Origin of the sequence: Alkalihalobacillus trypoxylicola (assembly GCF_001590785.1) — a bacterium.
GTDB classification, from domain to species: Bacteria; Bacillota; Bacilli; order Bacillales; family Bacillaceae_D; genus Alkalihalobacillus; species Alkalihalobacillus trypoxylicola.
In genome coordinates, this window is the sequence record NZ_LTAO01000023.1 from 1 (window position 1) to 57,671 (window position 57,671).

52 protein-coding genes and 1 riboswitch are annotated in these 57,671 nt (G+C 36.4%); of the genes, 4 read left to right on the forward strand and 48 right to left on the reverse strand.

What is annotated here, in order from left to right; genetic code table 11:
- Positions 1-36: 36 nt before the first annotated feature.
- Positions 37-1,203, reverse strand: a complete 1,167-nt coding sequence (locus tag AZF04_RS12680; protein ID WP_061949038.1) for an IS256 family transposase — start codon at positions 1,201-1,203, stop codon at positions 37-39.
- 853 nt (positions 1,204-2,056) lie between these two features.
- Between AZF04_RS12680 and AZF04_RS12685 the strand changes: the two genes are divergently transcribed.
- Positions 2,057-2,989, forward strand: coding sequence for a nuclease-related domain-containing protein (locus tag AZF04_RS12685; RefSeq protein ID WP_061949039.1), 933 nt, complete (start codon positions 2,057-2,059; stop codon positions 2,987-2,989).
- Between the two features lie 440 nt (positions 2,990-3,429).
- Here the strand turns inward: AZF04_RS12685 and AZF04_RS12690 are convergent, their stop codons facing one another.
- Positions 3,430-4,359: a M23 family metallopeptidase gene (locus AZF04_RS12690; protein ID WP_061949040.1), complete on the reverse strand. Its 930-nt coding sequence runs from the start codon at positions 4,357-4,359 to the stop codon at positions 3,430-3,432.
- 213 nt (positions 4,360-4,572) lie between these two features.
- Between AZF04_RS12690 and AZF04_RS12695 the strand changes: the two genes are divergently transcribed.
- A complete protein-coding gene (locus tag AZF04_RS12695) occupies positions 4,573-5,142 on the forward strand; it encodes a dihydrofolate reductase family protein (protein ID WP_061949041.1) in 570 nt (189 codons plus the stop codon).
- Between the two features lie 160 nt (positions 5,143-5,302).
- Here the strand turns inward: AZF04_RS12695 and spoIID are convergent, their stop codons facing one another.
- The 15 genes from spoIID to AZF04_RS12770 all read right to left on the reverse strand — a co-directional run bounded on the left by spoIID (position 5,303) and on the right by AZF04_RS12770 (position 19,961).
- Positions 5,303-6,352, reverse strand: a complete 1,050-nt coding sequence (gene spoIID, locus AZF04_RS12700) for a stage II sporulation protein D (RefSeq protein ID WP_061949042.1) — start codon at positions 6,350-6,352, stop codon at positions 5,303-5,305.
- 365 nt (positions 6,353-6,717) lie between these two features.
- Positions 6,718-8,025, reverse strand: a complete 1,308-nt coding sequence (murA, locus tag AZF04_RS12705) for a UDP-N-acetylglucosamine 1-carboxyvinyltransferase (RefSeq protein WP_045483293.1) — start codon at positions 8,023-8,025, stop codon at positions 6,718-6,720.
- 44 nt (positions 8,026-8,069) lie between these two features.
- Positions 8,070-8,834 carry a YwmB family TATA-box binding protein gene (locus AZF04_RS12710; RefSeq protein ID WP_061949043.1) on the reverse strand — a complete coding sequence of 255 codons (765 nt, stop codon included), beginning with the start codon at positions 8,832-8,834 and terminating at the stop codon, positions 8,070-8,072.
- 102 nt (positions 8,835-8,936) lie between these two features.
- Positions 8,937-9,170, reverse strand: a complete 234-nt coding sequence (locus tag AZF04_RS12715; protein WP_061949044.1) for a DUF1146 family protein — start codon at positions 9,168-9,170, stop codon at positions 8,937-8,939.
- An 801-nt stretch (positions 9,171-9,971) separates the two neighbouring features.
- A complete protein-coding gene (locus AZF04_RS12720; RefSeq protein WP_045483302.1) occupies positions 9,972-10,373 on the reverse strand; it encodes a F0F1 ATP synthase subunit epsilon in 402 nt (133 codons plus the stop codon).
- Positions 10,374-10,499: 126 nt separating this feature from the next.
- A complete protein-coding gene (gene atpD, locus AZF04_RS12725; RefSeq protein ID WP_045483305.1) occupies positions 10,500-11,912 on the reverse strand; it encodes a F0F1 ATP synthase subunit beta in 1,413 nt (470 codons plus the stop codon).
- Between the two features lie 76 nt (positions 11,913-11,988).
- Positions 11,989-12,855: a F0F1 ATP synthase subunit gamma gene (locus AZF04_RS12730; protein WP_045483308.1), complete on the reverse strand. Its 867-nt coding sequence runs from the start codon at positions 12,853-12,855 to the stop codon at positions 11,989-11,991.
- Between the two features lie 94 nt (positions 12,856-12,949).
- On the reverse strand, positions 12,950-14,458 hold the full coding sequence (gene atpA, locus AZF04_RS12735; RefSeq protein ID WP_061949045.1) for a F0F1 ATP synthase subunit alpha: 1,509 nt from the start codon (positions 14,456-14,458) through the stop codon (positions 12,950-12,952).
- 21 nt (positions 14,459-14,479) lie between these two features.
- Positions 14,480-15,025: a F0F1 ATP synthase subunit delta gene (locus tag AZF04_RS12740; protein WP_045483314.1), complete on the reverse strand. Its 546-nt coding sequence runs from the start codon at positions 15,023-15,025 to the stop codon at positions 14,480-14,482.
- Positions 15,022-15,528, reverse strand: a complete 507-nt coding sequence (gene atpF, locus AZF04_RS12745) for a F0F1 ATP synthase subunit B (protein WP_045483317.1) — start codon at positions 15,526-15,528, stop codon at positions 15,022-15,024. The genes AZF04_RS12740 and atpF overlap by 4 nt, the downstream gene beginning before the upstream one ends.
- A gap of 173 nt (positions 15,529-15,701) precedes the next feature.
- Positions 15,702-15,917 carry a F0F1 ATP synthase subunit C gene (gene atpE, locus AZF04_RS12750; protein ID WP_003320626.1) on the reverse strand — a complete coding sequence of 72 codons (216 nt, stop codon included), beginning with the start codon at positions 15,915-15,917 and terminating at the stop codon, positions 15,702-15,704.
- Between the two features lie 71 nt (positions 15,918-15,988).
- The gene (atpB, locus tag AZF04_RS12755; protein ID WP_174522666.1) at positions 15,989-16,705 is read right to left on the reverse strand and encodes a F0F1 ATP synthase subunit A; all 717 of its coding nucleotides are present in this window, start codon (positions 16,703-16,705) and stop codon (positions 15,989-15,991) included.
- A gap of 13 nt (positions 16,706-16,718) precedes the next feature.
- Entirely contained in the window at positions 16,719-17,111 is a 393-nt protein-coding gene (locus AZF04_RS12760) for an ATP synthase subunit I (protein WP_045483321.1), read from the reverse strand.
- A gap of 2 nt (positions 17,112-17,113) precedes the next feature.
- Positions 17,114-17,332, reverse strand: coding sequence for an AtpZ/AtpI family protein (locus AZF04_RS12765; RefSeq protein WP_061949046.1), 219 nt, complete (start codon positions 17,330-17,332; stop codon positions 17,114-17,116).
- Between the two features lie 352 nt (positions 17,333-17,684).
- A complete protein-coding gene (locus tag AZF04_RS12770; RefSeq protein WP_327020394.1) occupies positions 17,685-19,961 on the reverse strand; it encodes a S8 family serine peptidase in 2,277 nt (758 codons plus the stop codon).
- Between the two features lie 350 nt (positions 19,962-20,311).
- On the opposite strand from AZF04_RS12770, the gene AZF04_RS12775 reads away from it, so the two are divergent.
- Complete coding sequence (locus AZF04_RS12775) at positions 20,312-20,776, forward strand: YrvL family regulatory protein (RefSeq protein ID WP_061949047.1); 465 nt, start codon at positions 20,312-20,314, stop codon at positions 20,774-20,776.
- Positions 20,777-21,159: 383 nt separating this feature from the next.
- Here AZF04_RS12775 and upp read toward each other — a convergent pair whose 3' ends face one another.
- The 22 genes from upp to AZF04_RS12900 form a co-directional block, all read right to left on the reverse strand.
- Complete coding sequence (gene upp / locus AZF04_RS12785; protein ID WP_061949049.1) at positions 21,160-21,789, reverse strand: uracil phosphoribosyltransferase; 630 nt, start codon at positions 21,787-21,789, stop codon at positions 21,160-21,162.
- Positions 21,790-22,033: 244 nt separating this feature from the next.
- Positions 22,034-23,275, reverse strand: coding sequence for a serine hydroxymethyltransferase (gene glyA / locus AZF04_RS12790; protein WP_061949050.1), 1,242 nt, complete (start codon positions 23,273-23,275; stop codon positions 22,034-22,036).
- 130 nt (positions 23,276-23,405) lie between these two features.
- On the reverse strand, positions 23,406-23,948 hold the full coding sequence (locus AZF04_RS12795) for a TIGR01440 family protein (RefSeq protein WP_061949051.1): 543 nt from the start codon (positions 23,946-23,948) through the stop codon (positions 23,406-23,408).
- 154 nt (positions 23,949-24,102) lie between these two features.
- Complete coding sequence (gene rpiB, locus AZF04_RS12800; RefSeq protein ID WP_061949052.1) at positions 24,103-24,540, reverse strand: ribose 5-phosphate isomerase B; 438 nt, start codon at positions 24,538-24,540, stop codon at positions 24,103-24,105.
- An 86-nt stretch (positions 24,541-24,626) separates the two neighbouring features.
- Positions 24,627-25,919 carry a methyl-accepting chemotaxis protein gene (locus AZF04_RS12805; RefSeq protein WP_061949053.1) on the reverse strand — a complete coding sequence of 431 codons (1,293 nt, stop codon included), beginning with the start codon at positions 25,917-25,919 and terminating at the stop codon, positions 24,627-24,629.
- 431 nt (positions 25,920-26,350) lie between these two features.
- Entirely contained in the window at positions 26,351-26,791 is a 441-nt protein-coding gene (locus tag AZF04_RS12810) for a low molecular weight protein arginine phosphatase (RefSeq protein ID WP_061949054.1), read from the reverse strand.
- Between the two features lie 231 nt (positions 26,792-27,022).
- Positions 27,023-27,562: a manganese efflux pump MntP gene (locus AZF04_RS12815; RefSeq protein ID WP_061949055.1), complete on the reverse strand. Its 540-nt coding sequence runs from the start codon at positions 27,560-27,562 to the stop codon at positions 27,023-27,025.
- Positions 27,563-28,493: 931 nt separating this feature from the next.
- Entirely contained in the window at positions 28,494-29,534 is a 1,041-nt protein-coding gene (locus AZF04_RS12820; protein WP_061949056.1) for an L-threonylcarbamoyladenylate synthase, read from the reverse strand.
- A 444-nt stretch (positions 29,535-29,978) separates the two neighbouring features.
- On the reverse strand, positions 29,979-30,431 hold the full coding sequence (locus tag AZF04_RS12825) for a hypothetical protein (protein WP_061949057.1): 453 nt from the start codon (positions 30,429-30,431) through the stop codon (positions 29,979-29,981).
- 184 nt (positions 30,432-30,615) lie between these two features.
- Positions 30,616-31,887, reverse strand: a complete 1,272-nt coding sequence (locus AZF04_RS12830; protein WP_045483363.1) for a hemolysin family protein — start codon at positions 31,885-31,887, stop codon at positions 30,616-30,618.
- A gap of 129 nt (positions 31,888-32,016) precedes the next feature.
- Positions 32,017-32,640 carry a stage II sporulation protein R gene (gene spoIIR / locus AZF04_RS12835; protein ID WP_061949058.1) on the reverse strand — a complete coding sequence of 208 codons (624 nt, stop codon included), beginning with the start codon at positions 32,638-32,640 and terminating at the stop codon, positions 32,017-32,019.
- A 422-nt stretch (positions 32,641-33,062) separates the two neighbouring features.
- A complete protein-coding gene (locus AZF04_RS12840; RefSeq protein ID WP_061949059.1) occupies positions 33,063-33,977 on the reverse strand; it encodes an ABC transporter substrate-binding protein in 915 nt (304 codons plus the stop codon).
- Positions 33,974-34,516, reverse strand: coding sequence for a hypothetical protein (locus tag AZF04_RS12845; protein ID WP_061949060.1), 543 nt, complete (start codon positions 34,514-34,516; stop codon positions 33,974-33,976). The genes AZF04_RS12840 and AZF04_RS12845 overlap by 4 nt, the downstream gene beginning before the upstream one ends.
- Before the next feature lie 198 nt (positions 34,517-34,714).
- Positions 34,715-34,898: riboswitch (cobalamin riboswitch) on the reverse strand.
- Positions 34,899-34,990: 92 nt separating this feature from the next.
- Positions 34,991-35,968 (reverse strand): peptide chain release factor N(5)-glutamine methyltransferase, encoded by a 978-nt coding sequence (gene prmC / locus AZF04_RS12850; RefSeq protein ID WP_061949061.1) that lies wholly within the window; start codon positions 35,966-35,968, stop codon positions 34,991-34,993.
- Positions 35,969-37,039 carry a peptide chain release factor 1 gene (gene prfA, locus AZF04_RS12855; RefSeq protein ID WP_061949062.1) on the reverse strand — a complete coding sequence of 357 codons (1,071 nt, stop codon included), beginning with the start codon at positions 37,037-37,039 and terminating at the stop codon, positions 35,969-35,971. It abuts the gene before it with no gap.
- 116 nt (positions 37,040-37,155) lie between these two features.
- Entirely contained in the window at positions 37,156-37,971 is an 816-nt protein-coding gene (locus AZF04_RS12860; protein ID WP_061949063.1) for a zinc ribbon domain-containing protein, read from the reverse strand.
- A gap of 1,511 nt (positions 37,972-39,482) precedes the next feature.
- Entirely contained in the window at positions 39,483-39,893 is a 411-nt protein-coding gene (locus AZF04_RS12870; protein ID WP_061949065.1) for a hypothetical protein, read from the reverse strand.
- 968 nt (positions 39,894-40,861) lie between these two features.
- Positions 40,862-42,328, reverse strand: coding sequence for a glycoside hydrolase family 1 protein (locus tag AZF04_RS12880; protein WP_061949458.1), 1,467 nt, complete (start codon positions 42,326-42,328; stop codon positions 40,862-40,864).
- 66 nt (positions 42,329-42,394) lie between these two features.
- Positions 42,395-44,299, reverse strand: coding sequence for a beta-glucoside-specific PTS transporter subunit IIABC (locus AZF04_RS12885; protein WP_061949067.1), 1,905 nt, complete (start codon positions 44,297-44,299; stop codon positions 42,395-42,397).
- Positions 44,300-44,406: 107 nt separating this feature from the next.
- A complete protein-coding gene (locus AZF04_RS12890; protein ID WP_061949068.1) occupies positions 44,407-45,264 on the reverse strand; it encodes a PRD domain-containing protein in 858 nt (285 codons plus the stop codon).
- 188 nt (positions 45,265-45,452) lie between these two features.
- Positions 45,453-45,752 carry a hypothetical protein gene (locus AZF04_RS12895; RefSeq protein WP_061949069.1) on the reverse strand — a complete coding sequence of 100 codons (300 nt, stop codon included), beginning with the start codon at positions 45,750-45,752 and terminating at the stop codon, positions 45,453-45,455.
- A 72-nt stretch (positions 45,753-45,824) separates the two neighbouring features.
- Positions 45,825-47,519 carry a methyl-accepting chemotaxis protein gene (locus AZF04_RS12900; protein ID WP_061949070.1) on the reverse strand — a complete coding sequence of 565 codons (1,695 nt, stop codon included), beginning with the start codon at positions 47,517-47,519 and terminating at the stop codon, positions 45,825-45,827.
- A gap of 180 nt (positions 47,520-47,699) precedes the next feature.
- On the opposite strand from AZF04_RS12900, the gene AZF04_RS12905 reads away from it, so the two are divergent.
- Positions 47,700-48,935: a helix-turn-helix domain-containing protein gene (locus AZF04_RS12905; protein WP_061949071.1), complete on the forward strand. Its 1,236-nt coding sequence runs from the start codon at positions 47,700-47,702 to the stop codon at positions 48,933-48,935.
- A 204-nt stretch (positions 48,936-49,139) separates the two neighbouring features.
- Here AZF04_RS12905 and AZF04_RS12910 read toward each other — a convergent pair whose 3' ends face one another.
- From AZF04_RS12910 to AZF04_RS12950, 9 genes are all read right to left on the reverse strand, one after another.
- Positions 49,140-49,625 (reverse strand): hypothetical protein, encoded by a 486-nt coding sequence (locus AZF04_RS12910; RefSeq protein ID WP_061949072.1) that lies wholly within the window; start codon positions 49,623-49,625, stop codon positions 49,140-49,142.
- A 74-nt stretch (positions 49,626-49,699) separates the two neighbouring features.
- Positions 49,700-50,311, reverse strand: a complete 612-nt coding sequence (locus tag AZF04_RS12915; RefSeq protein WP_045489550.1) for a thymidine kinase — start codon at positions 50,309-50,311, stop codon at positions 49,700-49,702.
- 209 nt (positions 50,312-50,520) lie between these two features.
- Positions 50,521-50,766 carry a type B 50S ribosomal protein L31 gene (locus tag AZF04_RS12920; RefSeq protein ID WP_045489553.1) on the reverse strand — a complete coding sequence of 82 codons (246 nt, stop codon included), beginning with the start codon at positions 50,764-50,766 and terminating at the stop codon, positions 50,521-50,523.
- A gap of 204 nt (positions 50,767-50,970) precedes the next feature.
- Positions 50,971-52,245, reverse strand: a complete 1,275-nt coding sequence (rho, locus tag AZF04_RS12925) for a transcription termination factor Rho (protein ID WP_045489556.1) — start codon at positions 52,243-52,245, stop codon at positions 50,971-50,973.
- A 399-nt stretch (positions 52,246-52,644) separates the two neighbouring features.
- Complete coding sequence (gene glpX / locus AZF04_RS12930) at positions 52,645-53,610, reverse strand: class II fructose-bisphosphatase (RefSeq protein WP_061949073.1); 966 nt, start codon at positions 53,608-53,610, stop codon at positions 52,645-52,647.
- A gap of 57 nt (positions 53,611-53,667) precedes the next feature.
- Entirely contained in the window at positions 53,668-54,951 is a 1,284-nt protein-coding gene (locus tag AZF04_RS12935) for a UDP-N-acetylglucosamine 1-carboxyvinyltransferase (RefSeq protein WP_045489562.1), read from the reverse strand.
- Between the two features lie 245 nt (positions 54,952-55,196).
- Positions 55,197-55,835 (reverse strand): fructose-6-phosphate aldolase, encoded by a 639-nt coding sequence (fsa, locus tag AZF04_RS12940; protein WP_061949074.1) that lies wholly within the window; start codon positions 55,833-55,835, stop codon positions 55,197-55,199.
- Positions 55,836-56,010: 175 nt separating this feature from the next.
- The gene (gene fba / locus AZF04_RS12945) at positions 56,011-56,874 is read right to left on the reverse strand and encodes a class II fructose-1,6-bisphosphate aldolase (RefSeq protein WP_045489567.1); all 864 of its coding nucleotides are present in this window, start codon (positions 56,872-56,874) and stop codon (positions 56,011-56,013) included.
- Positions 56,875-57,154: 280 nt separating this feature from the next.
- Positions 57,155-57,529 carry a response regulator gene (locus tag AZF04_RS12950; protein ID WP_082795392.1) on the reverse strand — a complete coding sequence of 125 codons (375 nt, stop codon included), beginning with the start codon at positions 57,527-57,529 and terminating at the stop codon, positions 57,155-57,157.
- Positions 57,530-57,671 lie beyond the last annotated feature (142 nt).

A 57,671-nucleotide genomic window follows, 5' to 3' on the forward strand; every position in this document is an offset into this window, starting at 1 on the left:
TTGGGCGTAGTCATACATTGGGCGTAGTCATACAAACTAAAGATGTTTTAAGTATTTCTTAGGGCTCCAATCCTCTTCAATTTTCATTAAGACAGCACCGATGATTCGAATAGCTGATTGATCATTTGGAAAGATCTGAATGACCTTTTCTCTTCTTCGAATCTCTCGGTTGACTCTTTCTAACATATTGGTCGTACGAAGATGTTTATGAAGCTCTCTCTTTTGAGAGTGGAACTGTATGGCATCTTCGAAGCCGGCATCTAACTTCTCAATGGCTTTGGAGAAGCCTTTTACACCTTGATACTTTTGGATAAATTGAGCTTTTCGCTCACGGGTAAAAGCTAGATTAGACGTTTGGAATAATTCCCTCAGGTCAGAACGAGCTTCTGATGTGTTTTTTTTGGGTAAGGCGTCCATGATATTCCGAAGGAAGTGAACACAGCACCTTTGCCAAGAGGTTCCTAAAAATGATTTCTGAATCGATGACACTAAACCTGAATGGGCATCTGAAATCATAAGTTTAGGGGATTGTAACCCTCGTGATTTTAAATAGTCAAAGAAGGCTAACCAGGTTTCCGAGGACTCACCATGTGTAATTCTTAATCCAATAATTTCTCGGTAACCGTCGGCATTGATACCACAAGCAATATGAACACTTTTTGAGACCACTTTATCACCTTCTCGAACTTTAATATACATCGCATCGACATAGATATGAGGATAATAGATGGTATTTAAAGGACGGTTCCTCCACTCATTGACGATCGGGTCTAAGGATTTAGTCAGGTTAGAAACCATTGATTTAGAGACACTTTTCCCGCATAATTCCTCTACAATTTTAGTCACTTTACGGGTAGAAACCCCATTGACGACCATCTCCACCATAGAGAGGATGAGTGCTTGTTCACAGCGCTCATATTTTTCAAAAACAGAGGTGGAAAACTCACCATCGCGAGTCCTAGGAACCTTCAGTGTAAGAGAACCGACACCTGTAATTAACTCCCTTTCATAATATCCATTGCGATACCCATTTCGTTGTTCGGATCTTTCATGAGAAAGCGCGTTAACATATTCATCTCTTTCCTTCTCCATAAGCGAATTTAATACAAGAGCGAGAGAAGCCTTGACTGGAGAGTCCAARGAGCTTTTTTCAACCTCAGCTTTAAGTTGTTCCAAATTTATAGTAATATTAAAAGTGGTCATTATCATATCCTCCGTGTGTGATGGTTTTTCGTCGAACTCATTGTAACACGGACATGATAATGGCCTTTTCTTTTTACACAATTATATGGACTTAATCGTTATCATATCCTCCGTGTGTGATGGTTTTTCGTCGAACTCATTGTAACACGGACATGATAATGGCCTTTTCTTTTTACACAATTATATGGACTTAATCGAATAGCGTTTTTCTTTTGACCAATTTCCTAATCGCATGCTTTTTTCGGGTGAATAGACGGCTCCCTTTTGACCGTTTTTTTGATTCTGAGCTCTTTTTGGGTGAATAGTGCTTTCCCTTTTGACCGTTTTGGTGGTGCGGCTCCCAGTTCGGGCGAATAGGAGGCTTTCTTTTGACCAATTTCCTAATCGCATGCTTTTTTCCGGTGAATAGACTGCTTCCTTTTGAGCTTTTTTGTGGTGCGGCTCTCAGTTGGGGTGAACAGACCTTTCCCTTTTGACTTTTTTCGCCTGCTCAGCCCTTTTTTATCCAAATGAACTCTCTAATTTCTACTTTTTTTGCTAAGAGTTTATTGGATTTCACAAAAAATGATAAAGTTTTTATTGTTTTTTTCAAAAAATTCAATTAATATGAATTTAGATATCCCCTTTCTTCCATTTCTTAGTCACTCCCCTATTTCTGTTTGATCCCTTCGGATACTTTGGCAAAAAAGCTTTTCATTTTCAAAATTCTCCATATGACATTTCCTTTAAAATCTTTCTAGTAACCCCTTTTTGTTAACCTTCACTTACATTTCATTCGCCTACTAACTGATAGTCCTTTTATTCACTCAGCAATCAACCGTTGAATCAAAAAAATTATTAAGGAGGAACACTATTGATTGTTAAACCTTGTAAAGAGCCTTTAGAATTTTCCATATGGAGAAGTTTAAGAAGTCGCAAACAGAATATTACGAAGGAGGATATGCAATATTATTTTAAAAATCTTAAAGGGTTCCATGGAGAGCTAGAATTTGAAAAGTGGTGTGAGGACTTACCTGAAGATTGGTTGTGTTTTCATAATTTATGTTTAGAAGTAAAGAATTCGAAATTTCAGCTAGATTACATCGTTTTAACAAACAAATCTTTATTCCTTTTTGAAATTAAATTTTATTCTCATGATTACTATTTTGAAAATGATACCCTCTATACTCATCAAAATAAAGAGGTTCTAAATCCCTCACTTCAGTTACAAAGAAATAAAACCCTATTACGTCAATTCTTAACTGAGCACGATTATGATATCCCCATCCATGCTTATGTCATTTTTATCAATCCTCATTTCTTTTTGTACTATGCACCATTAGATGTGCCTTATTTACATTCTTTTGTGTATCCGCCTCAATTGAAACGATTTAAAAAGAAGCTCCATGAAATATATTTCAATACACAAGTAATTCTCTCTTATCAAAAACTACAAGACCTTTCAAATTTATTTTTAAAACAAAGTTTTGTTCCTAAGAATTTGATGAGAATACCTAGCTTTAATTTTGCAGAGCTCAAAAAAGGCATTCGTTGCAAAAACTGCAGTTCCCTCCAAACTAGAATCAAGACGAAGCTTATTTCTTGTGAAAAATGTGGAATTTCGGAAAAGAAAAAAGAGGCAGTTCTTCGAAATATTGAAGAATTTATCTTACTGTTTCCTAGCCAGAAGCTTACGACAACTAAAATATATCAATGGTGCAAAATCCTCTCACAAAAAACGATATACCAAATTCTTCGCTCCAACTTTAAGCCCACCAAAAAAACAAGATATACCTATTATCAATAATTGAAAACTTAAATTCCGAATAATAAGTATCTACCAATTTTTCAATACTTCTTCTTTTCAGTAAAGCGTTTTATTAGTAGTTTCCTCTTTCATTTTTGAACTCAAGTATCTTAGTTCGCTGCCCTCACCTATTTTTTCTTTTACTTTCATCTATCTATACTAATTGAATGTCTAATCTAAATTAAGTGGGATGAATGTTTGAAGCACTTTCACACCCTTTAATATCCCGGTTAAAACAAACACGTGCTCCTTATCAGATTACCTTTTTAATGAGCTAATCAACTTTCAAACCTTCACTTGAACATAGGTGTTTTTCCGATAGCATCTACCAACTTGAGACAAACACAATTGGTCAGACTAAATGCTTCTTTCTCCTAAAACCTTTTACAAACAAAAAAACACCACAATCATTTGCTAATTGTGGTGTCTCGTATTCTAGATTAAACGGCCATCGAAACTTCACCGATTGATTCAATCGCTTCATTGTTTTCAGTGTTATCGGTGTCTTCATCGTCAGAATTCTCTTGCTCATCTTCTTTTTCTTTCTCATCTTGCTCTTTATCATCAGCTGGTTGCTTTAAGGCGTCATTGGTACTTTCTTCCTTTTCTGGTTGCTCTTTCTCTCCATCAGCTGGCTCTTTGTTGTCTGCTTCTTCATCTAATAAAGTATCAATAGGTTGCTTGAATAAATCTGTTGGATTTACTGGTATTCCATCATTACGAAGCTCGAAATGAACATGAACTCCAGCATCCGTATTGTACATATTTCTTCCTGCATTTCCTAAAGACTCACCTTGTTTAACGGTTTCTCCTTCAGATACACTTACTCCCTCTAAGCTATGATAATGAGTGACAATTCCATTTTCATGGTTTAACTCTACTACATAACCTAGTAATGCATCCTTTTGTGCTTTTACAACTGTACCTGATAAAGCTGCTGTTACCTCAAAGGATTCTCCATCTGCTCTTGCATAGTCTATTCCTTTGTTTTGGTAATACATATTATCGTAGAATACTAATGCTTTTTGCTGATCTTCTAATGTTCCATTTGTATCATAGAAAGGTCCAACAATTTCTACTTCACTGTCTTCTGATACTGGCATCTCTAGAACTTCATTTGAAATGGTTACTTCCATTGCTTCTTCATCAAACGGATTTAATCCAATACCAGAATCATTGATTTCCGTTTGACTTTCTGGATTAGTAGATTCATTTTCACCTTGTAGGAAAAATACGGCACTTAGAATTCCAGCTGCTACGACTAAATAGAGAGCAGGTGCGGCCCAGCGTTTACGCATAAGTCGCTTTACATTTACACTTAAAGAATTTTTCTCTTGATTCGAAGAGCGTTTGTTTTCGTCTTCTCTCATGTTTCATCACCTCAGCAATCAGTTTGATCAGATTAAGAGGTTTGTATACATGTAAATTAAATTTTTTTCATTTATTTTTCGACAATAGTAACATTTTTATTCATCCATTTAAAAAAAGACCGCTGATTTTAACTTTTTTATATAGAGGGTTACGGCCTTTGTTATTGAATAAATATAGTGAATATTAAAATTTTAGAGTATGGAGGTTTTTTAATGAGGAAGATCATAGCACAGATAATGGTTAGCATCGACGGTTATATGGAGGATTCCGAACATCAATTAACTTGGCATGTTATTGATGATGAGTATCACAGCTATTCTTATTCTCTTATGGAAACATGTGATAAGTTAATATTTGGTCGAAAAACATTTGAACATATGTCTCATTTTTGGCCAACTGAAAAAGCTAAATCCTCCCTTCCTTATATTGCAGCGAAAATGAATAACTTAAAAAAGCTGATCATATCGAATACATTAAATAATACTAGCTGGGAGAATTCTAACATTGTTCATGATCAAATCGTCGAAACATTAAAATCTCTTAAACAAAAAAGCGGGAAAAACCTCTTAATCTTAGCAAGCTCTGAATTAGTTCATTTCTTATTGAGTCACCAACTTATTGATGAAATTCATTATATTATAAATCCAGTAGCTCTTGGAAATGGGGTCTCTTATTTTAAAATGAACGATATCAAGAGGGTTTTTTCTGTTTTGGACGTTAAGTCATTTAGTTCTGGAAACATCTTAATCATCTATAGTCCAAAATTTCAGTTGAACAAATGAAGTAACCCAAGCTCCTTATAATTTATGCATTACCCCATTAGTGGATGTGGTTGTGTATTTTTATGAAGTCTTAGACCCTCCTTGTAGTTTTTCCGATAGCAAAAAAAAGAATGAAACTACAATTAGTTTCACTCTTTTTAAGCATTTTCAATTCTACTTTTTATGAGCGGTTTGCGACATATTGTTTGATAAAAGGAGCTGTCGTTTCAATTTTTACATCCTGATAATAATGGTGAACAATTTCTTTATAGCTTTTTCCTTCTAAAGCCATTCCATTTGCTCCGTATTGACTCATTCCTACACCGTGTCCCCAGCCTTTTGTTTGAACAATTACTTCATTCCCTTGTCTTTGCCACTGGAAATCAGCTGAATCAAGACTAAGACTTTCACGAATTACTTTCCCACTTAATTCTTTTCCGTTAATATTGGCTGTTTCTACTCGACCACTATTCGTTCTTGAAACAATCGTACCCACACTTCCATCATTCGGCAGCTCTACATTGAGCTTTGCTTCAAAATCTTCAACGCTAATTGTGGTTTGACCAGTAAAACGAGGAGATTCTTGGTCCCAGGGACTTTCTACACTTCTTAAGTAAGGTAGTTTATTTTCCCAATAATCCTCTGAGTTTTCTGTGTATCCATTACTAGTAGAAAAATAAGAGGCATCTATAGGCTTTTCACCATAGGTAATGATTTCACCCTTTGTTGAAAGGACGGCCTCTTCAATTTTACGGTAATATTCATCAAACTGCTCTCCCCATTTTTCCTGTAACTGTGTCTTATCTTGATACACTTGATGTGTTGCTCCAGTATCAGTAATGAGTGCGCCTTCTGGTGTTTTCGTCACCTCTTCATTCATCATATACTGTAAAATAAATGTTCTTGCAGCTAATGCTTGTGCTTTTAGTGCTTCCATTTCAAAAGAAGCATTCATTTCTGAGCCAACCACTCCCATTACATACTCTTCCAACTTTATTTCTTCAACCTCATTTTTCTCTGTTCTAAATACGGTCACCATTACATCATCGGCAGAAGTTTTTTCTAAAACCACTTCTTCTGATTCATGAGATTGTTCCTTTTCAGTTGAAGCCTCAACAATGTTGTCTGTTTGCAGAACTTCTTCATTAGAAGAGCCCATTAGTACAAGCATTGTAGGCAGAACTAAAACAATTGCACTTAGAATAATACCTAGAACGAGCATTCTTTTCATAGTCTAAACTCCTCCATCAGTTATCTCTCTATACTTGAATATATGTTATCTGTAAAAACGATAGAACTGATTTTGATAGATTCAAGAGATAAGCTATAAGCAGGATTCTACAATTTCTATTACAGATTTTTGAAGAAAAAACAGCTTATTCGTAGCTTTCCTCATTTTTTATGGCTATTTCGAATGAGTTTGGCTTTTAGGGAAATAGACAAGTTCCATTTTGGTCTTTTCAAATATTATTTATACATATGTATCTTTTATGTTTTTTCGGTTTTCAGTTATTAAAGATCAAAAAAACCCCTTTAGGAGCAGATTAACATCTGTCTTCCCGGAAAGGGGATCATTATGATGATTTTTTTTAATAATTACACTAAATTGGTTTTTACTTCTACTTCTGTTGGAGCAGCTTCGGTTTCTTCTTTAAATCGCTCTATTTTGGCTCCTAAGCCACAAAGCTTTTCTGTTAAGTTTACATATCCTCTGTCAATATGCTGAAGCTCCGTAACCCGTGTAATGCCATCTGCAACTAAACCAGCTATCACTAGTGCTGCACCAGCACGCAAATCAGTTGCTGCAACTTCTGCACCTTGTAAAGAATTAGGTCCTGAAATAATCGCAGAACGACCTTCTATTTTGATGTTTCCATTCATACGGCGGAATTCTTCAACATGCATGTATCTGTTTTCAAATACCGTTTCAGTGATGACACTAGTTCCCTCTGCCTTTAGTAATAACGCCATCATTTGAGCTTGCATGTCAGTAGGAAAACCTGGGTGAGGCATCGTTTTAATATCAACAGCTTTTAAAACCTCTGGTCCAATGACTCGAAGTCCAGTTGGCTCTTCGATAATTTTGACATTCATTTCCTGCATTTTTGCGATTAAAGGACGTAAATGTTCACTCAAAGCGCCTTCTACTAATACATCTCCACCAGAAATAGCAGCTGCCACCATAAAAGTACCTGCCTCAATTCGATCAGGTATCACTGTATGCTCTGCTCCTTCTAATGAATCGACTCCTTCAATACGAATAACTCCTGTACCCGCACCACGAACTTTCGCACCCATCGAGTTTAAATAATTCGCTAAGCAGACAATTTCTGGCTCTTCAGCAGCATTTTCAATAATAGTCGTTCCCTCAGCTAAAGCAGCTGCCATCATGATATTCTCAGTAGCTCCTACACTTGGGAAGTCCAAATAAATTTTTGTACCTTGAAGACGTCCATCAATGCGTGCTTCAATAAAGCCATTTCCTATTTCAACAACGGCTCCCATTGCTTCAAATCCCTTTAAATGCTGATCAATAGGTCTTGAACCAATTGCACAGCCACCTGGCAATGCAATACGTGCTTTTCCTACTCTTGCTAAAAGTGGACCCATTACTAAGAATGATGCACGCATTTTCCTTACATATTCAAACGGTGCTTCTGTTTTTAAAGTATCTTCTGCGTTTACTTTAAATACTCCATCAGTATATTCCACATCAATATTTAAATTTCTTAAAACCTCTTGCATTGTGTATACATCAGCCAATGAAGGCACATCATAAATATGGCTCGTGCCGCGGCCAGCTAAAATCGATGCAGCAATCACAGGTAGTACAGCGTTCTTGGCACCTGATACCTTTACAGTGCCCTTTAGCTTGTTACCACCGTGGACAATAATTTTTTCCAACGTATTCCCCTCCGCGTCTTGAAATTATGGTCTCTTCTATATTATCAATATTCAGTCGTAATAATAGGCGTTCCTATTGTCACAGTCGTCCTAGAGCCCAATCCTTGCTCTTGTCTAATCGCTAGTTGAATATTCATCTCTTCACCATTCGTTTCAATAGCTTGTTCCCAGTCCTCTAAATAAGCAGAAACAGATAGAAAATGCTCCTCTTTCAATGCTTCAATCTGTGTTGCATCAAGGGTTTCAAGTAATTGATCGGCGAAATGTGAAATATCGTTATTAGCTAATAAATTTTCATTTTGTGACGTTTTTAATTGCGTGAAAATGGTTGCTTGATCAAGTGAGAAAGAATTCATTCTTGATTGAACTAACGGTTCCAATTGCTGTGATGAAAGAGTGTGAAGTGAGGATCCTTGAAGTTGATATGTGTGCGAAACTCGATACTGTCCATTTTCTGGATAGGCAAAGATTTTAACGGTCTCTTTTGTATCCATACTTGGATTGTTATTGGTAATCAGTGCGCTCCATTCAGAGCTAGTAACATCAACACTTTTTACCATCCAGTTATCAAAAATACGGCTCATCATATGTACATGCTGCTTGAATGATTCTTTATCAGAGATCATTTCTTGTTCTTCTCTAATTAAAATCTGCCATTCATCTATTTCCCATCTCTGATTTCCAGCCAATTCCACTAAATCTTCGGCTGTGGCTTTTAATGAATGACCCCCTAAAGAGTTTGCAAAAAAGTGTACATAACCTAACCCGAACAACACTACCACAACAAAAAGATTCATTCCCATTTTCATTTTTGGTTTCCCCTCCAAAAAATAAGCTTATACTTACATTTTGACCAGAGTAGGAAACCTCATACATGGAAGTTGTAGTCACTATTCGACATGTTGTACAAATCACCATAAATAGCGTAGCATTTGAGATGAATTTAAATAATCAAGAAAAAAGTTACTCACCAAATGGGCAATAGCAAAGGTTAACAATACCATTAATGTAATAGCTCTCGGTCCTTTCGGATCTCGTAAGAATACATCAAATCGAACTGCCTGTAATGCCCACCATGTTAATGCAAGGAAAAGTACATTGACAATAATATGTATTATAGCCTGTTGACCAAATTCCTCTAACATGGTTCTTAGCTCCTTTTCTACTTAATTAGTCAAATATCGACAAGATTTTTGCATCTTCATTTTTAATGCTTGTTTAAAAAACAATCCACATCTCATAATAACTTATCTTGTTAAAAAAATCTATAGATCAAATATGGAATTATATAGTTGTACTGACCTATTTTTTATGAAATTGTGTCTGTTTTTTTACAAACTTTTTGATAGAAAAGACCGATGTCAAATGTTTGTTCTCTTCGTCTTCAATTTGAATACTTTTGTTGTTTCCGTTTTTGCTTAAAACAGAGCAAATATTAAGTTGGTAAATGACTACTTAGATGATTAAGACTACTTTAGGTTTATTATCTCTACCCGATTTTTCAGAGACTCAATCATCCAATCACCATTTCAATATATATAACGTTAAAATACACAAAAGGTTTCATAAAATTATATATAATTTGAGATTTACAACGAGTGAACTTATACAACTCTTATAATGAAAACGGAAAGGTTAGGTTTTTGATTTCCACTTTAGGTAGATGTTTTCCCAAGGGCTTGTCTTCAGCTAACTCTGACTAGGCAGAGCGTCGTCAGAGTGGATCTTCAAACGGCGCTGATCCTTTGGGAGTCACTACCTAGCATTACAATCAACGTGTAAATTCAAAAACATTTAAGACATATTTTTTAATAAACGTTCGGTTTCATTCACTTATGGAGCAATTATGTTATTCACTCAATCTTGTAAAAATAAAAAACGAGCCCGATAAATTCCTTCGGACTCGTTTTTTATTTTTTAGACTAGTTCTATACTAGCCTCTTTACCTATTTGCTCGCTACATTTAAGCGGTTGTTTGCTCGTTTGAGAGCTAATTGAGCACGTTTGATATCAATTTGATCTTGTTTGATTTCATTTAATCGCTTCTCTGCTCTATTTTTCGCTTCTGTCGCTCGCTCTACATTAATTCCAGATGGCAATTCAGCAGCCTCAGCTAAAATCGTTACTTGGTCAGGACGGACTTCAACGAAGCCACCACTTACTGCAACTTTTTCAACATTTGAGCCATTTTTTAAGCGTACTGCTCCAACCGTAAGTGGAGCTACTAACGGAATATGTTTAGGTAAGATACCTAGTTCACCATCAACCGTGCGAACACTTACCATATCAACATCGCCATCATACACTTTGCCATCAGGAGTTACAACGTTCACATTAATTGTTGGCATGTAAAAACCCTCCCTAATAGCATTACGGGTTTTGAAAATTACTCACTCTAGATGCTTTCATTATGACATATGACTAGAGTGAGGATTTGAAATCACTGTTATAACCTAACAGTCGTGACTAGTGGATTAAGCCATTTGTTTTGCTTTTTCAACAACTTCTTCAATACGTCCAACTAGACGGAAAGCGTCCTCTGGAAGGTCGTCATACTTTCCTTCTAGAATTTCTTTAAATCCATTCACGGTTTCCTTAACCGGTACATAAGATCCTTTTTGACCTGTAAATTGCTCAGCCACGTGGAAGTTTTGCGATAAGAAGAATTGAATACGACGTGCACGAGCAACGATTTGTTTCTCTTCCTCTGAAAGCTCATCCATACCAAGGATTGCAATAATATCTTGAAGCTCATTGTACTTTTGTAAAGTTTGCTGTACTTGACGAGCAATAGAATAATGTTCTTCTCCAACAACCTCTGGAGAAAGGGCACGAGATGTAGAAGCTAGTGGATCCACGGCTGGGTAGATACCCATCTCAGATAATTTACGCTCTAAGTTAGTTGTTGCATCTAAGTGAGCGAAAGTTGTCGCAGGAGCTGGATCCGTATAGTCATCGGCAGGTACATAAATGGCTTGAATAGATGTAACTGAACCAACTTTAGTTGACGTAATACGCTCTTGTAATTGACCCATTTCCGTTGCTAGTGTTGGTTGATAACCAACGGCAGATGGCATACGACCAAGTAGAGCCGAAACCTCTGAACCAGCTTGTGTAAAACGGAAGATGTTATCGATGAATAAAAGAACGTCTTGACCATCTTTATCACGGAAATGCTCAGCCATTGTTAATCCAGAAAGAGCAACACGCATACGTGCACCTGGTGGCTCATTCATTTGACCGAATACCATCGCCGTTTTCTTAATAACACCAGAATCAGTCATCTCATGGAAAAGGTCATTTCCTTCACGAGTACGCTCTCCAACACCAGCAAATACAGAAATACCACCGTGCTCTTGAGCAATGTTATTAATTAATTCTTGGATAAGAACGGTTTTACCTACTCCCGCTCCTCCAAATAAACCAATTTTTCCACCTTTAATATAAGGTGCTAGTAAATCTACTACTTTAATCCCTGTTTCAAGGATTTCTTTACCTGTTGAAAGCTCATCAAACTTCGGGGCTTCACGGTGAATAGGAGAACGTTTCGCATCAGCTGGAATCGGCTCAGCTAAGTCAATCGCTTCACCTAAAACGTTAAATACACGACCTAATGTCACGTCCCCAACTGGTACAGAAATCGCGTCACCTGTGTCAACCACTTCTGTTCCGCGCACAAGCCCGTCTGTAGATGACATTGCAACTGTTCGTACCGTATCATCACCTAAGTGCAAAGCGACTTCTAATGTTACATTCACATCAACTGCATTGATTGCTGAACCTTTTTGTTCAACACGCAATGCGTTATTGAGTTCAGGTAATTGCCCACTGTTAAACTTTACGTCAACAACTGGACCCATTACTTGAGTAATGCGACCTGTATTCATTTTTTTCCCTCCTAATGGTCATTGCGTTATTTTTCTAATAAACATTAAATGACCGATTATCATAGTTTTACATGTACTATTCTAAAGCAGCTGCTCCACCAACGATTTCCGTAATCTCTTGGGTAATCGCTGCTTGTCTTAATCTGTTATATGTTAATGTCAAATCATCAATTAGGCCTGAAGCATTATCGGTTGCTGCACTCATAGCTGTCATTCGTGCACCAAACTCACTAGCTTTTGCATCAAGCAATGCTCCGTAAATTAAACTTTCCGCATATTGTGGAAGAAGAACCTTTAATATAGCCTCTTCTGATGGCTCATATACGTATTCACTACTAATACCTTTTGTTTCTTCTTTATCAATATCCGTTAATGGTAAAAGTTTCTTCTCGGTTACATCTTGTTTAATTGGGTTGACAAAGTGGTTATACCATACATATAACTCATCAAAAATGCCGTCAGCAAACATTTCAACTGTTGTACGCGCAACATTTTTAATATCATTAAACTCAGGCTGATCAGGTACTCCGATCAACTCTTGAATGATTGGAAGATTACGCTTTTTAAACAAGTCACGACCGATACGACCTAGTACAATAATTGCATATTCATCCTTAGAAGAATGACGCTCTTCAATGGTTTTAAGCAAATCACGAACAAGGTTACTGTTATACCCTCCTGCAAGACCCGTATCAGAGGACATTACAATATAACCAGTCTTCTTTACAGGACGAGACTCAAGCATCGGATGAGATACTTCTGTGCTTGAAGATGCTATTGCAGTAACAACCTGACGAATTTTGTCTGTATATGGTTGGAAGGCTTGTGCTTTTGATTGAGCACGGTTTAGCTTAGAGGCTGAAACCATCTGCATCGCTTTTGTTATTTGTTTAGTCTTTTTCGTAGACGTAATTCGACCTTTAATATCACGTAATGAAGCCACTTGTTTCACCACCTTTTTGCAAGACTCTATTCCATCGTTAATTGTATAAAAGAAATCTCAGTCATTGTTAAAATGACTAGGAGATTTCATTCAATTATTTACTTACACTGAATCCTTTTTTGAACTCTTGGATAGCTGCAACTAAATCAGCATCTTCAGGTAATGCTCCTGTTGTACGAATATGTTCAAATATCTCTTTTTTATTGTGCTCGATGAATGTGAATAGTTCAGATTCAAAGCGTAGAACATCTCCAACAGGAATATCATCTAAAAATCCTTTAGTTAGTGCATATAGAATAACGACTTGCTTATCAACCGTTAATGGTTTGTGTAAATCTTGCTTTAAGATTTCTACTGTGCGTTGACCACGATTTAATTTCGATTGAGTCGCTTTATCAAGATCTGAACCAAATTGAGAGAATGCTTCTAGCTCACGGTAAGCGGCTAAATCTAAACGTAAAGTACCTGCAACCTTTTTCATCGCTTTAATCTGTGCTGAACCACCAACACGGGATACCGATAAACCTGGGTTAACAGCTGGACGAACACCTGAGTGGAATAAATTAGATTGCAAGAAAATTTGTCCATCTGTAATGGAAATAACGTTTGTCGGAATGTAGGCAGAAACGTCACCAGCTTGTGTTTCAATGAAAGGTAAAGCTGTGATAGAACCGCCACCTAAGTCGTCGTTTAGTTTAGCTGCACGCTCAAGTAAACGTGAATGTAGGTAGAATACATCCCCTGGGAATGCCTCACGACCTGGAGGACGACGAAGTAATAGGGAAAGCTCACGGTAAGCAGCTGCTTGTTTTGATAAGTCATCATAGATTACTAAAACATGCTTGCCGTTATACATGAACTCTTCGCCCATTGTTACTCCAGCATATGCTGATAAGAATAGCATTGGAGCAGGCTCAGATGCACTCGCTGATACAACGATTGTGTAATCAAGAGCTCCCTTTTGACGAAGTGTTTCCACAACTCCCGCTACTGTAGACTCCTTTTGACCAATCGCCACATAGATACAGATCATATCTTGATCGGCTTGGTTAAGGATTGTATCGATAGCAATCGATGTTTTACCAGTTTGACGGTCTCCAATTATTAATTCACGTTGTCCACGGCCAATCGGAACCATAGAGTCAATCGATTTAATACCCGTTTGAAGTGGCTCATGAACCGACTTACGAGCCATAACTCCTGGAGCTGGGCTTTCAATTGGACGTGATTTTGTCGTATTAATTGGACCTAAGCCATCGATAGGCTGTCCTAATGAGTTAACGACGCGTCCTAATAATTCTTCCCCTACAGGCACCTCCATGATACGGCCGGTACGCTTTACTTCGTCCCCTTCACGAATGTCTCTGTAAGGTCCTAAAATGATAATCCCGATATTGTTTTCCTCAAGGTTCTGAGCCATTCCCATTACACCGTTTGAGAATTCGAGCAATTCACCTGCCATTACATTCTCAAGGCCATGAGCAAGTGCGATACCATCCCCAACACGGATAACTGTACCAACATCTTGTACTTGAACATCAGATTCAAAATTCTCAATCTGCTGTTTTATAAGAGAGCTAATTTCCTCTGGTTTGATGCTCATATCATTCACCCCTATCTTCTTCTAACGTGTTCCCGTAACCAATTGACGCTCTAAGCGATCAAGCTGTGACTTGATGCTTCCATCATATATACGGTCACCAATTCGAATTTTAAAACCACCTAAAAGGTCGGCATTTACTACATTATTAATTAATAGCCTAGCTTTTCCTACTTTTGACGCAAAAACTTGAGCAATTTGCTCTTGCTCTTGCTCGGTTAAAGCTTTGGCAGAATACACAGTTGCTTCTGCAATATTTTGTGCCTCAAATGATAATGACACAAACTTCTCAATCATAGACTCTAATATATCCAATCTTTTTTTATCAACTAATAATAAAAGTGTCGTAATGACATCTTGACTAGCTGATTGAAAGCTTGTTCTTATAAAAGAATGTTTCTGCTCCTTTGAAATCTTCGGATTAGAAAGAAATTGAGAAAATTCAGGTGTCGTTTTAAGAACCGTTTTGATAGCCCTTAATTCCTCGATAGACTGTTCAAGAGTTCCCTTTTTTAAAGACACTTGAAATAAGGCTTGTGCATAACGATTTGCTACTGTACTGCTACTCATAGCTTACCGCCCACTTCATTAATATAATCTTGAATTAATTTTTCTTGCTCTTTTTCATCTAGCTCTTTTTCAATTACTTTTGTAGCAACTAGAACAGATAGACTCGCAACTTGCTCACGTAATTCAGAGACAGCATGCTCTTTCTCACGTTGAATTTCTGCTAGTGCTGAATCTTTAATTCTTTCAGCATTAACACGAGCTTGCTCTAAAATTTCTTGCCCCTGCTGTTCACTTAATTTCTTCGCATTTTGAATAATTTCACTAGCTTCATTACGAGCTTCTTCTAAAGCAATACGTTGATCCTTAATATATTGCTCGGCCTCTTTACTTCTTGCTTCCGCGTTCTCAATTTGATCACTGACCATTTGCTCACGCTTTTCCATCACGCCAAGAAGTGGCTTTAATGCGAATTTACTTATGAAGAAAAGTAATGTTAAGAAAGCTGCTAATTGAAATAGAATAGAGCCTAATGGCACCACAAAACCAAATAGTTCAAATGACACTGTCCTTCACTCCTTTCGTGGATGTGAGAATCCCTTCAAAATCTTCTATGTTTCAAGAAGAGGTTATTCCATACATAACTAATTGTGAAAGCCTACATAAGCAATGGCGCAGCCCCATTATGGATGCTGGCGCCATTAACAAGTGCAATCATTGCGTCGCAAAAACGACAATATTAAGCGTTACCCATGATTAAGAAGCCCATAACGATCGCGATAATTGGCACGGCTTCTGCAAGAGGAACCCCGATGAACATTAATGTTTGTAATGTACCTTTAAGTTCTGGTTGACGAGTTACACCCTCGATTGTTGATTTTACAATAATAGCTACGGCGATTGCTCCTCCGACAGCTGCTAAACCTGCAACAATTGCTGCTCCTAATAAACCCATGATAAATTTCCTCCCTATAATTAAAAAAATATTTTATAATTTTTGCTCTTTATGAGCGTTGTACCTAATAATTAATGTGACTCAACTTTGTGAGACATATAAACCATTGCGAGCATCGCAAAAATGTACGCCTGCAATGAGCCAATAAACATACCAAATGCTTGCCAGATAATGGTTGGTAGGAATGCTCCTAACGCTCCAAAAATCCCAGATGAACCTAATCCAACAAGTAGTATCATTAAAAGTTCCTTCGCATAAACATTACCGAATAAACGCATTCCTAATGTTAACGTATTGGCAAATTCCTCGATAATTTTAAATGGAAGTAAGAACCAGACTGGTCGAACATAATCTTTCAAGTATTCTCCCATTCCACGAATTTTAATTCCATAGTAATGTGTAAGAATGATAACTAAGGCTGCCATTGTTAAAGTCAAAGCCGGATCGGATGTAGGTGATCTCCACCATGCTTCATGTGTGTCTTTATTATAAACTTCAAAAGGAATCCCTAGCATGTTTGCTACAAACACATAGAATAATAGCGTAAATGCTAAAGCAATAAATTGTCCTCCGACCTTCCAACTCATATTCGCTTTAATAATACCGCGAACAAAGTCGACAACCCATTCAAGAAAGTTTTGCATACCAGATGGCTTTAAAGACAAATTCCTTGTCCCAATAAAAGCAATTAAGAAAACAATAATACAGGTCACGGTTGTCATTAATACGGTAGACATATTAAAGTCAAGCCCAAGTATGTTTCTCATAGGCTGAATATGTGCCAACATTTCCATTTTTATTTCACCTCTTTCTGCCACTTTGAGTTAGTGTATCCACAAATATAATGACATAAATCAGGGAAATCCCTGCAATGACCGAATATAAATTCACTTCATCAGGAAATTGCAATGCGATATACAGTGCAAGAATGATAAGTGAGATGCGTATTAAATAGGTCAAACCCGCGAACAAAACTTGTAGTTGACCGCCTTGAAATGACTTATCCGTAATACGACCGATGAGAGAAGTTTTTTGGAAAATCGTTAAAAGATTAAGATAACTAACCAAAAAACCTAAGGATAAACCGAGGAAAATTTCTGGGACTGGTGTTACCAAATAACAAACAGCGAATCCAACCATAGCCATTAGAAAGATTACTGTATATTGCTTCATTTTACTTCGAAAAGAAATCATCGTTAATCTCCTAAAAAAGGTTGAATCGTTTTAAACACTGCATAAAACGCAACACCTAGCCATGTAAATAATGAGACAATTAAAAAGAGCGGCTGTGTTTCGAATTTGTTATCTAACCATATCCCTATAAAAACGCCGGCTAACGTGCAAGCAACGATGTATGTTGATATGATAGATACAAGTGCCATTGCTCTAAAAGGACTCTTTTCAGGATTCGACATAGAGCGTCTCCCTTCTATCTCTTTCCCGCATTTATTAATAGACTTAAAAAATCCATCAGTATATGTAACCCCTATCATCATACCCTTTGTAATCGTACAATAGGGAAAACCAAGTGTCAATTGGTTTTCCCATGAAAAAATTGGAGAAATGTTTTCAAATTTGAATGTTCACATTTCCGACAAAGATTTTTCGTGCTTTTTCATTGCATTTCTCACTCATTCTCGCTCTATTTTTTAAGGGTTTCTCTTCCACCGCAAGGATTGAGAGTTATTAAAGGATTGGTTAAAAATACCAGTTTTCCTCCATGCAATGTGAACAAAAATTGACAATAACCATCCTATATATCAAAAATTATTCATAACTTTCCTCTTGACTTTTAGGAGGAATTTCATTTCCGATCGTTATAAATGTTTCGAGCGTGTCTTCTCGTCCATCTTGATTTGCATAAACAAGAGCCTTATAAATACCGTCCTCTAATTCAATATCATGAATTTCCCCACCAAACATTCCTCTACTCAGATCATATTGAACATCTAAATACGTAACAAACTCAAAGGTATCCGGCTGATAAATAGCAATCCCCACTTCCTCAGCTCCTCCTGGTAGATACAATTCGTAACGATAGCTATGCTCCTTATCCCCGTGCCCAAAATGAAAGGACATTAACCTTGGATAATCAGGTTCTTGAATAAAGAATACAAAAGGAACTGAAATCTTTTCTCTTCCACCCTCAACAAAAATTTCTCCATGATGTAGACCTTCTGCTAAAACACTTGGCATTAAATCAATCGAAAGTGAAATTTGTTTCTTTTCTCCAGGGGCAAGTGTTGTTGCAAATGGTACCTTCCACTGAACTCCATCAGGAACTTCAAAGGGTGGCACAACATGATAAGTCCTCGAGACTGTATCCTGATTATCGATTGTAAACATAATCGTCCGCGTTTCTCTACGATCATCTTTGCTCCATTTACCAAAGGTTAAGGCTCCCGGATAAACAAGTGAGCTAGCCGAGACAGCTTTATCTACCTGCAATCTACCTGCACCTTGCTCATGCGGGTAGTACAATTCATTTTGATTATCATATAGCTTTACCGCAGTATTCATCATCGCTGCCTTTACTTGTTCTGGAGACCAATCAGGGTGTGCTTCTAAAATTAAGGCCGCAGCACCTGCCACATGTGGAGAGGACATACTTGTACCATTTAAGCTTAAATACCCTTTTGGTATTGTGCTTTGAATGGAAACACCAGGTGCCACTAAGTCAGGCTTCACTTCCCAGGAATGTGTAACAGGTCCTCTAGAACTAAACGGAGCAATAAAGTCTTGCTCCTCTCTGTAGATGGTCCGAAGCCTTACATCTTTTTTTTCGTTTTTCATATAGGCTAAGAGCCATTCTCCATCCTCTTTTGTAATACTGACAGCGGAAAGCTTCACCCCACCTTCAACGGCTCCTACAAAAGCTCCCGATAAATTATTATAAATAATCACAGCTTCAGCACCAGCTTCTTTTGCCATTAAAACTTTATCAGTAAAAGGAATGAGTCCCCGTTTAATTAAAGCAATCTTTCCTTTTATCTCTAGTTCATCAAACTCTTCCTTTGTACCATAACCAACATCTATAATAGGAAAATCCTTTTTCAGCTCCCATGGCAAAGCACCTCCCATAGGTAGTAAAGATATTTCTTTATCCTCACCAAACATCGTAATATACGGAGTTTTAATAGGAGGTGCTGAGGCTCCTACTGAAATAGCTTTGCTTGAAGTACCAGGAGAACCAACCGTCCACATTTTGGGACCACTATTCCCATTAGATGTCACTGCCACTACTCCCATTTCTACGGCACGGTCTAATGCAATACTAGTCGGCCAATCAGGACCATTCACTGTATTGCCAAGAGACAAATTAATAATATCAACGCCATCCTCAACGGCTTTTTCTATCGCTTCAATTACTTGCTCTGTTGTTCCTTGCCCTCCTGGACCTAGTGCACGATAAGCATATAATTCTGCTTCAGGAGCTACCCCCTTTATCTTACCATTCGCAGCAATGATACCAGCTACGTGTGTTCCATGTAAGGTGGGTAAACCCTGTCTAGGCAATGTTTCCATCGGATCATTATCATCGTCGACAATATCATATCCACCTTTGTAGTTGACCTGCAAATCTGGATGTTGATAGTCTATCCCCGTATCAATCACTGCTACTTTAACACCTTTACCCGTTAAATGCTTACCTCCTCTATTCATCAACTCTTTTGTATCACCAGCTCCAATAAAAGGCACACTAACATCTAAATCAGCTTCAAAATAAGCTAATCGGTCAACTCTTTCAATTTGGTCAATGGTAGTTAGCTTATTTAATTCTCTTCTAGGTAATTCCATTGTAAATCCATGATAAAGTGTGATGAACTTTTTTCTAATCACAGCCTCTGGAACCATTTCTTGAACCTCTTTTATTAATTCCTCTACATCACCTTTAGCTGTTACAATGACAATCTCCTTTCTATCCTCATCACCTTCAGAAAAAACAGGTCGTTCTGGATAACTTGCTGCTTCTATTCCGACACTAAAAAAGGTGAGTACTATAGTCAGCATGATGCCAATTGCTAAAACTTTCTTCAAAATCAACCATTCCTTCCCCTAAACGAATAAATACTTCCAATATCGATTTTTTTAGTATGGAATGTTTTGTTTCATTTCATGTATTGAATTTGTGAAAGTCTATAGTTAAGAAAAGATTAGGGATTTTTTAATCTGAGAAGAGGTAAGACGGGTCAATCCATTGTGGAGATGATTAAACATTTTAATTTCACAAGAAAATGTTAGGAACATCTTCTCTAAAGCTTTATAATAATAATTATAGCTTCTTATAAAATGATAGAGAGCATTCATTCCTTTTCTCTAGAATGAAATACATAGGAAAAACACCGATACATCAAATTCAAAAAAGCAATGCTATTAATTTGGAGAGTGATCACTTGAGTGATGATAGAAATACAAAAGAATTAAATATCAGCTTAAAAATACTAATTATATGTTTATTTGTTTTATTAATAGCCGGTACCATTTTGTTCGTCTTTTCTTTATATTATCTAGGTATGGCAGGATTATTTACTCTTTTAGGTATCTCTTATGACTCACTACGCTCCCTATTTTTATTCGTAATTCTTTACTTTGTGTTAAGTTTTTTTGGCGATATACTAGCAAAAACGATTCTCGGCCTCGCTATTACCACCAATAAAATAGCCGAGCATAAATATATGCCATTTAGTTTCTTCGTGTATTTCGTGATTAACTGGGCTGTCATTTCATCGTTAAATTTCATTATGGATTCTATCAATATAGATTGGCCTGCTTTAATTGTTTTATCCGCTTTTATAGCTGCCGTTGAAGTAGCACTCAGTAGTTATTTTCAAACGGATAAACCTCCTACTAAAAAATAAAAAGCTCTCCCAAAAGGTCATGAAAGTGATTTTTAGGGAAGCTTTTTTTATATGATATTGAAATAATCATACCATTCAACGAGTAAACGCCTAATTCCTTATACAAAGCTAAATGAAATAAAGGAGCAAATAGGAGCTTCCTATTGGATGGAAATGGACGCTGAATCATAATGAAGGTCAAATAGACGCTTCTCATCGGACGGAATTAAGGCTCAATACAGATATACGGTCGAAAAAAATCCTACCAACAAAAGAATTCATAGCTCACTTTATAGATCTGTCCCACATAATCAGCAAATCGAAAGAAATTACTTTTCCTTACAATAAAAAAAGAAATCGAGGCTTTAGTAACCCGATTTCTTTTTTATAAGAATTTCCCTAGATTATTTTGTACCGAATAAGCGGTCGCCTGCATCGCCTAATCCTGGGACAATATATCCTTTTTCATTTAATTTTTCATCAAGAGCAGCTAAGTAAATGTCAATGTCAGGATGCTCTTTTTGTACTGCTGCTACACCTTCTGGAGCTGCAACTAAGCACATAAGCTTCATATTGGTAGCCCCGCGCTTTTTCAAGCTGTTTATCGCTTCGATAGCTGAGCCTCCTGTAGCTAGCATTGGATCAATCACAATAAATTCTCTTTCATTAACGTCTGTTGGCAACTTCACATAATATTCTACTGGCATTAAAGTTTCTGGGTCTCTATATAAACCAACATGCCCTACTTTAGCTGCTGGAATCATTCGCAGGATTCCATCTGTCATTCCTAAGCCCGCTCGTAAAATCGGTACTAATCCTAATTTTTTCCCAGCAATTTTTTTAGAGGTTGCGGGACCTACTGGAGTCTCAATCTCTACTTCTTGCAAAGGTAAATCTCTTGTAATTTCAAATGCCATTAAGCCTGCTACTTCATCGACTAATTCACGAAATTCCTTTGTTCCTGTTTCTTTATCACGTATGTAGGTTAGCTTATGTTGAATCAACGGATGATCAAACACATAGACTTTACTCATTTTATTGGCTCCTTTTTTTCAATTTACGAAGCTCAGCTTTCGTTGTTCCATTCTCCTTGATGAATTTTACCGAAAAAAAGCAGAGTATACAAGTCTATATGTCTTTTTATGACGAATTTTTTCTTGTAAATGTGGCAATTTCAGTTAATTGACAAAAGGTTCATGTTTCATATAACCAATTCCTCCTACATTTACCTAAAAAAACATTAAAAAATCGAGCCATTTCATTGGCTCGATTTATCTATTAAAGCTGTGGATACATTGGAAATTTAGAAGTTAATGCCGCGACTCTTTCGCGAACTTGCTCAAGAACGTCCTCATTATCTACATTTTTTAAAGTTAATGCAATTAACTCACCAATTTCATCCATTGCTTCTCCGTCAAGACCTCTAGCGGTAACAGCTGCTGTACCAATACGAATTCCACTTGTTACAAATGGCTTTTCTGGGTCATAAGGAATCGTATTTTTATTAGTTGTAATTCCAACACTATCTAGGGCATGTTCACCAACTTTACCCGTTAGCTTTAATGAACGAAGATCAAGAAGTACTAAATGATTGTCTGTACCTCCAGATACTAACTCAATTCCTTCATTTTGAAGCTTCTCACCTAATCTTTTAGCATTAGAAATCACTTGACTAGCATAGGTTTTAAATTCAGGTGTAAGTGCTTCACCGAAAGAAACGGCTTTAGCAGATATAACATGCATTAATGGTCCACCTTGAATACCAGGGAAAATTGATTTATCTATCTTTTTACCGAATTCTTCTTTACATAGGATCATTCCACCTCGTGGGCCACGTAAGGTTTTATGAGTTGTAGTTGTAACAAAGTGTGAATGTGGTACAGGATTTTGATGAAGACCTGCAGCAACTAATCCAGCAATGTGAGCCATATCAACCATCAAATACGCTCCAACCTCATCAGCAATTTCACGGAATTTAGCAAAATCAATTTCACGAGGATACGCACTTGCTCCAGCCACAATTAGCTTCGGCTTATGTTCTTTAGCAAGCTCACGCACAATATTATAATCAATACGGTGTGTTTCTTTATCTACACCATATTCAATAAAATTATATTGAACACCACTGAAGTTAACTGGGCTACCATGGGTTAAATGGCCACCATGAGAAAGGTTCATACCTAAAACGGTGTCACCTTGCTCTAAAATCGTGAAATAAACCGCCATATTTGCCTGTGCACCAGAGTGAGGTTGAACATTAACATACTCTGCGCCAAAGATTTCTTTAGCTCTGTCTCTTGCAATATCTTCTACGATATCTACATATTCACATCCACCATAATAACGACGACCTGGGTAGCCTTCCGCATACTTGTTTGTCAAAACTGACCCTTGAGCCTCCATTACCGCTTCACTAACAAAGTTTTCTGATGCAATCAACTCAATTTTATCTCGTTGACGCCCTAATTCTAACTGAATAGCTTCATACACTTTTTGGTCTTGCTTTTTTAAGTTCTCCATCTCTCTACCCCTTCCACATTTATTCCATTCGGTTTTTAACTTCAAAATTGCTATTTCGATTTCATTTTAACATAGAATTTCTGATTTTTCCGTAATATTTCATCTATAATTTTAAAAAACATTCATATTTTTATTTCTTCTCATAAACAGCACGGATTCCACCAATTAATTTCGGTCTTGTGTAAGCCATAGTTAAATGCGCTGATCCGATGTTACTAACTTGGCTTCTAATAGGAACGGCTACCTTCTTTAAATGCATTCCAATCAAGGTGTCTCCAATATCTATTCCTGCATCTGCTCGTATTTCTTCAACTAAAACAGGATTTTTCATTTTTGAAAAAGCATAAGTTGCCATTGCTCCTCCAGCTGTCACGATCGGAATAGCTGATACCGGCTCATAATGATGGGATTGAGCTACTTCCCTCTCCACTACTAATGCTCGATTTAGGTGTTCACAGCATTGAAAAGCTAATGAAATAGATGAATCTTCTAAAACTTCATAAATCACTTTTGCAATTTCAGCAGATCCATTTGTTCCAATTTTTTCACCTGCTACTTCACTAGTGGAACATCCTATGACTAATAAGGAATCTTCCTCAAATGGTAAAAACTCACTTAAATCCTGCAGTGCTAGCTTTAATGATTGTTTGATTTCGTTCTGTAAATTCTCCATGATACCCCTTTCTAACCAAGCTAAATTTTTGGATATTCCTAAATTGATAAACCTTACAAACTCCTATAAAAAGAGAGCCCAACTAAAAGGCTCTTACGCTCAATAGAGATTACTGTATCTTACAAAGACATTTCATACTTAATTCTCATTCATTTTATTCTTCGAAGCTTGTGATTTTCCCTATTCTCGTTTCGTGACGACCACCTTGAAATTCTGTTTCTAACCAGATTTCTGCGATGTCTCTCGCAAGTCCAGGACCAATGACTCTTTCTCCCATTGCCAAAATATTAGAATTGTTATGCTCACGTGTTGCTCTAGCACTAAAGGTATCATGAACAAGCGCACAGCGAATGCCCTTTACTTTATTTGCCGCAATAGACATGCCTATACCGGTACCACAAACTAAAATTCCGCGGTCAAATTCTCCGTTAGCAACCTTTTCAGCAACTGGCAATGCATAGTCAGGATAATCAACACTTGTCTCACAATTACAGCCAAAATCTTCAAATTCCAATCCTTTTTCCTTTAACAAGGCAACAATTTCATTTTTAATTAAATTTCCACCATGATCAGATGCAACTGCAATTTTCATAGAAACCTCCAGCAAAAAACTTTTTTATGGTCAATAAAAAGGAATCTTTAAAGACTTCTCTTCCTTAAGATTCCCCACTTAGATAATTATATTGTAAACTTTTCTATTGTCTCCTTCAATCTCTTTGCCTGTTCTCTTAATTGATTAGCTGTATGATTGATTTCTGAGATCGCGTTTGCTTGATGCTCTGTCATAGAGCTTACTTCGTTTGAACCAGCTGAGGTTTCTTCAGCGATTGCAGCAACCTCCTGAGCCTCTTCGTTGGTTTGTTTAATCGAGCTCATTTGTTTATTAATCATTACAGAAATTTCTTGAATATAAGATTCAACTTCTTGAACAGATCGTTCAACACCTTGAATAGAAGTGGTTGTTTCTGTTCCTTTTTGAGATTGTTCGTTTGCCTTTTTCACTTGAGAATTAATTTGCGTCACTACATTGGCTACTTCTTCTTGGATATTATGAACGAGCTTTGTAATTCCTTGAACTGCGCGGGCACTTTCATCTGCAAGCTTTCTTACTTCATCTGCTACCACTGCAAATCCGCGACCTTGTTCTCCTGCTCGAGCGGCTTCAATCGATGCATTAAGGGCTAGTAAATTCGTTTGCTCCGCAATATCACCGACTAATGAAATGATTTCTCCTACCTCTTTAGCTTGCTTGTCCAATCGACTTACGACCGTTAACGATTGCTGATTATCATGGGCTAATTGTTTAATTCCATCAATTAAATCATTTACAACAACTAAGCTCGAAGTTAACGTTCCTACCATATTAGTTGAAGAACGTTTAGAGGTTTCTGCAAGATTTTGGACATCTACAGCGATACTTGTAATATCTTCAATTGATGAAACCGTATTCGTAATCGAATGAGCAGAATTCTCTGCACCCTGAGAAATTTCATCCATTGTCTTTCCTATTTGTTCAGCTCTTGTTGCTGCCACTTCTGTCGCACTTGTAAGTTCTGTTACGTTTGTATTTGTTTTTTCAAAGTTTCCTTCGATATCTTTAACCATTAATCTTAAACTTGAAAGCATTTCATTATAGGCTAGTCCTAATGCACGAATTTCATCATCAGATTTCGATACCTTTACATCATGATGTAAATGACCTGAGGCGGCATATCGGGCTGCTTGCTCTACCTCACGAATCGGCTTTGTAATATATCCTGCAGCAAAAAAGGCTAAGACCGAGCTCCAAAACAACCCACTTATTAAAGTAAAAACAAGAATTGTTTGCTGAGACCACCCTAACATTTCCATTAAATAATCATTTAATAAAAAGATAAAAATGGCACTGAAACCATAGGTAATACAAGCAAGTCCACTAACTCCTAAAACCAGTTTTTTTCGTAAGCTTGCACGATATTTAATTTTCCCCATTTCATAACCGCCTCTCAGAAAGTCATTGTAACTACGGTGCCTAAATCATCATGAAAACGGACTTTCCTATCTATATATTTTTTCTTACTTGAATCCATTCATCATTCCTATCTTATAATGAAAACCGAGCGATTAGGTTCTTGATTTTCACTTTAGGTAGATGCTTTCCCAAGGGCTTGTCTTCAGCTAACTCCGACTACGCAGAGCTTCGTCAGAGTGGATCTTCAGACTGCGCTCATGAGTCACTACCTACCGTTACAATCAATGTGTGAATTCGCAAACATTCAAGACATTTTTATAATATAATAATTGTTCAGTTTTATTCACTTAAACCCATTTCATCATTCATATTTTATAATGAATGGTCGGTTTCGTTCACTTATAGAGCCATTATGAAATTCACTCACTCAATCATTTTTTCTTAAGATAAGTTAACTCAGCTTATGAATTAATTGATTTAATAACTCATCAAGCTGTTGAGCTGTCATTTCATAAATCTCTACAGGACCACCATACGGATCTACGACTTCACCTGCTTGTCCCAAGAAGCTTGATAGAGAATGAATTTTTCCTTGTTCATCTGAATATTGCTGTAGGATGTGAGCTCTATGATTTTCTGTCATAGTTAGGACATAATCGGCCCAACCTAAAAGCTCCTCTGTTAATAGCTGAGCTCGGTGATTCTGTATGTCCAGATTCCTATTTTTTAAAACCTGTGCTGTACCCTCTGATGCTGGATAACCAGGAGAGGCAAAAATCCCAGCTGATCGAACCTCAAATCGTTCTCCTGCCTTTGCCTTTAAAAGCTCTTCTGCCATTGGACTACGACACGTATTTCCTGTACATACAAATAAAATATTTATTTTGTTCATAATGTTGATGACACCTTCCTTAATCAAGGACTATATACCCAAAAATATTCTTCCTTACATATAGGTAGTATGCCCTAAATCATCACTCATCATAATATTAACATAGGTTTATTAGAAAAAAAGAAGCGAATTTCAAAATTCCAAAAAAAATTTCAAAAATTCTCCTTCTAAAGTGACAATTCTGAAAACATTTTGTACCTAGCATTCGCCTTTGTGTATCATTACACTATTTTAAGGTAGTAGTAGCTTTATTCCAAACCCAATTAAAATACATCCACCTAATAGCACCCCATATACACCAATATATCTTTGGAATTTTGCTCCCATTATTAATCCTATCCAAGATAATAGCATGCTAAAAACAGCGATTAAAGTAACCGTCAAAAAGGTTTTCGTACCTAACATACCGAAGCTTAAGCCAGCAGAAAAGCTATCTAAGCTTACACTTAGCGCAAAAATGAATAGACCCCAACCTGTCGGCTTCATAAAAGACATCTCTTCATCCTTTAGGCCTGAGTATATCATTTGCACCCCTATAAAAATTAATAAAGCTCCACCTATGTATATCGTAATCGCACCCATATATGAAGACACCCATATTCCAGCCACCATTCCTAGTAATGGCATAAAAAAGTGGAAAACACCAATGATAAAACCTATAAGAAAAATTTGTTTTCTTCTGAGTCCTAACATACCCATCCCTAAAGAAATGGAAAAGGCATCCATACCTAATGCACCAGCCATTAAAATTATTGTTACGATTTCCCCCATTAAGACCTCTCCTTGTCCATGCTTCTTGATGATAAATATGCAATGACAAGCTATATTAGAAGTATGAAAGAAGGTTTCATAAAAGCTAGTGGATAGAAGTGACTTATGTTGTTAAGAATTTCAAAGTTCTTACATGCGAATCCATTTCATCATTCATATTTTATAATGAAAAACGAACGATTTTGTTTGATTTTCACTTTAGGTAGATGCTTTCCCAAGGGCTTGTCTTCAGCTAACTCCGACTACGCTGAGCTTCGTCAGAGTGGATCTTCACACTGCGCTCTTCCTTTGGGAGTCACTACCTACCGTTACAATCAACAAGTTAATCAACAAACATTTAAGACATATTTATAATGAATGGTCTGTTTGAATCACTTAAACCCATTTCATCATCTCTGTCTTTTAACGAAAACCGAACGATTTGGTTTTTGATTTTCACTTTAGGTAGATGCTTTCCCAAGGGCTTGTTCTCAGCTAACTCCGACTACGCTGAGCTTCGTTAGAGTGGATCTTCACACTGCGCTCTTCCTTTGGGAGTCACTACCTACCGTTACAATCAACAAGTGTATTCGTAAACATTCAAAACATATTTCTGCGCTCTTCCTTTGGGAGTCACTACCTACCGTTACAATCAACAAGTGTATTCGTAAACATTCAAAACATATTTTATAAGAAACGTTCAGTTTCATTCATTTATAGAGCAATTATGAAATTCACTCATGCGAATCAATAAAAAAAATGTACAGATGTTGGGCGCTCTGTTTGGCCCCAGGGATACACCAAACTACTTTTTCGTTCTTCACATTCAAAAGGTCCCCTTCTTATCAAAAGAAGGGAACCTTTTCATTGTCTGTGTATGCACTCATTACACACCATTACAAACCTTCGGCTAATGAAGTGAATTAAAAATAGGTTTTGTCCAAGTCCAAACTCACAAATATCTTTTAGCTGCTGCTTTATCTAAGCGATTCATAATTGCCTTTCCTAAGCCTTCCTCTAAAAAGGTTTCGGAGAAAATAACATCTACTTCTTCTTGGTCAAAACGGCGCAAGGTCCCATAAAGCTGCTGCGCGACCGTTTTCAAATTCTGATTTGTTCCACAAGAAATGACCACATCCGCTCCGTAATCGTGAGAATGTTCATCTACTGTTAATACTCCTACACGCCTACCTTCTTTTTGAGCTTTTTCAATATGGTAAGGAATATCCTGGCGATTTCTTACGAGAAATAAATCAGCACTCGGAGCATAATGAGTATATTTCATCCCTGGTGATTTAGGTTTTTCTTTCTCTACCTTTAAAGCAGGGTCTAAATGGATAGGGCCAATAACAGACTCAATTTCTTCCTGTGTAATTCCTCCTGGCCGATAGAGTGTCGGTACGCTAGTTGTCAAATCAAGAACGGTCGATTCTAAACCAAGACCTGTCGCTCCACCATCTAGCACACCTGAAATTTTCCCTTTCAAATCCTGCCACACATGCTCAGCATTTGTCGGACTAGGCTTGCCTGAAAGATTTGCACTTGGAGCAGCCAACGGAAGATCGGCTGCTAATAATAGTGAAAGAGCTACTGAATGATTGGGCATACGAATAGCCACAGAATTTAATCCCGCTGTCACATTATTTGCTACGACTCCCTTTTTATCAAAAATTAACGTGAGAGGTCCCGGCCAGAAAGCATCTATTAATCGTTCTGCTACTGGTGAAATTCCTTGAACTAATTCCTCTAACTGATCTCTATTTGCAATATGGACAATTAAAGGATTATCACTAGGTCTTCCTTTTGCTTTAAAAATTTGCTCAATAGCTATCGGATCAAGCGCATTAGCTCCTAATCCATAAACCGTTTCTGTTGGAAAAGCTATCACTTCGCCTTGTCTCAATAATTTTGCAGATTCTATAATAGAAGGGTGGTTCTGTAGATTTTGACTGTCATTATCCAAATGCCACCTTTTAGTTTCTTTTTCATTCATGGTCAATCGCTCCTAACGTTTCTATTGTTAACTGTGAGCTTTAAAATGTCAAATGTACAGATAGATGACCCCTTTCATCATTTCTAACGATTGATTAGGTTTGATTTTCACTTTAGGTAGATGCTTTCCCAAGGGCTTGTCGTCAGAGTGGTTCTTCAAACGGCGCTCATCCTTTGGGAGTCACTACCGACCGTTACAATCTACGAGTGAATTCGCAAACATTCAAATCATTTTATAATAATGGTTGTTACACTTATAAAATAATGATGAAATGAACTGAGATATAAAAAATAAATAATAATGTAGAGGTCATTTTACAATGATCAAACGTCAAAATTTTTAGATAATAACACTTCCCACAACTAAAAAAAGAAGTTACCCACATTTGTGGATAACCTGTATATAACTTTTTTCTATTTTCTAAATTCTTTATAAACCCTGTTCCTACGATGCATTATTTAATAAATCATAGGACCATATTGAAACTTCCTGTTGAATAGAACGCTGAAAATGAGCTAACTTGCTCACATCCTCTGGGACTTCTTCACTACTTATCTTTTTAAATCCTAATTGATAAAATAAAGGATTTTTCCCTTTTGTACATGCGTATATTTTCTTGATTTTTTTCCCTTTAGCATAGCTTAATACAATATCCATAAATTCAATACTCATCTCAGCTGTCCAGGTTGGAGAATCTAAAATAAAAGAACGAATTAAACCGTTATTTTTTCCTTTTTCGATCCCAGCCGTTCCGATAATTTCCTGTTGGTCATTTTCCACCACTAAAAACTTCGTAACTTGTTCATCAATAGCGGTTTCTTTAATTCCCGCTCTTGCCATAAGACGTTGAATTTTTAATAAATCATTATGATTAGCTTTTCTCACAATTAAGCTCATACCAATCCTTCCTTTCACAACTCTATATTTTATAAATATGAAAGGCTTGTACAAGATATGATTAAGAATTGTCCCTTTTTTAATTTATGAACAGTCCCAACTTGATTATTAACTGTTTTATTGCACTAAAAAACCACCTATAGAAAAAAATCCTTCATTTTTCTAAAGATGGTTTGTGATTTAATTAACTTACAGAAAGACTTTTTCCGCCAACCGTTACTTTCACTTGGCGTATTCTTCTTTCTTCTGCTTCTATAATTTTTAAAAGAAGATTATGATAAGGATATTCTTCCCCTATTGATGGCACCCTCTTAAACTCTTCAGTTAGCCAGCCACCAATCGTATGATGATTGGTTTCAGGTGTTTCTACATGTAAGAAGTTAGCAAAATCATTTATGGAATAATCCCCAAAGAAAATATAGTTATTCTTATCAAGCTGCTTTACCATACGAACACTTTCATCGTGCTCATCCCATATCTCTCCAACAATTTCTTCTAATAAGTCTTCTAATGTTATTAAACCTGAAGTCCCACCAAATTCATCAATGACAATCGCCATATGAACCTTTTGCTTTTGTAATTCGGTCAATAGTGTCGATATTTTCATAGATTGCACTACAAACAGTGGATTTCTTAACAAAGGTCTAATATCAAATGGTTTATTTTCAGATTGTATGAGTGCCGTTAAGAAGTCTCTCTCTGTGAGAATTCCAATAATATTATCAATTGTCCCTTCATAAACAGGGATTCTCGAATAGTGTTCTTGGAAAAAAATCTCCTTAATTTCGTTAAGAGGCTGATCCACCTCTATCGCAACCATATCAAGTCGTGGCGTATAAATTTCATTAACAACAATATCGTTAAAATCAAGTGAGCGATTTACCAGCTCTTTTTCATGCTTATCAATAACTCCCTCAACTTCACTGATGTCAATAATAGCTTTAATTTCCTCTTCTGTTACAGACGGCATTGACTTTGGTACATTAAATAGCTTTGAAACCGCTTTTTGTAGCTTCATAAATATCCAAGTAATCGGTGTAAAAAGATACATAAATATTGAAATAACAAAAGAAAGCTTCATTGCAATACCTTCTGCATACTGAGTTGCAATAGGCTTCGGAATAATTCCTACAATTATAATTAAAAGGAATGTGATTAAAAAGGTACTAATAAAAACACCTGTACTTGGTCCAAACATCTTAGTGGTAATTTGAGCGGCCATGGTTGCTGTCGCTATATTAACGAGATTATAACCAACAAAGATAGTTGAAAGTGCCTTGTCAATATGATCATTAATGTAGGCTGCTTTTTTTGACCCTATTCTCCCTTCCTCTTCGTATTGTTTCAAACGAATTCGATTCACATTTGCAAACGCCGTTTCTACAAAGGAAAAGAAAGCAGATAGCATCAATAGCAGACAGAATATCATAATCATACTTAAAGGGACATCGTCCAAAAAAATCACTCTCCCATTCTTAAATTACCTATTATTATATATGAAATCGTTGTAATTTGCACATGATTTTTTATAATGGGAGGCCTATTTTACCAACGTTTTCCACTTCTAAATTTATAAGTTAAAATCTTAACCAAAAATGCGGTCCCACAATCCACTAAAGAAATCAACGATAAAAAACGAAACTTGTAATTCATCATCTTCTTCTGTTTCAATTTCAGTTGTTTCCTCTTCTTCCAAATCTGCCTCTAATGCTTCTCCATTTTCAAAATCCAGAAAGCATAATGGAGGGAACAACACACACCACCAATTCTCTCCTTGACCTTCACCTAAACTAATTAACACCGATTGATACCATCCAGCAGGGTAAACAAGATTTCCGTAAATTTTCGTCGGAAACTGAACTTCTTCAAATTTCACTGAAAAATCTTGGTCAAGATTAGCTTTCTCTAACTCTAGCTTAACAATCTCTTCTATATGACCGAGGTTAGCCTTTATGTATTGTGCGGCTTCCTCTAAATCATGAATATCCTTTACCCACTCAGTAATTTGTAAATTTACTTTATCACGAATGTTTCGCTTCACCATTTGATCCGCAATCGAATCGCTATTCGCTAATATTCTTAAGCGTATGGCTTCTTCCTCACTAATTTCCTGATGAAAATCGGCTACTGCTATAGCATGCTGAGATTCCCAGCTAACAATCAATACGAATAACGAGAATAATAGATAAATAATAACTTTTGGTTTCATTTTTAGTGCACCGCCCCTTCACCAACAAGTCTGGTCAGTAGCGATGGAAATTAAACCAAAAACTCTTCGACAAATTCTATGTTAAAACATTCTGAGATAAACTTATCCTTTTTAGAATATCGTGAACACCGAATTCGAGCGTCACCTTTTAATAAAAGAAGCTAGGACATTAAACATAATGAAGAGTTCAATACTTACTAGGCGTCCGGTTGTTTCATTCCTCTTTACTCTCGGTGTCCTGTGAGGTGCTGCCGAACTAGCTTTATAAACACATCTTCCCAATGGAGTCTACTTGACCTCTGTACAACTTCACATCATTCCTTTAATTAATTAGCACCGATTTACAAAAAAAAGAGTTAGATGAGCATATAACTTGGTCATCCAACTCTTTTTATCTACTTATCGTTAACTCTTAAGATAGCTTACTGAAATAACTCTGGATAAGCCACTTCAGCTAGTAATTCTACCGCTTCACCAATTCTCGGTCCTGGTCTTGATAAAATATCTGCATCTAATAAAAAGACTTCCTCATTTTTAATAGCTTCAATATCACTCCAGCCCGCACGATTCATAATTTCTTCTAATGGTTCTTCTATATAATTAACAGTTGTTACAATTAAATTTGGATTACGAACGATAACCTCTTCTTCCGTTGCAGGAATCCAACCATCCTCATCAGCAAAAACGTTATCAAGGCCTGCATTTTTTATCATAACCTCTTGGAAAGTATGGTTTCCGACTGTAAAAATATCTGGTGCTGCACTAATTTCAAAATAAACCTGTCTTTTTTCTTCAAGCTCTTCCGTTTTATCAACAACATCTTGTACTTGAGCTTGAATATCTGCAACCAATTCTTCTCCTGTCTCTTTGACACCCATTACTTCTGCAATTTGCATAATATCACCATATACATCCTCAAACGTACTGGCAGATTCAATGACAAAAACCGTAATTCCTGCGTTTAATAACGGCTCAATCGATTCCTTTGCACCGACCGTATAAGCAAATACAACATCTGGTTCTAAAGCAATTATTGCTTCAGCATCTATTGTAATAGAATCAGAAACATGGTCAATTTCGAGCACTTCTTCTGGGTAATTATCAGATGTTGTTACACCAATGACTTTCTCCCCAACTCCTAGCTCGAACAATATTTCTGTATTACTAGGCGCTAACGATATGACGGTTTCAGGAACTTCATCAAAGCTGATTTCCTCACCCATATCATCCACTACAGTGTAGCCTTCTTCAACTACCTGTTCATTTTCTTGACAAGCTGCTAATAAAAAAACAACAGCAAAAATCGGTAACCATTTCTTAAAAGAACGAATTATCATTTACTCTCTCCCCTTTTTAATTTTCTCTCTGGATAGGATTTACTTTGAAACGGAATTTCTGGTACACCCTCCACTTTATTTGCATAAACTGCCATAACAAAAAACACATTAGCTAAAAGGTGGGTGTAATCAAATAAAAGGTTTGGAACTTCACGTTCGAGACTTACTTTATGAAGAGCTCGAACAGATTTTTTCGCATCACTTCTACATACATGAAGCGCACAGGCAGCCTCTGACCCTTGCGGTAACAAAAATTGCTTAATCTGGTCTTGAACAATATGTACATAATCATCATATATAGCACTTAACCGTTCTAGGTCAGCTTCGGTTATCGCTAGCTTTCCACGCACTGACCCATTTAAATGATAAACCATTGGCATGATTTCCATTAAGCTTTCATATAGCTTGGGAATGTGCTTTACACGAGCTGCTGCTTGGCCTACTTTTGTGGTCAAAGAGTCCGTTTGAATTTCAAAATCAACGGTTGATGCCGACTCTCTCATGTATGGATAACACAAATAACGAGCATCTTTTTTCATGAAGCTCCTCCTTTTTATGAAAAATTGAATAAGTTGCAGAAAAAGAAGAAAAAAATGGATATGAACGCTTCAAAAATACCTTACTATATTTATAATCGATCGAAAAAACCGCCCAAAATAATTGGCCGGCAAAAACAACACATATAAAAAATATGAAGCAGTTCTCATACCGTACAATTCTCTTAATTCCGAAGAGCAACATACGTTTAAGAAGAGGCAGGTATCCTGGCTTGTGCGTCATTTTACTCTAAAAACCTTCCCATTAATTGAACATAACAGTGGTCTTTCTTTTATTTCATCAGCACTTACAGTTGCGGAAACAGCTTCGGATTTGAACCGAATTCCCTTTTAACAAATTTGCACCTATTCTTGAATAGATTTATTCAACTGCTAGTAGTGTACCATATTTTTTTCAATACAACAGTATAAAATTTATTTAAATCCCTAATGCAAAGGTAAAAATGAAAGTTACGATCATTGAATATAAGCTAAGACGATTCGATCTTTTCCGTTAATATCATATAAGCATTCAATGGTTGCATGCTTAAAAGCTTCTCTCAATAATTTCGAGACTTCCTTCGTTTGTCCAGCCCCCACCTCAAAGCCAATAATCCCTTTATCCTTTATCACCTTTGGCAGCTGTTTAATCATCCTCCGATACAAATCGTAGCCATCATTCCCTCCAAAAAGTGCAAGGTGAGGTTCATGCTCACGTACTTGAACAGCTAACTGCTTCTCTTGCTCATTAGGTATATACGGTGGATTGGAAACGATGATATCGAAGGATCTATTTTCTTCTAATAGAGAATGTAATAAATCACTTTTTTGAAATTGTACTTTAGTAGCACCTAGCTTTTTCGAATTATCTTCGGCCACTTTTAAAGCTGGCTCAGATATATCTAAAGCTAATACGTTACTGTTCTTAATCTCTAAAGCAAGTGTTACTGCTATAGCTCCGCTACCAGTTCCTACATCTAAAATCTGAAGCTCAGATGGGTGATTCGGAAAGAGTTCATTGACTTTTTTTTGAATGGCAACAATTAACTCTTCTGTTTCAGGCCGTGGTATTAACACATCACTATTCACGGCGAACTTCCGACTAAAAAACTCCTCATAGCCAATTATATGCTGAATCGGTACTCCACTTAAATAGAGAAGGAAATCTTCTATAAAAGGGCGAAATTTATCCTCAGCTAATGTGTCTTGCAAGCAAAGATAAAAATCGGTTCTAGATAGGTTCAGATGGTGACGGAGTAGCCATTCAATAGCAGGCTTTTCAATCGTTATTTCTTTTTGATGAGCTTGCTTTTTAACCTCTTCAAGTTTCTGTCCTTTTTTATCGAGAACCTCCACAAGTGCCCTTTCATAGTGAAGGTACCTCTTATCTTCATCAATCTTCTGTAAAAAAGAAGAAGCCCAATGAAGGGCTCCAAAAATAGTTACATGGTCCATTTAATCTTCCGCTCTCTTCATAAGCTCGGATTGTTCTTCGACAATTAGGGCATCAATAATTTCATCTAGCTTACCTTGTAAAATTTGGTCAAGCTTTTGTATAGTTAAGCCAATTCTATGGTCGGTTACTCGACTTTGAGGAAAGTTGTACGTTCGAATACGCTCAGAGCGATCGCCTGTACCTACGGCTGACTTCCTTGTTTCATCATATTCGGCTTGCGCCTCTTGCTGAAACTTGTCATAAACCCTTGCTCGTAATACTTTCATGGCTTTCTCTTTATTTTTAATTTGTGATTTTTCATCCTGACAGGAAACTACGGTGCCCGTAGGTAAATGCGTTAAACGAACAGCTGACATTGTCGTATTAACACTTTGTCCTCCTGGACCACTTGATGTAAAGGTATCTACGCGAATATCTTTTTCGTGAATCTCCACTTCTACCTCTTCAGCCTCAGGTAGTACGGCCACTGTTGCTGTAGAAGTATGAATTCTACCACCTGATTCGGTTTGTGGAACCCGCTGTACTCGATGAGCTCCATTCTCGTATTTCAATTTCGAATAAGCTCCCGCACCATTCACCATAAAGATGACTTCCTTGTATCCACCAAGCTCTGTAGAGTTCGCTTCGATTATTTCAGATCTCCAGCCCTGGGCTTCCGCGAAACGGGAATACATTTTATAAAGGTCACCCGCAAATAGCTGAGCCTCATCACCACCAGCAGCTCCTCGAATTTCAACGATAACATTTTTATCATCATTTGGATCTTTCGGTAATAACAAAATTCTGAGCTGTTCCTCTAATTGCTTTTGACGAGGACCCAGTTCATCAATCTCTTCTTTTACCATTTCATACATCTCTGGATCAAGCTTATCTTCAAGCATTTGCTTTGCATCCTTTAATTGCCCGCTCACTTCTTTATATTCACGATAAACTTGAACCGTTTCTTCTATATTAGATTGTTCTTTAGAATATTCTCTTAATTTTTTTGTATCACTAATCACATCAGGATCACTAAGTAATTCATTTAAACGATTATATCGATCTTCTACTGATTGTAAACGTTCTAACACGCCACTTCACCTCATTACAATTTCCAGTGCATAACATTCTAATTATAGTATATTCCAATTCCCTGGTCAATGTTAAGAGGCTATGTTACTACAGCTTTATTGTGTAGACTTTCCCATTAAAATCTAAACATTCTTATCATTGAACCTACTAAAAAGTCGCCAGTTAAACCTAAAAACAAAGCCACTCCAAAGTATACAAGAACCAAGCCATAAATAGGGTCTAGCTTTTTCATTTGACTTCTATAAGAGAAAAATGTAAAAATAATAGCCATTTGAATCAAGGCAAGCATTAAAATCGTTAACAATGTATTAATTTCTGAAATACCTATGATAGAAAAAATAAGATAAGCAGCTGCAATTAAAATGGGGACCGTCATCCACGATCCAAATCTGCTTATGGAATCCTGAAACTTCAGTTCGATTTTCATAACAAATTTTAATACAAGAAAAATAATACCCGCACAAGCAACCAATAAAATAAAAATATAAATTAAGTTTGTCAAAAACACTTCAAAAAAGTTAATTTCATCTCCCATAAAACTACTAAAAAATCCATCAAAAAGAGCTCTTTGTTCAAAGAAACTGGCTAATGAAAAAAGAAAGGCAAACACTCCAAAGCTAATATAACCGAATAGTGCATAACGATCTTTATTTCTTTCCGCTACTAAAATCGGCTGTTTGATTTGTGATTTAAAAAAGGTAAAATAATCACTTGCCGCTTTCTTAGCTTGTTCAACTTTTTCATTTCCTCCGGAATTTGAAGTCTTTTTTTCTGAATTAGACTGAACCTGCTCTTCATTTTGAGCTGAATGAATTTCTTCAATATTCTCAGCTGTAGCAGCCGTTTCTTGCTCATTTTCTACTCTTTCTCCACAATCGATACAAAATTTATCAGTAGAGCTTAATGATTTTCCACATTTTGTACATTCCACTACCTTCACCTCTTCATCACTTTAAATGTAAAATTTCTCAGTACAGAAAATATTTTACTAAATCAACTTTGATTTTTATATAAAATATCCAAAAATAGGTTATTACTCCTAATGACAAGCTTAACTTTTTTACAGGTCCACCTAATAAGTACTTAAGGCCATAATATCCTTCTACACCTTTATATATCAGGTTAGATACCCTCTATTTTATTCGATCACCCCCTTAAGTAATTACACATTTTCATAAATTTGTTCCTAAGTAATCTAGTGATCTTGAACTATATTTAGGCTAAAGGTAATGATATATAAGCTATTTAGCGAGAGAATCATGACCTTTAATAAGTATATGTATCCTCCTTTCTAAATCGCAGAATCATTTCCTCTTCATACCCTTACTAACATTATTGCTATTTGATAGATTCTTTTTTTTATGTGCTATGACTGCTTATACATTTTAAAATTAATACAATACATCCAAATCTCTCCATCTCTTTCACTACCCTAAATGCTGAAATTTAATCAATTTTCTGTAAAAGAAACAAAAAAAGGAGGCTTGAATTCATTTCATCATTCCTATCTTATAGTTGGTTTTTGATTCCACTTTAGGTAGATGCTTTCCCAAGGGCTTGTCTTCAGCTAACTCTGACTACGCCGAGTTTCGCCAGAGTGGATCTTCAGACTGCGCTCTGCCTTTGGGAGTCACTACCTTTCGTTACAATCAACGAGTTCATTCACAAAGGTTCGTCTTTTTATGAAAACAAATCAATTTGGTTTTTGATTTCCACTTTAGGTAGATGCTTTCCCAAGGGCTTGTCTTCAGCTAACTCTGACTACGCCGAGCTTCGCCAGAGTGGATCTTCAGACTGCGCTGATCCTTTGGGAGTCACTACCTTTCGTTACAATCATCGAATGAATTCACAAACTTTCAAAACATATTTTATAAGATACGCTCGGTGTTTCATTCACTTTTAGAGCAATGATGAAATTCACTCACTTACTGTCATCAATTTTTAAAATTGCCAAATGCCTTAAAAAAAAGAAGCTCCATTTTACCCCGAGCACGGACATAAAATAGAGCAGTTGGATGAAGCATTAGAAAAGTTAATTACATCTGAAGCAGAGAGGATTTAGAGTTTCCTTAATACAATACTCCTATTAAGCAGTTTGAGCTTTGGTTCTAGTCGGTAATCTTTTGGTTGAGACAACTTTACGAACCTTCGATACAGGCTAGATAGAGACATTAACAACTGACTTCAGTATGTCCGTTTATTGTGACGAAGAGAACGAGCAGTTGGATAATTCTTTGTCCTTAGTAACGACCAAGTTATGGCCTATAAATTTGAAGAATAAAATAATAACGACGAGTCTGACAATGAATCAGATGAAGAAGATTCGGAAGAAGAGAATACAGATTCCGAAGACGAGGAATCTGATGATGAGTAATAGAAGGTCATTTTTTCAAGTAGTCGAGAGGGTTGAGCTGTTCGGCTTATTCTATCTGCTTGAATAAGTTAATACCTTACATTGAAAATAGGCCATTTTACTTTCAATACTAACTCGTTTATACCAAAAAAGATTATTGCACATAAGGGACCGGCTATTGTAGCAAAGTTAAATAAACCTTCATCAAAAATGGAAGAATCAAAAATCATACTATATGGTAAGATAAAAGCTATTCCAAACAGGATATGAAAGAAAAATGATGCTGTTCTTTCATAATTTCTACTATATTTAACAGCTAAGAAATCAGATAATAAAGAGGTTAATATTCCGTATATAAATATAACTGGAGTTAAAAAAATAGCATAAAAAATAACATTTTGAAAATAAGATGTTTTTTCTAAGATAGGAAATATAACAGGTAAAAATAACACTAAAATAATAGATGATATGAATGCAACGATAATCTTCTGCAATTTCACTTTAAAAACCTTCTTTCGAAATTAATTTTCTAGTACCTTACTCTATATTATAATCCTTTAAACACCTATAAATATATTGATACTATTTTTAATTGAATCTATTTCATCCTTCCTATCTTTTAATGAAAACCGAGAGGTTAGGTTTTTGATTTTCATTTTAGGTAGATGCTTTCCCAAGGGCTTGTTTTCAGCTAACTCCGACTAGGCAGAGCGTCGTCAGAGTGGATCTTCAGACTGCGCTTTTCCTTTGGTAGTCACTACCTTTCGTTACAATTAACGAATGATTTCGCAAAAACAAGTACATTTTTATAATTAAGGGTCGGTTTCGTTCACTTATAGCGCAATTATGAAATTCACTCAACTAATATAAGCCTATATTTTTCTTATTATCTCTAATGAATTAACTTCTCTTATAAAAAGGAGTGCTCCTTTTGAACGTTTAATGCTGAGGCTGTCATTTCGAGCTAAATGACAGCTTCCTTTTACCTGCTTTTTGTCGAATTTTCTTTATTCGGGCGAATAGACCTCTTCCTTTTGACCGTTTTCGTGGTGCGGCTCCTTTTTCGGGTGGATAGCGCTTCTCCTTTTGACCGTTTTCGTGGTGCGGCTCTCTTTTCGGGTGAATAGCGCTTCTCCTTTTGACCGTTTTCGTGGTGCGGCTCTCTTTTCAGGTGAATAGCGCTTCTCCTTTTGACCGATTTCGTGGTGCGGCTCTCTTTTCAGGTGAATAGCGCTTCTCCTTTTGACCACTTTCCTGGTTGCGCTCTCTTTTCGGGGTGAATAGCGCTTCTCCTTTTGACCGTTTTCGTGGTGCGCTCTCTTTTCGGGGCGAATAGCGCTTCCCCTTTTGACCTTACAAACGCTTCTCATTTCTCTTTATTCAATAGCCACTCTAGAAAACTCACCATCAAAAAGGGCTGTCCCTAAAAAGCCATGATAAGACCTTTTGGGACAACCCTTATGAAACGTTATAGGCTTTCACCATTTGTTTTGATAACATTTTGATACCAATAGAAAGAGTCCTTTTTAGAGCGTTTTAATGTGCCATTTCCATCATCATCTTGGTCTACGTAAATAAATCCATAACGTTTAGACATTTCTGATGTCGACATCGACACTAAATCAATAGGCCCCCATGCTGTATATCCTAATAATTCTACACCATCTTTTACTGCTTCCTTCATTTGTTGGATATGCTTGCTTAAGTAATCAATTCGATACTGATCATGAATTTCTCCATTTTCCTCTACCTTATCATAAGCACCCAGACCATTTTCCACAATAAATAAAGGCTTTTTATATAAATCATATAGGTCATTTAAAGCAATACGAATACCTACTGGGTCAATTTGCCAGCCCCAATCTGACGTTTCTAAATGACGATTTTTGATAGCACTTTTAATTAAGTTCCCTGTTACTTTCTCTCCATGCTCCTGTGTTGTAACAGAAGTAGAGGTGTAATAACTGAAGGAAATATAATCTACTGTGTGTTTTTTGATGATTTCATCATCGCCTTGTTCTTTTTCGATTACAATATTTTGTTCCTGAAAATAACGGTTGATAAAAGAAGGATATTCTCCTTTTGCTTGCACATTGGTAAAGAATAAATTTTTATTATTTTGCTGTCTTGCTTTCAAAATATCCTCTGGATGATTAGTAGCCGGATACGTTAACATTCTCGCAATCATACAACCAACCGAAACATCAGGGATGATTTCATGAGCTAATTTTGTTACAAGTGCACTCGCCACAAACTGGTGATGAGCTGCTTGGTAAGCAACCTGTTCTTTTGTTTTTCCTTTCACCTTCTCAACCAATACTCCTCCACCTGTATAAGGAGAATGAGTAATCACATTTATCTCATTAAAGGTAATCCAATATTTCACTTTATCTTTATAGCGCTTAAAAACCGTTTCAGCATACTTTTCGAAAAAACCAATTAATTCACGACTATACCAGCCATTATACTTTCTTGTTAACGCTAACGGCGTTTCGTAATGAGATAGTGTAACCAAAGGTTCTATATTGTATTTTCGAAGCTCGTCCAATACATGATCGTAAAACTTTAGACCTACTTCATTTGGTGCTTTGTCATCACCATTTGGGAATATACGAGCCCAGTTAATGGAAAGGCGGAACACTTTAAACCCAAGCTCTGCAAATAGTGCAATGTCCTCTTTATATGTGTGATAAAAATCAATACCGTGTCTTTTCGGATAACGATCTTGTACTTCGCCAGCTAACACTTTTTCTATATAGTCAGCTGTTACATCCATTGCAAAACTATTTCCCCGCTTTTCTTTAGGAATGTGGGGTATCATATCAGCCGTCGAAAGTCCTTTACCATCTAGGTTATAAGCACCTTCCACTTGGTTCGCCGCAGTAGCCCCTCCCCATAAGAAGTTTTCACTAAATCCATCGTGCTGAGATTTCATTTTCTCCACTCCAATTTCTTTGAGATTTTTGGGGAGCATTTCTCTATGAACCCCAAATAAATTCCTCTATTTTCGTAACATTAATAAGCTCTCTCCTTCAAAGATCACACCGGATTCATTTAATGGATTAACCTCTGAATAATCATTACTATTTGTAATAATAATCATCGTCACCGTTTGGAGCCCTTCTTTTCTAATCAATTCTCTATCGAATTCAATTAAACGTTGTCCTACCTTAACAACATCTCCTGCTTTTACCAATCCCTTAAAATGCTTCCCTTGGAGGGATACTGTGTCAATTCCCACATGTATTAAAATTTCCTCTCCATACTCTCCTTTTAATCCAATAGCATGCTGGCTTTCTGGCATCACTACGACCGTTCCCGAAATCGGCGATACTACACGATTTTCAGTAGGTTCTATCGCAATTCCTTTCCCCATAATTCCTTGGGAAAATGTTGGATCAGAAACATCTCTCAATGGGATAACATTCCCATTTAAAGGTGATTGAACATCGATATGCTTGCCTGATTCTATTTCGGATTGAATGATTTTTGAATGTGCAGAGTTCGTTTCATTCTTTTCACTTGGATGATTCACATCTTTAATACCTGTAATGACTACCGCTAAGAAAGGCAATAACACACTTAAAACCGCTAAACTAATGGCTACAATTAAGTTTCCAGCCGCTCCACTCGGATCAGCAAATGTTGGAATCGCAAAAAGTCCAGGAAGTCCCCCCATCGTAAAGGCTTTAAACCCATACCACCCTGCAAAGGCTCCTAAAATTCCACTCGATATCAAGGCAAAGATGAATGGTTTTTTATATTTCATATTGACACCATACATGGCAGGCTCTGTAATACCGATAGAAGCTGATATTCCAGCTGAAATGGCTAGCTGTCTCATTTGTTTGTCTTTCGTTCGAACAGCCACTCCAAAGGCAGCCCCACTTTGTCCTAAATTACTAATAAACATCATAGGCATTAAGAAATTATCAAACCCATATTGAGATAGGTTTTGCAAGCTAATAGGTACAAATGCATAATGCATACCGGTCATAATAATAATGGGCATGAAACCAGCTAAAAGAAGTCCAGCTAAAACTCCAATATGATCAAAGAGCCATCCAAAAATCCCTGCTAAACCAATTCCAATGTTGTTCCCTAATGGTCCAATTAACCATAAAGTAATAGGTATGACCACAAGCAAAGCAATCATTGGTGCAAACATCAGCTGTATAGCAGATGGTATGATTTTTTTGACAAATTGGTATACATACTTAAGCATAATGACGCTTAATAAAATCGGAATAACACTTGATACATAGTTGGTTACCGGTATATGAATAATACCTAAGCCAAATAAATCAAAGCTATCTACTGTCCCATCTGTAAAAGCATTAATAAAGGTCGGGTACAATAAGGTACCGGCAATTGCTAATGCTATAAATTCATTGGTTTTAAGCTTTCTAGCTGCAGAAACAGCAAGGAAAAAAGGCAAAAAGTGAAACACACTATCCGCAATCGCATCTAAAATAAGATAGGTATCACTTTCATTACTTAACCAACCTAATGTTACAAAAAGCGCTATAAACCCTTTTAATAAACCAGCTCCAGCCAAAGCTGGGAGAATAGGTGTGAAAATCCCAGAAATAAAATCCATTATTGAAGATATGAATCCTTGTTTATCTTTTTTTGTTGGCTGGTCATTCGAATGGTTTGATAAAAGAGCCTCTACTTCCCCAAATACGTCTGAAACGGAATTACCAATAATCACTTGAAATTGATCACCTGAAAATTGAGCTCCTAATACACCATTAATGTTTTTAATTTGGTCAACATTCACTTTATCCTTACTATTCAAATTAAAGCGTAAACGAGTTATACAGTGCCAAGCTTGATCGACATTTTCACTGCCACCAATCTCAGCTATTACTTCTTTGGCTATTTGCTTATTTTTATCTGACACAGAATCCCTCCTTTCTCATTATTTTGATCAAAAAAACCCAAATGATGCGAAATAAAACTTTCACATCATTTGGGTAATGCCTGATCAAACAGTAACAATCCACTAAGTTACGATTCCATTGTCTCTCTATTTGTCACTCGCCATACATGTAATGTTAAATAGAGCATCTCGTTTCCAGTAACTTCCCAACCATACTTTTGTTTCAATAGGGCCACTATTTTTTGAACAGCTTGATAAGCTTTATCATATTTCTGCTTAACAACTTCTAAAAGAGTTTGATCCACCTGAGCAGAATCAGAATTCTCTGGATTATAATGTCTTATAAAGAAATATCTCAAATGCGTTATAAAACGAGTGTAATGTAAAGACTCTTCATCGAGCTTCACTTGATAATGATATTGAATGATTTCAATAATCCGATTGATTACCTCTGTCATTTTCAATGTCTCTTCAATTTTTGTTTTTTTAATTTGTTGACCATTAACAAAATGATAAGTCAAAAAAGTTTCTTCACTTTTTGGTAGTAAGATATTTAATCTGTCAAAAACCAAACGAATAGCATTCTGTGCAGCCTGGTGTTCTTTTGGATACAAATTCTTAACTTCCCAACGATTAGTGAGTGAATAATCAACATCTTCAGTAGCTCTCTTTAGTGCAAAGTTAAGATGGTCTGCTAATGTTAAATATATATTATTGTTAAATGTCGTATTTAACTCTTTTTCTACTTGTTTTATAATTTCAACTGACACGTCAAGAACTTCAGAGCTAATATTATCAAGCACTTGCATCAGCGGTTTACGGATAGTAGAGGTCTCGGCCACGAATTTTCTCCTAATACTTTCTTCTTCTATCGTCTCACCTTTGTTTTTCTTAAAGCCTACTCCTGTCCCCATAACCACCCATTCAATTCCAGAGGGGTCTTCGACTAATGCGACGTTATTATTAAATGCTTTAATGAATCTCACGAAAATTTCCCTCCGTCCCAATAAACAGAAAAAGCCTATCTTAAAAGCAAGAACATACTTTCAACATAGGTAATGCCTGATCGAATCAGTAACAATCCACGTATTTATTTAAGTGTAATATAGCATTTCCTGCAACCGGTGTCAACAAATGAACTATTCTCAAAATATTGCTTCATTTTATCTGTCATTTATTTTAATTTTTTCGAAAGAATGTCTCTTTTACATTCATTTAAAACTTCTAAATCATAATCCGTTACTTCTTCCATTTGAAACATTTTCGCTTTAATTTCTACACAATAAAAGAGTTGTACAGTTAACTTCGAATCTAATTCAAATAAAGTTGTTGAATGAATAAAGTCAATCAAGTCAAATAAGGTTGGTTGATAATGAAAGGTATGGAATTTTAATTGTTCTTTTAATGAATTTTCTATTTCATAAAGAAGTGAATAGGCTTTCAATTGTTTCTTGGAAGGCTTGTAACATCTCATTTTTACACCTCTAATAGGTTTCTAAATTATGATATACCCAACCTTTGAAAGGTTGGGTATCTTGTATGAGTATTATAATTTAAAACGGTTAATGAGTTCATTAAGTTTTTCAGCCTGTACGGCCAATTGATCCGCACTTCCTGCAACTTCTTCCATTGAACTACTTGTTTGTTGAACAGAAGCTGACGTTTGCTGTACACCTGCTGATGATTCTTCTGCTACTGCTGCAATTTCTTCTACAGTCTCATTAACTCCTTGTGTTGTTGAGGAAACATAATCAAGCTTTTGAGAGATTTGTTTAATATTTCCTACCATATCGGTCACTGAGTGATTAATACTTTTAAATCTTTCTCCAGTAATTTTAATTTGCTCAGTACCTTTCTCTACTTCATTATAACCCATTTCTAATGAATTGGCGGTTTCATTCGTTTCCTTTAATATATTATTTACTATACCTGTAATGTCAGAAACCGAACCAGCGACCTCCTCTGCTAATTTGCGCACTTCATTTGCTACAACGGCAAATCCTTTACCATGCTCTCCTGCTCGAGCTGCTTCAATCGCTGCATTAAGTGCTAATAAGTTCGTTTGATCGGCTACATCTTTAATTACTAAAACTAATTGAGAGATCTCATTTGAACGTTCATTTAAACTTTTTACCCGTTGAACAGCATTTTGAATAATTCCATCAATAAAGGCCATCTGCTCAACTGATTTGCTCATAAATTGATTTCCCTCTTCAGAATGACTAATGATTTCAGCTGAAGATTGAGATACTTGCTGGCTATTCTGATTGACCTCCATTACCTCATATGAGAGCTTATCCATTGTCGCTGCTAAATCCGTTGCCGAATTAGCTTGCGATTCGACACCTGATGAAAGTTGTTCCATAGTAGAGGCTACTTGTAATCCACCTTCTTTTACCTCATTAGCCGCTTGTGTTAACTCTTCACTCTGGCTGCTAACAATTTGTGAAACTTGATTGATTTCACTCAGCAATCCTTGAATCGTTTCCGTCATTTTATTGGTATCTTTGACAAGATGACCAATTTCATCTTCTGAATGATTAATAATAGGAGGCTGACTTAAATCCCCTTTTGCCACAAGATTTAAGCGTTCCATCAAAATTTTTACAGGCTTTGTAATTAAATGGGCTGTTACCAATCCAACAACGACACCAATAATTAATACAGCTAGCGATATAATCATTCCAATACGTGAAGAAAATTCCCCATTACTTACAATATTTTGACCTGATTCGAGCATTTGCTCTTCACGTTGATGAGTTAATTCAATGTATCCTTCCATAATTTCTCGTGCCAAAGGTTGCACCGTGCTTGTTAAAATTTGGATCGCTTCAGCCTCATTCCCGCTATCATACTGAGCAAATACCTCTTCCGTTACAATAACTTCCCATTCATTACTTAAATCAACTAACTCCCTTGCTCTTTCAGAATTGCTTAAATTCATAATTTGTTCTTCGTATCTTACACTCTCTTCTGTATAGCGCTGGAAATCCTCTTTATAGCTATTATCGCCTAATAACACATACCCTCTTGTTAATGCAATTCTCTGTGAAATATTGAATGAAAGTTGTTCATTAGCAATAAGTAAAGGTAGTTGATTGTTTATCATCTGATCCGTATCTTCATTAATTTGACTCTGCGAATATAAATTAACAGCAGCTAACCCTAGTATCAATATTGAAACTAATAGAAAGCCCGTTAAGATTCTCATTTTGATACTTTTAAATTTAAACATTTTCATTTTGTTCACCTCATTATGTATAGTCAGGTAGTCAATTTATCATAAATTTAATATCATACCTTAGTCCCATCATAAAAAATTTATCCTACTTTTTTTGGTATTATTAAAATATCTATGGTAGTTTTTTAAGATCTTTTACTTTTTGTGTTATGTTCTTATTATCTAACGTAGGAGATAACTATGAAAATTGAGGTTCTACACTATATTTGCAAGCTAATCTATGAAACGTACCATATTCCTATTTCTTTTATTGACCATCATTTTGAAGTGAAATTTATTTATGCCGCAAACGAAATAGCCACTTTCATTGTTTCAAATATTAGAACCGAATTAAAAGGTAGAGTTGATTTTTTTCTATCCGAGCCCACCCTCTCCAAAACTAAAGATATGGAAAGCTATGCCTTTATTAAAATTAAAGATACTGATTCTATTGGAGGATACATCATTATAGGGCCTACGGTCTCACCACATTTTCATTCTGAAATCGCGAACTTCTCCTTTTTACAGAGAGAAGTTTTTCAAAACGAAACAGAAGATCAAATCCTTCAGTATTTTCAATTGTTACCGAGAACAACTAACAAAAAAATACTAAATATTGTGAGACAACTATATTACATGCTTTTCCATAAGACCTTAGAAGTAGCAGATATTACAGTCATAGATGAAGATAACTTTCATGTTAGTCATATACATGAAGTAGATCCTAATCTCACCATTTTAAAGAGACGTGAACAATCTAATTTTCCTTACAATTTTTCTTATGAAAAGAATATGTTTCGTTATATAACGGAAGGAAGAAAAGAAGAGTTTATGGATGCCTTTATGAGTTTAGAAAGAATGGACAATTCAGGAGTTCTATCAAAATCAAGCCCATTAAGAAATCGTAAAAATTTAGCTATTGCAGCGATTACTCTCGGTACGAGAGCTGCAATGGAAGGTGGATTACACTATGAAGTCGCTTATATGCTGAGCGATTATTATATTCAAAATATTGAAGATTTAAAAAGTATTCAATCGGTGAGAGCTTTTTTAATTAAAGCTCTTTCAGATTTTGCTGACCGGGTTAAAAAAATTAAACAAAAGAGATATTCGAAGCCAATAAATATGTGTTTAAATTATATTTACACAAACCTATATGGTAATTTACAACTGGTTGATATCTCTAAACATGTCAATATGCACCCTAATTATATTTCCTCACTTTTCAAAAAAGAGATGGGTATATCCCTTTCAAAATATATCCATCAATCAAAAGTAGATGAAGCGAAACTTTTACTTAAATTTACGAATCACTCTTTATTAAAGGTGTCTACCATGCTTCATTTTCATGACCAGAGCTACTTTACAAAAGTATTTAAAAAACATACCGGGCTTACCCCTAAAAGGTATAAATTAATGTATTTTGAATCAAACTAATCAAAATAACGGCTCACTATCTGGCACTTAATTTAGGAAGGTTTCCGGTTTTCACTTCCTCAAAACGAACAAAGAACGCCCATCTATTTCAGGCGTTCTTTGTTTTAATCGTTCTTATTTAATTTTTTCTCTGTCTCTCATTAAATTAAAAAAAGGAAATTAAAAAACGAGCCCCATTCAATAGTAGACTCGTTATAATGTATATTATGAGGATTTCTTTTCATCTAAATGATAATGATATTGAGGGTTTTTCAGTTCTAGCTTTGTGTTTAACATTTTAATCTGTTCTTTCTTTTCAGAATCATCTAATGGTGTAGCGGTATCTAACTTCACCCAGACTTCATCGCCCATTATCATAATCATTCCAGGAATAAAATCACTATTATTTTCTATAATTTGACGGATTTGCTTTTGCTCATCACCCATCGTTTGCTGAGTAAAATGCATGAGCTGTCCACCTCTTGAAGGGCTTCCTTGATACGTACGAAAACCACTTTGCTGTTGCTCAATTCCATGATAATTTAATGGACCTGGCCCAAACAGACCTTGAACTAAATCTTTTTCCACCTTCATTTGACCAGCATTTTCTAATGACTGAGTTTTTGGTGACACTTGCGGTGATTCCGGCTTCGTACAACCCACAATAAGAAAAGTCATAACGATAAACAAATATAATGCTTTTTTCATCATAAGGCACCTCCTTGATGTGACTTCTTTCTCTTTTCACACCCTTAGTTTTGCCCTATTTTATTATTTGTTTACTGTTAAAATTGTCCAAGCTTTTCCTTAAATAGTTGGACTGGTTTATGAGGTACATGATGACAATGTCGACAGCGTGGCTCATACGACTCTGAAGCTCCAACTAAAACAATTGGATCCTGATAACTTGCTGGCTCACCATTAATTAATCTTTGAGTTCGACTTGCAGGAGACCCACAGCATGAGCAAACTCCTTGCAACTTTGTGACCTCTTCTGCAATAGCTAATAGTGATTGAATAGCCCCAAAAGGCTCTCCTCTAAAATCTTGATCTAAGCCTGCACAAATAACTCGAATCCCTTTATTGGCAAGCTCTTGACAAACGTCTACAATAACATCATCAAAAAATTGTACTTCGTCAATTGCAACAACTTGCACGCCTTCTTCTACTGCTAATAATATATCAGTTGATTTCTCTATTGCTTGTGCAAACACTTTATTTCCGTTATGTGAAACAACCTCGTTCTCACTATAACGATTATCGATTTTAGGTTTAAAGGCTTGTACCCTAATTTTGGCATATGTAACGAGACGGACTCTACGGATTAATTCTTCTGATTTTCCTGAAAACATACTTCCACAAATAACTTCTATCCAGCCTTCTCTTTTTAGCTTCATGTTAAATCCACCTACTTCTTCTAAATCTTATACGACCGCTCTTCTTTATTATTTATAGAATGCGAATTGTTCGCCAAGAAAATGTATAAACTAAAAAACAAATGAGCTACGATTTTTAAAGTATGTATATAAACGAAATCATTTTTCGTTGAAAGTAAAGAGAAAAAAACAGGCAAGAGATAGAACGCTTGCCTGTTTTCTTACTAAAATTACTTAAGATTATATTTCTTCTTAAAGCGGTCAACACGTCCACCAGCATCTGCAAGTTTTTGCTTACCAGTATAGAACGGGTGAGAGTCTGCACTAATCTCTACTTTTAGTAATGGATAAGTGTTTCCATCTTCCCACTCAATTGTTTCTGCTGATCCTTTAGTAGAACCACTTAGAAATTTGAAACCTGTGCTTGTATCCATAAATACTACTTTTTGGTAGTTAGGATGAATGTCCTGTCTCATTGTTTTCATCTCCTTTTGCCCTGAATCTCTTCGAAACAGAGTTAATCACACATGACGAAATTATATCAAATGGAAGAGGTATTTGGCAACCTTGTTTTTAAAATTGGAAGTGTTTATCTATAAAAATCATGTAAGAAAAACCTTTATGAAGCAATCCATACCGCTTATTCATAAGTTAAAATATACCTGATTTTTTATACTAGATTATTTTCTTCTGGCAGGTTGACCACTCATATCCTTTTCCATCTCTGAAAAGAATTCTTCATTTGTTTTCGTATCACGCAAACGGCGAATAAATTTATCTACAAAGTCAGGAGAATCATTCATCGTTTTGCGAATCGCCCATAATTTATCTAATTGCTCTTTTGGAAGTAATAGCTCTTCTTTACGAGTACTAGAACGGCGAATATCAATCGCAGGGAATATACGGCGTTCTGCAATTTTGCGATCAAGATGAAGTTCCATATTTCCTGTTCCTTTAAACTCTTCAAAAATAACATCATCCATTCTAGAACCTGTTTCAACAAGAGCTGTCGCTAAAATGGTTAAGCTTCCACCTTCTTCAATATTTCTAGCTGCCCCAAAGAATCGCTTCGGACGGTGAAATGCAGCTGGGTCAATTCCTCCTGATAATGTTCTACCACTTGGAGGAATAACTAAGTTATAAGCTCTAGCGAGTCTCGTAATACTATCCATTAGAATAACGACATCTTTGCGATGCTCCACTAATCTCATCGCTCGTTCTAACACTAATTCAGCCACTTTAATATGATTTTCTGGCACTTCATCAAATGTAGAGCTGACAACCTCTGCTTTTACAGAACGCTCTATGTCAGTTACTTCCTCAGGACGTTCATCAATTAATAATACAATGAGTTCAACATCTGGATGGTTCTCTGCAATACTATTAGCCACTTCTTTCATTAGAGAGGTTTTACCTGCTTTTGGAGGCGCAACGATTAAACCACGCTGACCAAAACCAACCGGAGCAATCATGTCAATAATTCTCGACGAAACCCTTCCTGGAGCGGTTTCAAGATTCACTTTAGTTTCTGGATATAGTGGGGTTAATGCAGGAAAGTGAGGACGTTCCTTTGATGTTTCTGGTGCTTCTCCGTTTACTGCCTCAACGTGTAATAATCCATGATAACGTTCGTTTTCTTTAGGAGGTCTAACTTTACCAGATACCTTATCTCCATTCCTCAAATCAAATCGTCTTATTTGAGATGCAGAAATATAGATATCCTCTGAGCTTGGTCGATAATTAATCGGACGTAAAAAACCAAACCCTTCTGATTGAATAATTTCTAAAACACCTTCCATAAACATTAAACCATCTTGCTCTGCTTGTCCTTTTAAAATAGCAAAAACTAATTCCCTTTTTGTTAACTTGCTGTAATACGAAACTTTATATTCTCTAGCAAGCTCATAGAGCTCTTTAAGCTTCATATTTTCTAATTCTGTGATATGGATCCCCATATTTACACCACGCTTCTATTTATTAAGTATTATTTTTAAGCAATTATGCTTTATTTCTTCTATCAAATTGGTTTTTTATTCATCTCATAATGGGAGTTTTTTAAGGAAGAAAAAATTAGGTGAGTATAACGTTAGAAGAAAAACTTAAATATATATGATTGCATACTCTTTTATTTTAACCATAAATCCAAATAATATTCAAGAGTCATTCCTAATGGTCTAACATAAATAGAGATAACCTTTAAATAGAAACAATAACCGTTCCTTAAAACTTTTTTACTATATTAATGAAACCATTTCTTCTCTAATAAATGTTTTGATAAAAGCAGTTAAACAATAGGAAGAGAAAGGCGCAAAGAGTTAAACTCTTACCTCACCTTTCTCTTTTTTCATGTGTTATTAGCGAATCACTAAATCGGGTTTCTTTTGCATACTATGTTTGCCATCAACAAACCTTACCGTTCCAGACTTAGCACGCATAACTAATGACTGGGTTTCTGCTGAGCTCCCTTTGTACATAACTCCCTTTAGTAGCTCACCATCTGTTACACCCGTCGCAGCAAAGATACAATCGTCTCCACCTACTAGGTCATCCATATTAAGAATACGATTTACATCTTCAATACCCATTTCCTTACAACGTTCTAACTCTTCTGGAGTTTGCGGCAATAGTTTCCCTTGAAAATCGCCACCTAAGCATTTTAAAGCAACTGCTGCTATGACTCCCTCTGGCGCGCCACCTGAACCAAGCATAATGTCGACACCTGTATCATCAAAAGCAGTATTAATGGCTGCTGCCACATCACCATCAGGTAATAACTTAATTCTTGCTCCAGCTTCCCTGATTTCCTGAATCATTTTCTCATGCCGTTTACGATTTAGTATAACGACCACTAAATCTTCTATATTCTTATTTTTAGCTTCTGCTACAGCTCGCAAATTATCAATTACGGGAGCGTCAATGTTCACTTTACCAACAGATTCTGGACCTACTGCAATTTTTTCCATATACATATCTGGAGCGTGAAGTAAGTTTCCATTATCCGCAACGGCCAATACCGCTAAAGCATTCCATTGACCAGATGCAACAATGTTTGTACCTTCAAGAGGATCAACAGCTACATCTACTCGTGGTCCATATCCATTACCTAGTTTTTCCCCTATATACAGCATAGGAGCTTCATCCATTTCCCCTTCTCCGATTACAACTGTACCTTTCATAGGGATGGTATCAAAAACATCTCTCATTGCTTCTGTTGCAGCACGGTCTGCTTCTTCTTTATTTCCACGTCCCATCCATCTAGCAGACGCTAAAGCAGCTGCTTCTGTTACACGTACCAATTCCATAGAAAGACTTCGTTCCATCTCTGACTCCCCTTTTCTATTCACTCCACTATTCTAAGTGTTTAATCTTTGCTGTCATTAATTTTTTACTGAATCCATTTCATCTTCAGTCATTTCTTCACGCCATATTTGGGCGCCTAAGCCTAATAGCTTATCTTCTAAATCCTCATAACCTCTATCCACATGCTCAAGTCCGGTTAGCTCAGTGATGCCATCCGCCATTAGACCAGCAACAACAAGAGCCGCGCCAGCTCTAAGGTCACTAGCTTTCACTTTCGCTCCTTGTAATGCCGTTTTCCCATTAATAATAGCCGAGCGCCCTTCGACCTTCACATTGGCACCCATTCTTCTCAGCTCATCAATATGTTTAAAGCGTGCATTATATATCGTATCGGTTACGATGCTTGTCCCGCTTGCTTGGGTTAATAATGCTGTAAATGGTTGTTGCAAATCGGTTGGAAAACCAGGGTAAACTAACGTTTTTATATCAACTCCAACCTTATCACCAAGCCCAGAGATTTCCACTTGGTCATCTCGAACTTCCACTTTTACATTCATTTCTTGTAATTTAGCAATGAGTGATTCAACATGATATGGAATAATATTATCAATAATAACTCGTTGTCCCATCGTAGCTGCTAATATCATATATGTGCCAGCTTCAATTCTGTCAGGTATAATAGAATGCCTACAGCCATTTAAGTTTTCAACACCTTCAATACGAATAACATTCGTTCCTGCCCCTTTTATTTTAGCGCCCATGTTCGTTAATAAAGTAGCGACATCAATAATTTCAGGCTCTTTTGCGGCATTTTCAATAATCGTTTTCCCTTTAGCTCTCACAGCAGCTAACATAATATTAATCGTTGCTCCAACACTTACAACATCTAAGTAAATTTTGGCTCCAACTAATTCATCAGCTCTTAAATAAATAGCTCCTTGCTCATTTGTTACTTTTGCTCCTAGAGCTTCAAACCCTTTAATATGCTGATCGATAGGTCTCGGACCAAGATTACAGCCACCTGGTAACCCTATGACTGCTTTTTTAAATTTGCCAAGCATTGCGCCCATTAAGTAATACGAAGCTCGTAGCTTCTTTACTCTACCGTTTGGTAAAGGCATGGCAAACATTTTTTCGGGGTTTATTTTTATTTCATGATTAGAAAGCTCAACTTCTCCACCAATTTCTTCTAACAATTCAGCTAGAAGGTTTACGTCAGAAATGGCGGGAACATTGTCAATAGTCACGGTTGAATCAGCTAAAATGGCTGCTGGAATTAAGGCAACAGCACTGTTTTTCGCTCCACTTATTTGTACGGTGCCTTCAAGTGGAAGTCCACCTTTAATCATCAATTTATCCATAATCGCATCCCTTCTCTGCATGAACCTAAAAAATTGTGGATTCATTCTATTTATCTTCATTATAACCACTTGCATAAAAAAATAACGGTATTCAGCTACCTTTTACTTTTTGATAGAAGTGGTAAATAGTTAGTTTTAATGAATCTAAGATAACAACATCGAAAAGCACCTGTTTAGGGTGCTTTTCGTAAGCTGTTTACTTTTAAATGATCTAACATTTGGATTCGGGTTAGCAAACTCTCGAATTACTTATTCCAATCTGCTAGGAACTTTTCAATTCCTTGATCAGTGAGAGGATGCTTTGTTAATTGTTTAATTACATTAAAAGGAATCGTTGCAATGTGCGCTCCTTTTAATGCAGCTTCTGTTACATGAACAGGGTGACGAACCGATGCAGCAATAATTTCAGTATCTAATCCGTGTACATTAAAGATACCAGAAATTTGTTCTACTAGAGATAGTCCATCCGCACCAATATCATCTAAACGTCCTAGAAATGGCGATACATAAGTAGCGCCTGCTCGAGCTGCTATTAGAGCTTGTACAGCTGAGAAGATAAGCGTTACGTTTGTTTTTATACCTTGCTTAGAAAATTCATGTACAGCTTTTAAGCCTTCTGTTGTCATTGGGACTTTTACTGTAATATTTGGGGCTATTGCAGCCAATACTTTTCCTTCTTCAATCATACCTTCTGCATCTAATGCAATGACTTCAGCACTTACAGATCCTGGTACTACTTGAGCAATTTCACGAATACGGTCATGAAAATCTACTCCTTCTTCTTTAGCTACTAAAGAAGGGTTTGTTGTAACCCCAGAAAGAATACCTAAACTATTAGCTTCCTTAATCTCTTCTAAATTTGCAGTATCAATAAAAAATTTCATTGTTTCCACCTCTACCCGTCATTTAATCGTTTTCAAAAATACATTTTATCTTATTTCTTTAATCCAAAAATTTGACTGGTTCTCTATCTAGCTAAACTATTCTACTATAAGTACGTATATAAGAAAGGTTTGCGGTAACAAATCGTTACCGCATAAACCTTACTGTCCTTCATCTTTAAGCTTGGTTCGATGAACCAAACTCTTGCATTTTTGCTTTAACAGTCTCTTTAATTGCATCGCGAGCTGGACCTAAATATTTACGAGGATCATACATATCTGGCTTTTCAGCTAAAACTTCGCGAACTGCCTTCGCTGAAGAAATTTGGCTTTCGGTATTAACGTTAATTTTAGCATGACCGAATTCAATAGCCTTTTTAATATCAGCTGTTGGGATTCCTGTTCCACCGTGTAAAACTAATGGAATACCTACTAAAGAGTCAATCTCTTTCATGTGATCAAACCCTAGGTTCGGTTCACCTTTATATGGACCGTGTACAGAACCTAAAGCAGGTGCAAAACAGTCTACTCCTGTTGCTTCTACTAATGCTTTACATTCTGATGGAATGGCATAAGCCGCTTCAGCATCGTCAACGATTAAGTCATCCTCTTGACCACCAATACGGCCAAGCTCAGCTTCTACAGATACACCTACTGCATGAGCAATTTCAACTACTCGTTTAGTAATCGCGATGTTTTCTTCTAATGGATGATGAGAACCATCAATCATAACTGAAGTAAAACCAGCGTGGATTGCTTGTACACATTTCTCTAAACTAGAGCCATGGTCTAAGTGAATCGCTACAGGGACTGTTACATTATATTCTTCCATTAGGCTTTTTACGATGTTGACAATCGTTTTAAAGCCTCCCATATAGCGAGCCGCACCTTCAGAAACACCAAGAATAACAGGTGATTTCTCTTCTTCCGCAGCTTGTAAAATAGCTTGTGTAAACTCAAGGTTATTTAGGTTGAATTGACCTACTGCATAACCTTCTGCCTTTGCTTTGTTAAGCATTTCACTCATTGATACTAAAGGCATGTTCTTTCCTCCTTTATTGTCTGAACATTTCTAGCCGTCCTACCATGCCGTCGAGATTAATTAAACCTTATTTAACAAGTTTCCCGAATCCAGATCCATTTATCCATATAACTATGTATTAAGACCTTTGTTTAAAAAAGGTAAGTTTCTCGATCAGATCGAACGAGTCCATTATAGCATACTTAAACAAAAAAACATGCTTTTCTCAAAGAGATTTGGTGCAATTCATAAAGTTTTTGAAAAGTAAGCGTTACCTTTTTTATTATTTCTTTTTCAATCCCTATTCTTTGTTTTTTAAAGAATTATGTATGACCATTCGAACATCATCAATATCGAATGGTTTAGAAAAATGCGCTTCTGCTCCAGATTCTAGGGCTTCATTAATTAAATTCAATTCGCCGTATGCAGTCATCATAATAACCTTTATATGAGGATGAGTTTCCTTTAATTTTTTTAAAATTTCTAAGCCGTCCATTCCAGGTATTTTCATATCTAGCAATACTAAAGATGGATTTTCTTTGTGAATAGCCTCTAAGGCTAATACACCATTTGCAGCTTCGAAAACCTGATAACCATCCTTTTTAAATATTTCACATAGCAACACTCGAATACCGTATTGATCATCTACAATTAAGATTTTTTCCTTTTGTTCCATCCAGCTCATCTCCTATTCTCTCTATACTGTATGAACCATCATTTCATCGCTCAAATTAATGCCAGCATTTTAAAACGTTGGAACACAAATGTCGTTGCCACTCGTCCTTTAACTCCCCTTATTTTTATGTAATGAAACATGC

Bases quoted from the DNA above. Each gene is read 5' to 3' on its own strand.
- AZF04_RS12690 (WP_061949040.1), bottom strand. From the start codon at position 4,359: ATGAGAGAAGACGAAAACAAACGCTCTTCGAATCAAGAGAAAAATTCT.
- AZF04_RS12695 (WP_061949041.1), top strand. From the start codon at position 4,573: ATGAGGAAGATCATAGCACAGATAATGGTTAGCATCGACGGTTATATG.
- spoIID (WP_061949042.1), bottom strand. From the start codon at position 6,352: ATGAAAAGAATGCTCGTTCTAGGTATTATTCTAAGTGCAATTGTTTTA.
- AZF04_RS12710 (WP_061949043.1), bottom strand. From the start codon at position 8,834: ATGAAAATGGGAATGAATCTTTTTGTTGTGGTAGTGTTGTTCGGGTTA.
- AZF04_RS12715 (WP_061949044.1), bottom strand. From the start codon at position 9,170: ATGTTAGAGGAATTTGGTCAACAGGCTATAATACATATTATTGTCAAT.
- AZF04_RS12720 (WP_045483302.1), bottom strand. From the start codon at position 10,373: ATGCCAACAATTAATGTGAACGTTGTAACTCCTGATGGCAAAGTGTAT.
- atpD (WP_045483305.1), bottom strand. From the start codon at position 11,912: ATGAATACAGGTCGCATTACTCAAGTAATGGGTCCAGTTGTTGACGTA.
- atpA (WP_061949045.1), bottom strand. From the start codon at position 14,458: ATGAGCATCAAACCAGAGGAAATTAGCTCTCTTATAAAACAGCAGATT.
- AZF04_RS12740 (WP_045483314.1), bottom strand. From the start codon at position 15,025: ATGAGTAGCAGTACAGTAGCAAATCGTTATGCACAAGCCTTATTTCAA.
- atpE (WP_003320626.1), bottom strand. From the start codon at position 15,917: ATGGGTTTATTAGGAGCAGCAATTGTTGCAGGTTTAGCAGCTGTCGGA.
- atpB (WP_174522666.1), bottom strand. From the start codon at position 16,705: ATGTTGGCACATATTCAGCCTATGAGAAACATACTTGGGCTTGACTTT.
- AZF04_RS12760 (WP_045483321.1), bottom strand. From the start codon at position 17,111: ATGATTTCTTTTCGAAGTAAAATGAAGCAATATACAGTAATCTTTCTA.
- AZF04_RS12765 (WP_061949046.1), bottom strand. From the start codon at position 17,332: ATGTCGAATCCTGAAAAGAGTCCTTTTAGAGCAATGGCACTTGTATCT.
- upp (WP_061949049.1), bottom strand. From the start codon at position 21,789: ATGAGTAAAGTCTATGTGTTTGATCATCCGTTGATTCAACATAAGCTA.
- glyA (WP_061949050.1), bottom strand. From the start codon at position 23,275: ATGGAGAACTTAAAAAAGCAAGACCAAAAAGTGTATGAAGCTATTCAG.
- AZF04_RS12795 (WP_061949051.1), bottom strand. From the start codon at position 23,948: ATGGAGAATTTACAGAACGAAATCAAACAATCATTAAAGCTAGCACTG.
- rpiB (WP_061949052.1), bottom strand. From the start codon at position 24,540: ATGAAAATTGCAGTTGCATCTGATCATGGTGGAAATTTAATTAAAAAT.
- AZF04_RS12805 (WP_061949053.1), bottom strand. From the start codon at position 25,919: ATGGGGAAAATTAAATATCGTGCAAGCTTACGAAAAAAACTGGTTTTA.
- AZF04_RS12810 (WP_061949054.1), bottom strand. From the start codon at position 26,791: ATGAACAAAATAAATATTTTATTTGTATGTACAGGAAATACGTGTCGT.
- AZF04_RS12815 (WP_061949055.1), bottom strand. From the start codon at position 27,562: ATGGGGGAAATCGTAACAATAATTTTAATGGCTGGTGCATTAGGTATG.
- AZF04_RS12820 (WP_061949056.1), bottom strand. From the start codon at position 29,534: ATGAATGAAAAAGAAACTAAAAGGTGGCATTTGGATAATGACAGTCAA.
- AZF04_RS12825 (WP_061949057.1), bottom strand. From the start codon at position 30,431: ATGAGCTTAATTGTGAGAAAAGCTAATCATAATGATTTATTAAAAATT.
- spoIIR (WP_061949058.1), bottom strand. From the start codon at position 32,640: ATGAAACCAAAAGTTATTATTTATCTATTATTCTCGTTATTCGTATTG.
- AZF04_RS12840 (WP_061949059.1), bottom strand. From the start codon at position 33,977: ATGATAATTCGTTCTTTTAAGAAATGGTTACCGATTTTTGCTGTTGTT.
- AZF04_RS12845 (WP_061949060.1), bottom strand. From the start codon at position 34,516: ATGAAAAAAGATGCTCGTTATTTGTGTTATCCATACATGAGAGAGTCG.
- prmC (WP_061949061.1), bottom strand. From the start codon at position 35,968: ATGGACCATGTAACTATTTTTGGAGCCCTTCATTGGGCTTCTTCTTTT.
- AZF04_RS12880 (WP_061949458.1), bottom strand. From the start codon at position 42,328: ATGAAATCTCAGCACGATGGATTTAGTGAAAACTTCTTATGGGGAGGG.
- AZF04_RS12895 (WP_061949069.1), bottom strand. From the start codon at position 45,752: ATGAGATGTTACAAGCCTTCCAAGAAACAATTGAAAGCCTATTCACTT.
- AZF04_RS12900 (WP_061949070.1), bottom strand. From the start codon at position 47,519: ATGAAAATGTTTAAATTTAAAAGTATCAAAATGAGAATCTTAACGGGC.
- AZF04_RS12905 (WP_061949071.1), top strand. From the start codon at position 47,700: ATGAAAATTGAGGTTCTACACTATATTTGCAAGCTAATCTATGAAACG.
- AZF04_RS12910 (WP_061949072.1), bottom strand. From the start codon at position 49,625: ATGATGAAAAAAGCATTATATTTGTTTATCGTTATGACTTTTCTTATT.
- AZF04_RS12915 (WP_045489550.1), bottom strand. From the start codon at position 50,311: ATGAAGCTAAAAAGAGAAGGCTGGATAGAAGTTATTTGTGGAAGTATG.
- AZF04_RS12920 (WP_045489553.1), bottom strand. From the start codon at position 50,766: ATGAGACAGGACATTCATCCTAACTACCAAAAAGTAGTATTTATGGAT.
- rho (WP_045489556.1), bottom strand. From the start codon at position 52,245: ATGGGGATCCATATCACAGAATTAGAAAATATGAAGCTTAAAGAGCTC.
- glpX (WP_061949073.1), bottom strand. From the start codon at position 53,610: ATGGAACGAAGTCTTTCTATGGAATTGGTACGTGTAACAGAAGCAGCT.
- AZF04_RS12935 (WP_045489562.1), bottom strand. From the start codon at position 54,951: ATGGATAAATTGATGATTAAAGGTGGACTTCCACTTGAAGGCACCGTA.
- fsa (WP_061949074.1), bottom strand. From the start codon at position 55,835: ATGAAATTTTTTATTGATACTGCAAATTTAGAAGAGATTAAGGAAGCT.
- fba (WP_045489567.1), bottom strand. From the start codon at position 56,874: ATGCCTTTAGTATCAATGAGTGAAATGCTTAACAAAGCAAAGGCAGAA.
- AZF04_RS12950 (WP_082795392.1), bottom strand. From the start codon at position 57,529: ATGGAACAAAAGGAAAAAATCTTAATTGTAGATGATCAATACGGTATT.